Raw genomic sequence first — 57,671 nt, 5'->3', positions numbered from 1 at the left:
GGGGCTCCAGTCCATGGCAAAACAGGGTGTCCCCGGGCAGGAGAAACCGGATCTGACGGGTTTGCACAAGCACCGGGCCGACCCCATCGCGAGCAGGCTCGCTCCCACATTGGATGTGTAGCGGCCGCAGAGTGCGCGCCCGGCGCCAAGCCACTGTGGGAGCAGGCTAGCCCTGAGGTTCGAACTGTAGCGGCCACCAACTGGCTGGCCGCCAAGCCCTGTGGGAGCGAGCCTGCTCGCGATGACGGTCTGTCTGGCGACGGCGTTCATGCGGATTTCCCCATCAGCATTTGCCGCATGGGCAGCAGGTCACTGGGCAGGATGATCAGCGTCTGCCACAGCGTCACGCCGCTGAGGCGGCAGTACGTCGCCAGTAGCGCGACGGTGACGGCCATATAGGCGATCGAAGAAGCCGCGGCGGCCCCGACGATGCCGAAGCGCGGAATCAGGATCAGGTTCAAGGTCAGGTTCAATAACGCCCCCACACCCATCAGCAGCGAAACCGTACCGGGTCGATTCTTGCCCAGCAGATCCAGGCGCAGGATGCTCGCGTAACACAGCCCGAAGAGTCCCGGCAGCAGCGCCAGCAAGGCGGGATAAGCCGGTTGGTAAGCGGCGCCGAACAGCGTGACGATCAACCATTCACCAATCAGCGCCATGCCCAGGCAGGCGCCGAGCATGACCGTGGCGGTCAGGCGCAGGGCCAGGGGTGTCAGGCGTTTCATGTCGGTGTCTTGTTGCAGCAGGCGCTTCATCAACGGTGTGGTGACCGCCTCCGGCACGATCAACAGCAGTTCGGCGGCGGCGCTGGCCATGGCGTAATGGCCCAGCGCAGCGCTGCCCAGCAGGGCACCGATGAACAGGTAGTCCGAGCGCAGCACCACTTGCTGGAACAGCAAGTCGGGGTGGCTACGGGCACCGTAGCGCAACAGCTCTTTCTGGTGGGTGCGATCCCATTGCAGGGTGAACGTGTGGTCCCGCCGCAGCCAGACCCAACCAGCCAGCACCACCAGACTCAGACCCGCCAGCCAACTGATCAGCGCGGCTTCCAGGGCGGTGTCCTTCCACATCCAGAACAACGCCAGGAACAGCAACAGCGGCGCCAGGGATTCCATCAGCCGCAGGACATTGAAGGCGCCCACGCCGCCGGACGCATTGTGCAGTGTCAGCAGGCCGCTCTTGAGCACGGTCAACGGCACGGCCAACAGCAGCAGCCACGCCAACAGTCCCAACTGCGTGGTGATGTCCAGTTCGCCGCCAAATTCGCGCACCAGCGCCACCACCAGCACCGTCAACAACCCGGCCAACAGGCAGCCGAAGACCAGCACCTGACTGAGCAGCACCCCCATCGAACGTTGTTGAGCCGCTTGATAACCCACGGCCGAATTCAGGCCACCACTGGTGGCGGCGCTGATCAGGTCCGGCAGGGTGCTCAGCAGTGCGAACAGCCCGCGTTCGCTGGGCCCCAGAATCCGCGCCAGCAACACATTGCGCAGCAGGCGCAGGCCAATCATCGCCAGGCGCGTGCCCATGCTCAGCGCCAGATGCTTGAGGTAATGACCGCGGCTCATGAGCGGGTCCCTCGGCGAATGCGCCAGGCCAGCAATTCGGGGTGCTGGGCATTGCGTTGGCTGACACCGAAGCGCGGCACGTTCAACGGGTCGCCGTCGGTGCGATACAAGCCGGTCTCGGTGCCCAGGGCAAATGGAAAACCGTGGGCTGCCACTTGTTGGCGTACGCGTTCATCGTGATCGCCGTTGGGGTAGCAATACACCGGCAGCGGTTGGGCGCAACCGTTCTCCAGGGCCGCCCGGCTGCGGCTCAGTTCCTCGTGCAGGCGCTGATCATCCAGCCCGGTGAGAATCGCATGGCTGGCGCCATGAGGGCCGAAGCGGATGAGCCCGGAATCTTCCAGCATCCGCACCTGGAACCAATCCAGTGCCTGGGGTTGGGCGCCCGTGGGACAGGCGTCGGTGAGGTCGTTCAAGACCTGTGGATCAAGGCTCTTGAGGCTCTGCAGATAGTGCATCAGCGACAGGCTGCGGCGCTGGTCATCCAGGTCATCGAGCATCACCGGCAACGGCCGGCCGGCGTGCTGCAAATGCTCGATCAACGAATGTCGCGCCACTTGTCCATGGCTGCCCCACAGGGTTTCGCCGATACTTTCCCACCAGAAGTGCTGGCGGCTGCCGATGAAATCGGTGGACAGGAAAATACTCGCCGGCACTTGGTATTGGCGCAACAAAGGAAAGGCATTCATCGCGTTGTCGCGCCAACCATCATCGAAGGTCAGGGCCACTCGCGGGCGATTCGGCACGCTTTCAGGATCGGCCAGCAGCAGGCTCATCAAGGGCACGCATTCGAAATAGCGTTGCAGCCAGATGAGCAGGTGCTCGAACGCTTCCGGCCCCACGCACAATTCGTTGCGATGGGGCAGTTCGGCGGCGCGGTCATTGTTAAGGACCCGGTGCAGCATCAGAATCACGCCGGCGCCACGCAACGGCCCGCGGCCCAGGGAGGTATTCAGGTACAGCCAGCCGCCGGTGCGCTTGAAGACTTGCTTGATTGACATGGGCCGTCTCCTTAGCGGTTCTGCTCGGGGTTCCATTGGCTGTAGCGATGGCCGCGCAGAAACTGCCACAGCCCGATGCTCATGCCCGCCAGCGTCACCAACACGAACGCGGCCAGGCGAAATGGCCGGGGCAAACGATGGCCTATGTCCAGCAAACCGATCAACGCAATGGCGTAGCCGAGCAGTTGCGCCACCAGGCTCAGGCGATAGAACAGATGGTCATTCCACAGCCAGGCGTTGCTCAGCAGCAGCGGCAATAGCAACACCGGCGCCAGGCGGCGGATCAGTTTGTGGCTGATCAGGCCGATGGCGTAGAGCCCGTGACGCAAGGGGTTGAGCAACTGCCGGCGCTGGGCCAGGCTTTGCAGACCGCCGACGGTGACCCGCTGGCGCCGGCGAAACTGTTTGTCGGCTTCGTCCACGCCCTGGTCGGTGACCCGGGCCAGTGGTGCATACACGATGGATTTCCCCGCCGCCGGCGCACAGGTGCTGAGGAAGAAGTCGTCGTTGACTTGCGCCGGTATCGGCTCAAACAGCTCGCGCCGCAGGGCCAGCAAGGCGCCGTCGGCCGAGACCATGCAGCCCGTGCGGTTCTCCACCTGACGCAGCCAGCCTTCGTAATGCCGATACAGGCTGTCGCCCAGGCTCAGGCCCTTGCCCGGCACCGGGATTTCCATGTGCCCGGCACAGGCACCGACTTCCGGATCGCCCAATGGCGACATGAGATGGCCGAGCGTGTCGCTGGCCCATTGGTTGTCGGCGTCGGTAAACACCAGGATCTCCCCAGTGCTGTGGGCCACGCCGGTATTCAGGGCAGCGGCCTTGCCCTGGCGCGGCAGGTCAAGCACGGTGATGCGCGGGTCGATGACCTGGCGAGCGCAGGCCACGGTATCGTCGGTGGAGCCGTCGCTGGCGAGGATGATTTGCAGCGAGCGCGCCTGATAGTCCTGGGCCAGCAAGGCGCGCAGTTTTTCTTCGATGTGCCGTGCCTCGTTGTGGGCGGCAATGACAATGCTGATGTCCATCGGCAACGCCGGCCCGTAGCGCCGGACCGGAAACAGCGGCGCCAGCAGGCTCAGCATCAGCGGATAACCGAGATAGGCGTGCACCGGCAGCAACAGGCATGACCAGTAAAGGAATTCAGCCACGGGCAGGTCTCCTGACGTTCCAATGACAAAGGTTGAGAAGCAGCGCGGCGCCAGTCAGGTGCAAGCGCACCCCGTGCAACGCCCACAGTTGCAGCGTCAGGCGCAGGTCGCGCCCGCTTTGACGCAGACTGAGGAACAAAGCGGGCAGGGAGGTCATCAGCAGCAGCATCAGCGCAATACGCGGCTGGCCCTGGAACAGGGCGACCAACGCCAGAAAATCCAGGCCCCAGGCCCCGATGGACAGCGCCGGAAAGCGCAGCAGGCGCAGACTCGGACCATGGCTGCGCAGCAATTGCACATGGCTGCCCTGGCGCCACAGTTCCTTGCTCATCCACTCCCGCCAACTGCCTTCGTAGCCCCAGTGCAGGGCCACGCTTTCGTTGACCAGCAGCAACTGCGCACCGGCGTCGCGCAGGCGCAGGGAAAAATCCTTGTCTTCGCCGGTGCGCAGGGTTTCGTCGAAGCCCGCGACCTGCTCAAACCACTGGCGACGCAGCAACAGGTTGGCGCTGGGCAGCCATTGCACCCGATGTAAGGGACGCGAACCCGGACGCTGGCTACGGCGTTGCCAGGCTTGGGCGAACCACGGCGCCTGACGGGGGGTGTCCAGGTCCAGGCCCAGCACATCGCCCTGGCCGTCGAGTTCCAGCAACAGCTTGAGCCAGTTGGCCGGCATCTCGATGTCGGCGTCGATGAACGCCAGCCATTCCCCGTGAGCGACGGCTGCACCGCGGTTGCGCAGGGCGCCGATGTGTACGCCGGGCACGATCAGCACGCGCGCCCCCAGTTCGTTGGCGATGCGCGGGCCATGATCGTCGGAGCCGTTGTCCACTACGATCAACTCGCAGTCCAATTGCGCCTGGCGGGCGGCTTCCTGCGCCGCCAGCAACGTTCGAGCAATGTGTCGGGCCTCGTTGAACATCGGGATCACAATGCTGATGCGGCTCATGGACGCGCCTCCTGCGGTGCTGGCTGTTCGGCGTCGTAGCGCAACACGCTGGTGAGGGCGAGCATGATCCACAGCAACTTATGGTTGGGGGCGCTGAGGAACATCAAAAACAGCGTCAGCGACAGGAAACTCATGCCCAGGTGCGTCACCAGGTCTGCCTGCGCCCAGTCCCGACGCTGCAACCAGAGCTGGCGGGCGCGCAGCAGGTTGTACAGGCCCAGGCCGAGCATGCCGACGAACATCAGCCCGCCGGGGATGCCGATCTCGCTGAAGATTTCCAGGTAGGTGTTATGGGCCCGGCGATACAGATCTCCCAGTTTGCGATTGGCCGAGAACGCCTTGGCGTAGCCGGTGGGGGCGTAGTGCAGCGGGAACGTGCCCGGGCCGCTGCCCAGCACCGGGTTCTCGCGGATCATTTGGCTGCCGACCACGATGTACGAGGCACGACGGCCCAGGGATTCGTCTTTGTGGGCATTGGCGCCGGCGCTGAGGATGCTCAGCGACTGGATGCGCGCCACGTAGCCGGCCGGCATCACCGCAATCACCAAGGGAATCATGATCGCCAGCCCGAGCATGGCGAAGCCCAGGTGCCGTGGGCGGATGCGCGGTAATTGTGCACGGTAGTGATAGAGACCAATCACCAGGCTGAGCAACAGCACCACCAGCCCCGAGCGCGATTCGGTCTTGGTCATGCCGCCCAGCAGCAGGATGAAACAGCCGCCCCAGAACAACCGGTGCAGCAGGTTCGGGCTGCGCAACACCAGCAACAATGCCAGCGGCACGGTAAGGGCGATCAACAGGGCAAAGGCGTTCGGGTCTTCCAGCAGGCCGGACGCACGGCCCTGGTCCTGGTATTTGACCGAAAACATTGCCAGTACGCAGGTAGTGGTCACGCTCAGGGTCATCAGCCGGCAGAACAGGTCCAGGTTCAGCTCGCGACCGATCAGCAGGGTAATCACGAACAGAATCAGCCCCACCATCAGTTCGCGCAAATGGGTCATGGACAGGCCCAGGTTCTGCGACAGCAACAGGCTCAGGCCATAAAGGATCATGAAGGCGATCAGCGGGCGCCAGATATTGCTGCGCAAACGTGACGAAGGAATCTGGCGCAGAGAGAGTTGCAACATCAGGATCAGAATCAGCGCCACGCCAAAGAATTTGCTGCCCGAGAAGGCGTTTTCCTTGAACAGGCCCTCGAACGGCACCAGCGCGGCAATGCCCAGTAAACCCCAGCCGGGTTTGCGGTACAGCACGGCGACACCCACCAGGCCGAGCACCGCCCCCGGCGCCAGGAAGGGATAGGGGCTGGCCAGCAACATCAGGCAAACCAGGCCCAACAGACTGACAATCGAGAGCGGGACAATCATGGACGAGCCTCCCGTGCCGTGCGGATATAGAGCTGCGACCAGCGCTCGGCCAGGGCCCGCAGGTCGTAACGGTCCCGTTGAGTGCAGCGCGCGTTGTCGGCCAGGATCCGCGCCAGGGGCGGTTCGCTGAACAGCGTTTCGATCTGCCGGGCCAGTTCGGCGCTGTCGGCCGGTGTTGCGAGCAGGCCGTTGTGACGGTCCTGCAGCACATCGGGAATGCCCCCCACACCGAACGCCACCACCGGCACGCCGGCCTGCATCGCCTCGAGCAGAATCATCGGCGTGCCTTCAGTGCGCGAACTGATCACCAGCGCGTCGAGCTGACTCCACCAAGGGTTCATGTCGGTCTGATAACCGGGTAGCTCGATGCGCGTTGGCAGCCCTGCATCAGCAATTCGCTTGAGCAAGACCTGGCGTTCCGGGCCGTCGCCGAGCATCACGGCGTGCAGCGATGCATGTCGCTGGCACAGGGGGATCATGGCGTCGAGGAACAGGTCCGGACCTTTCTCGCTGCTTAGGCGGCCGACGTAGCCGACCCGCCAGCGCAGCCTGTCGTCGCGGTGGGGCAACGGCACCGTGACCGCCGGCAGGCCGTTGGGGATCACGTCGAGCTTTTCCGCGCGCACGCTGGCCCGACGGTGCAGCGCGGCAATGCTTTCGGCCACGCAAACCACCCGATTGACCGACGCGGTGCGGCACAGTTGCAGGCTCAGCCAGGTGTAGAAACGCTGCTTGGCGCTGCGCGGGGTGAAGCCGTGCTGAGTGATGACCAACGGCAAGCGCAGCAACGTAGCCGCGGCCCAACCGAACAGCAGGCCCTTGAAGTTGTGGGTATTGATCAGCGGTTGCTCGTCCCGTCGCTGGCGCAGGTGCTGCAACAGTTCGGTCCAATTGGCGCAGTGGCGGCAGTCGACCCCGGCCTGGCGAAAGCGCGTGATCAAAGTCGGCGGCGCCGCCAGGAACAGCACCTGGTGCTGCCCCGGCGTGGCCAGGCAATGATCGAGCAACATCCGCTCGGCCCCGTAGAAGCCGCCGCTGTCGAGCAAATGAATGATCGGCAGGGCGCTGCTGCGGCAGGTCGGGCCGAACGGCGCGTTCAATTTCGCACCCAATGGACCAGGCTGGGCAGGCTCCAGTTGCGGTGCGGGTTGACCTGTTCGGGGGTCTGCTCGTTGATCACCAGCAACACCGGTACATCCAGTTGCTGGGTAATCTGGGCAGGGTGCTTGAAGCGATGATCGAAGAACTCACGCACATAGACCAGGGCAATCGCCAGGAGCAAGCCGCTGAACAGACCGAACGCAATAATCAGCGTCGGCTTGGGGAACGCCGCGGCGGTTGGTTCGAACGGCGGGCTCAGGACGCGGGCATTGGACAGGTCGTTGTTCAGCGAGCGGACGGTGCTGCTTTCGGCGAACCGTTGAGCGTAGGTGGAGAACGCCGCATGCAGGGCATTGATCTCGGTGTCCATCTGCCGCAGCTTGCTCTGGGTTTGCTGCAACTGATGGATGCGCTCTTTGAAGTCGGCGATGCGCGCGGTTTTCTGGTCGATCACCGAGCTGACGACTGCCAGGTCGTTGGTGCGTTCCTGGATACGGTTGCTCACCACTTTGAGAAACTGCTGGCGGGTGCGCGCGATCTGCTCCCGGGTCAACAACATCGGCTCGCTGCCGGGCTGGAAGATCGCCAGGTCATTCATGTAGCGGCTGACCTGGGTGGTCAGTTGCTCGCCCAGTTGTTTGATTTCCCGGTCTTCGAAGGCGATGTTGTCCATGGTGGTGGTGAAGGTGAAGGGGAAGGTGTAGTCGTTGAACCGTGAGTTGTTCGCCGCTGCCAGGCTGGTCTTGAGGTAATCAAGCCAGCGTTGGCTTTGCAGCAGACGATCGCGGTACAGGTTCAGGGCCTGTTCTTCGGTATTGATGGCGTTCAGACGGAAGGTGATTTCCTCCTTGGGATCGGAGGAGCTGACGTCTTCAAGCAACGCCAGGCGCGTGCCTTCCAGTCCGTCGAGGCGAGTCTGGTACTGGGTTTTCTTCTGCTCATAGAAGGCTTGCGGCAGCTCGATCGATTGCAGGTTCTGGCGAGCGGAGAGGTAATTCTCCAGCAGTTGCGCCACAAACCGGGTGCCCTGGGCCGGGTCGCCGAAACTGTAGATGATGGAAATGACGTTGGAGCCGGGCAGGGTTTCGATTTTCAGGTTGGCGATGGCTTCGTCGGTCAGCATGTCGAGCGTGGTATCACGCACCGGATCGACCTCCAGTCCCAGGCCGTCGCGCAACGGGTTGACGATGTACTCGCGCAGCGGCGTGGTGACATAGCGCTTGAGCGGTTCGCTCACCCATTTGTTGAGGATACCCGGGCTTGGGCTGTACTCACCCTGGTCGCGCAGGGTGCCGATGGTTTGCCGGATCAATGCCGGTGAACGCAGGATATTACTCTCGGTTTCCATGTCCGCCAGGGACGGTGGAATGAAGGTGGCATCTTCCTGGTTCAGCGACGTGGTGGCGTCGCCCTGGGAGAGTTTTTTCGACTGGACGATGACCTGGGCGGTGATGTCGAAGCTCTGTTTGAGCATCAACGGCAGCGCCAGGGCAATCACGGCGAAGATCAGGAAGACGCGCTTCACCCACTGCTTGTTGGCGAAGAAAATCCTGAAGAACTCATGCAGATAGTTTTCCTTGGGGTTCATGATCAATTACCTGCTGCCGAAGAAGTGGCGCTGCCGTTGTTGTCGGATCTGCCGTCGTCGCCTTTGCTGTCAAGGCGGTAGCCGAAGCTGACACCCATGCCCTGGAACAACACCACATCGGCCAGTTGCCGAGCCATTTCACCGGCTTTGGCCAGGCCGGTCTTGGGCACGAAAAGCATGTCTTCCGGTTGCAGGTAGGCGATCTGCGAGGCGTCACCGCTCAGGGCTTTTTCCACGTCATAGTGGCGGGCTTCAACCTGGTTGCCGTTGCGGCGCATGATCACCACCGAGTCGAGCCGGGCCTTGACGTTCGAGCCTCGGGCCATGGTCAGCGCCTCAAGGACCGAGACCGGCCGGCGGATCGGATAGGAACCGGGCTGGGCGACTTCCCCGAGGACATAGATCTCGTTGCCAGCGGTGGATTTGAGCAGCACATCGACGGACATGCGCCCCGGCAATTGGGCGTAGCGCTCGTTGAGGAAGGTTTCCAGCTGGTTGACGGTCATGCCTTGCAGCGGCACGGCACCGATTTCCGGGAAGCTTGCGTAACCATCCCGGCCCACGGTGATCTCCCGGCTCATGCCGGTGCCCGGGTGGGTCAGGGTGTTGCGCAGTTTTGTCTCGTTGCTCAGGGGGCTGGTGACCTGCACCGTCAATTGATTGCGGTTGGGCTGGAACAACATTTTCCGGTCATAGGCACGCTGTACTGCCAGGCGTGCTTCGTCCGTGGTCAGCCCAGCGATTTTCACCGAGGTGTTGGCCCCCGGCAGTTCGATACTGCCGTCGGGCATCACCTGTTGTGCGCCGTTGAGCTGGCTGGCGGCGGTGAAGTTCAAAGCCACCTGGTCACCCGGCTGGACCCGGTAGGCATCCGACCCGCTGGTGCTGATGTGAAAGATCACATCCAGCACATCCTGCGGGCGCAGGGTCTGTTCGACCCGGGGCATGTCGGTGGCCTGGGCGTTGGCCGGTGCGGCCGTGAGGATCTGCACCGGCATTGAGCGGGTTTCGGTGTGGCTGCTGCAACCGGCAAGCGGCAACAGCAGCAGGACAAGCAATCTGGCGTTCATCTCGTCATCCTTTTGCAGGCTTACAGGTTGTTGTAGAGCCACTTGGGCATGTAGTACTTGCGGCGGTTGAACACGCTGCCCACCACCTTGGCACCGGCCTGGGTCAGACGCTGGCGAGCGGCCTGGGCCACCTCCCAGCGGGTGTCTTCACCGCGTACCACCAGCACCACGCCGTCCACCTGGGTACTCATGACCAGGGTGTCGAAGGCCGAGTACACCGCGTCGGCGTCGATCACCACAAAGCGGTACTGCCCGGCCAGTTGCTTGAACAACGGGCGAAGCTGCTCGGCGTTCAGGCGCTCGGCATTGCGCCCCAGACGGCCGTTGGGCAGCACGTCGAAGGGCAGGCTGGAGGTTTGCACCACGCAGTCCTGCAACAGGGGCGGGGAGAGGCTGTTGAACAGCAGGTCGCTGAAGCCACGCTCCTTGTGCAGCGACAATTGCTGACTGAGGTTGCGCGGCGACTGGCTGGCGTCCACCAGCAGCACGCGACCGCTGCTCATCTGTGCCAGTTGAGCGGCCAGGGCCATGGCGCTGGTACTGGTTCCGGTGCCGGTATTGGCGGCCGTCAGAAGCAGGATCCGCAAGGAAGGATCAAGCACGGTCGAGGTCAGGTTGGTCTCGCTCGGGCTTGCGATGGTCAGGATATTGGTTGAACCGTCCATTTAACTCGCTCCGTGGCCGCTGAAAACTTTGAAAGGGGTGATCATCAGGATCTTCAGGTCCAGCAACAGGCTTTGTTCGGCGATGTAGCTGAGGTCCAGTTCCACGCGCTGGTCGAAGTCGATGTTGCTGCGCCCGGAGATCTGCCACAGGCCGGTCAGGCCGGGGTAGATGCTCAGGCGGACAAGATGGTTGTCCTTGTAGCGGTAGGCGTTGAACGAGGTCGGCCGCGGGCCGACCAGGCGCATGTCGCCGGTCACCACATTGATCAGGTTGGGTAGCTCGTCGAGGCTGCTGCGTCGCAGGAACCGGCCGACGGGGGTGATGCGCGGGTCGTTGTCGATCTTGAAGTCGATGGCATCGGCGCCGTGCTTGTTGAGGTGACGCAGTGACTCCTTGAGCGCCTCGGCATCAGCAACCATGGTGCGGAACTTGTACATGCCAAAGACCCGGCCGCGGTATCCGGTGCGTTTCTGCACGAACAGCACTGGACCGGGGCTTGAGAACTTGATCAGCAGCGCCAGACCCAGCAACAGCGGGCTGAGCAGTAGCAGAATCGACAACGCGCCGAGACAGGCCACCACTCGATTGGTGCGCGAGACAGTCCAGGGTCGACCGCCGTCGCGACCGGTCAGCCAGCCGCGGCCCTGACGATGGATGGCCGCGTCCAGGCGTCGGCGGTGCTCGGGATCGACGCGCTTGTCGCCCCCGCAGGCGGTGATAGGGATGCTTTGCTCATGTCGGGTCATAGACTCCTCCGCTGAAGGTTGGTCGCAAGCGTTGGGCTGCAAGCGATGTCGGCGATAGGCAGGGCGTAGTAATCGAGGAACCAGTCGATGAAACGGCCCAGGCCGTCGTCCAATTCAATGCGCGGCTGGAAACCGGTGGCCCGTGCCAGGTCGCTGGCATCGGCGCAGGTGTTCAGCACGTCTCCGGGCTGCAGGGGCAGCAGTTCGATCCGGGCGGTTTGTCTCAGGTGTTTTTCCAGCAACGCCACATAGGTACGCAGCGCTACCGGGTGCTGCCCACCGATGTTGTAGATCCGCCAGGGCGCCGCGCTGCTGGCAGGGTCCGGTTGATCGCGATCCCACTGCGGTGTGGCATGGGGCGGGCGTTCGATCAGCCGGGCGATGCTTTCGATGATGTCGTCGATATAGGTGAAATCGCGCTGGTGCTCGCCATGATTGAACAGCTGCAACACGCGGCCTTCGGCGATGGCGCGGGCGAACTGGATCGGTGACATGTCCGGCCGGCCCCAGGGACCGTACACGGTGAAAAAACGCAGGCCGGTGCATGGGATGCCGAACAGATGGCTGTAACTGTGGGCCATCAGTTCGTTGGCCTTTTTACTGGCCGCGTAGAGCGACAGCGGATGGTCCACGCCGTCCTGTACTGAGTAAGGTGTGCGCTGGTTGGCGCCATACACGGAGCTTGAGGAGGCGTAGATCAGGTGCTTGACCGGATGGCGGCGGCAGCTTTCCAGGATGTTCAGGAACCCGGTGAGGTTGCTGTCGACATAGGCCCGCGGATTCTCCAGGGAATAACGCACGCCGGCTTGGGCGGCGAGATGAATCACCACGTCCGGGCGGTGCGACTGGAACAACTCATCGATGGCCGAGGCGTCGGTCAGGTCCACCCGTGCCAGTGGAAAATCCCCCACCTGGTCTTTGACCCATGTCACGCGGTCATGCTTGAGTTGCGGGTCGTAGTAGTCGTTGAAGTTGTCCAGCCCCCACACCTGATGACCGTCGCGCAGCAGCCGCAGCACGCAATGGGCGCCGATGAAACCGGCCGCGCCGGTCACCAGAATGTTCACGCCCGTGGCCCCTGGGTCAGGGGGCTGGGCACGGTGTGACGCAGCCCGATGCCGCGATACAAGAGACCGGCGGCGGCCAGGTGTTCCGGGTTGTAGAGGTTGCGGCCATCGATGATGACCCGGGCGCGCAACTTGCTGGCCAGCAGGTCGAAATCCACTACACGGAAATTCTTCCATTCGGTGCAGATCACCAGGGCGTCTGCATCTTCCAGGGTGTCGTCGCGGGTGGCGCACAGGTTCAGGTCTTTGCGGTAGCCGTAGAGGCGTCGGCATTCGGACATGGCCTCCGGGTCGTAGGCATGGACCCGAGCGCCTTCGCGCCACAGCGCTTCCATCAGGTAGCGGCTGGGGGCTTCGCGCATGTCATCGGTGTTGGGTTTGAAGGCCAGGCCCCAAATCGCAATCGACTTGCCGGCCAGGCCTGTGGGGAACTGTTGTGTCAGTTTCTCGAAGAGAATGTGCCGCTGGCTGTCGTTGACATCGGTGACGCTGCGCAGCAGGCGCAGCGGCATACCGCTCTGTTCGGCGGTGTGCAGCAGGGCGCGCAGGTCCTTGGGAAAGCATGAACCGCCGAAGCCGCATCCGGGGTAAATGAAGTGATAACCGATGCGTGGGTCCGAGCCGATGCCCTTGCGCACCGCTTCGATATCGGCGCCCAGCCTTTCGGTGAGATTGGCCAGTTCGTTCATGAAGCTGATGCGGGTAGCGAGCATGGCGTTGGCCGCGTACTTGGTCAGTTCGGCGCTGCGGTTGTCCATGAACATCAGTTTTTCGCGGTTACGGCAAAAGGGCGCGTACAGCTCGCTCATCTGGTCGCGAGCCAGCGGGTCGGCGGTGCCGATAATGATCCGGTCCGGGCGCATGCAATCGGCCAGGGCGCTGCCTTCCTTGAGAAACTCGGGGTTGGACACCACCCGCACATTCAGCTGTTTCAGACCCCGGCGAGCCAACGCCTGACGGGCACATTCGGCGACCTTGTCGGCGGTGCCGACCGGCACCGTGGACTTGATGATCAAGGTACGGTCGCTGTCCATGAAGTCAGCGATCTGGCGGGTGACCGCCAGTACATGGCTCAGGTCTGCCGAGCCGTCTTCATCGGCCGGCGTGCCGACCGCGATGAAAATCAGTTCGCCGTGATTGACCGCATCGCTGGCCTGATCACTGAACAGCAGTCGACCACACTTGATGTTCTCTTCGAGCAATTCGGACAGCCCAGGCTCGCTGATCGGCGGCACCGCTTGTTGCAGCTGACGGATCTTGTTGGGGTCAATGTCGATGCACAAAACACGGTGGCCGACGTCAGCCAACGCAGCCGCTTGAATCAACCCCACATACCCCGTTCCAAATACGCTCACGTCCATTCTTGGCGCGCCTCGCAGACCGTGTGATGTAACTCGGATGAAACTGTTTAGAGGGGTATAGCGCAGCTTCAGAAATTCGTGTCAGCAAAATGACAGTTGTCACTGTTGGCAAACTCGACAGGACTTGGCCTTTTGATATCAAGTCATTGACTGGTTTGGAAAAGTGCCGTTTTTAAAGGGCTTTAAAGGCATTTAACTAGGCGATGAACGGTAATTATCCATAGGTTTTTACGTTTTACTGGCTTAAATCGTGTCATTTTTGAGCTAACTTTTTTTTGACGCTTAGGCCGACTGTTGCTTTTCTTGCGCTTTGGAAAGCCGCTGCTAACGTGCAGAAAACGACCCCTTCTCCAACGCCGCCCTATCGCCGAGAAAGACATGCTCCGATACCTCAAGGAACTGCTGCTGGTGCTGTACCTGATCAGGGGATATGACTATTACCTTGATCGCCTGAATGCCCTGGGTTGGGGATTCGCCACGTTGCTGTTCGGTGCGATGTTCATGGTCTTGGTGGTGGCGCTGTGGCTGAGTGCGTACATCCGCCAAACCTTCGTGCGCCATCTGTTTGCGCTGGCGATGTTTGGTTCGGCAGTGTTTTTCGAGGTATATACGAGGGTGACGGACAGCTACCTGACGTACAGCCAGTTCGTGTCGCTGGTGTATTCGGGTGGTTTTGTCGGGGAGGCGGCCCACCAGTATCGCGAGGTGATTGTCAGTGCCGCGACCGGCGGCCTGTTGTTGCTGTTGGGGATCGGTCTCAAGCCTCGGCGGTCGGTGCCATTGCCCGGTTATTTGCCCATCGCCGCGCCTGTGCTGGGAGTGTTGTTGCTCAGTGGCGTTTTATTCGTCCGGGCGGGCGAGGGCGCGCGGGGTCTGCCAGTGATGTACACACCACTGGCCTATCTGAATCTGTTCGTTTACGAAACCCTGCATAACACCGTCGGTCCTCGGGAGCCGATCCGCTTGACGCGGCCAACATCGCCGATCGAGCATGATATTGTGCTGATTATCGATGAAAGCGTCGCCGGGAATTATCTGGATATCAACACGCCATTCGGCGTGCAAAGCGGCCTGAAGACTCCACCGGACGGCGTGGAAATTTTCAATTTCGGTTACGCGGCCTCCATCGCCAATTGCAGCGCCGACACCAACGTCAGCTTGCGTCATGGCGGTACTCGCGACGACTACGTGCGCATCAACAGCACGTTGCCGTCGATCTGGCAGTACGCCAAAAAGGCCGGGTTGCGCACGGTCTATATCGACGCCCAGCGCACCGGTGGTCGTCTGCAGAACCTGATGACCGACACCGAAAAAAACGATATCGACGACTTCGTGCAGTTCGACGGCACCCCGGTGTTCGAGCGCGACATGGCGGTCGCCGCGGCATTGATCCAGCGGCTGGGCAATGACCGGGCCGAGCTGATGGTGGTCAACAAGCTCGGTGCGCATTTTCCCGTGCACGACAAATACCCGGATGAGTTCATGAGTTATCGTCCAGCCCTGCCGCGCGGGCGGTTTCTCGAGGTCGCCGACACCGGCCAGCGTGACGGTTTTGATGGCCGGAGCCATGACTGGGAGCTGTACCGCAACGCCTACCGGAACACCCTGTTGTGGAATGTCGGAGAGTTCTTCAAGCGGCTCTTCCAGCAGGCTGATTTAAGCAACGCCGTGTTGATCTACACCTCCGACCATGGCCAGGACCTTCACGAGCGCGGCAACCCTGGGCTCAACACCCACTGCGGCGGTGACCCGGTGGCGGAGGAGGGGCTCGTGCCGCTGGTGGTCATAGAAGGTGCGCGGTTGCACACCCTGGATTGGCAACATGCATGGGCACAGAACAAGGACCGGTCCAGTCACTACAACATCTTCCCGACGCTGTTGCAGTTGATGGGGTACGACCCGGCCGGTGTTGAAGCGACCTATGGAAAATCCTTGAACCAACCAACTGAAGACGCCTTTACCTTCAATTACCGCTTCAATGCGCGGCTAGGGGCGATGCCTGAATGGAAACACATCGACCTCAAGCACATTGTCACACCGGGGCCGGCTCAGGCTGAGATGGCGGCGGGTCAGTCGGGCTCGATGTCGAATGTGCCGCCGTCATCGCGAGCAGGCTCGCTCCCACAGTAGTCCGAGTTGTTCGCAGACCTTGCATGCCCCCGCAGATCCCCTGTGGGAGCGGGCTTGCTCGCGAAGGCGGTGTGTCAGTCGGGCTCGATGTTGAATGTGCAGGCTTCTTCGCGAGCGGGCTCGCTCCCACAGTAGATCTTCGTTGTTATCAAGCCTGGCGGTTACACAAACTACGCTCTATCCGCGCGATCCCTTCGAGGGGGCTCCCACATTAATTATGTGTCTGGCTGGCTTGCGGATTACCCGACGGTCGGTTTTTCCACAGCACCAAACAGCATTGTCTACAGTTTAAAGCGACGGTAGTTCCGTTGCCGTCACCGTGATCGTCCAGAAAAATCCGGCCAATGCACCGGGTTCCACCTGATCAGGAGTGCACGATGGACCTCAACCGTCGTCAGTTCTTCAAGGTCGCAGGTCTCGGCCTTGCGGGCTCAAGCCTCGGCGCGCTGGGCATGGCCCCGACGCCAGCTTTCGCCGAACAAGTGCGTCATTTCAAGCTCGCCCATACCCATGAAACCCGCAACACCTGCCCGTACTGCTCGGTCGGTTGCGGCTTGATCATGTACAGCCTGGGCGACAATGCGAAGAATGTCGCCCAGAGCATCATCCACATCGAAGGCGATGCCGACCATCCCGTCAATCGTGGCACCCTCTGCCCCAAAGGCGCAGGCCTGCTCGATTTCATTCATAGCCCCACTCGTCTCCAGTACCCGCAGGTGCGCAAGCCCGGCACCACGCAATGGACGCGAATCTCCTGGGATGAAGCGCTGGATCGCATCGCCGACCTGATGAAGGCCGACCGCGACGCCAATTTCATCGAGAAGAACGCCCAGGGGCAAACGGTGAATCGCTGGCTGACCACCGGTTTCCTTGCGGCGTCGGCATCGTCCAACGAAGCGGGGTACATCACCCACAAGGTGATTCGCAGTCTCGGCATGCTGGGGTTTGATAACCAGGCACGTGTCTGACATGGCCCGACGGTGGCAAGTCTTGCCCCGACGTATGGCCGTGGTGCCATGACCAACCACTGGACCGATATCGCCAACGCGAATCTGGTTCTGGTGATGGGTGGCAACGCCGCCGAAGCGCACCCTTGCGGTTTCAAATGGGTGACCGAAGCCAAAGCCCACAACAAGGCGCGGCTGATTGTGGTCGACCCGCGTTTCACCCGTACGGCCTCGGTGGCCGACTATTACGCGCCGATCCGCACCGGCACCGACATTGCCTTCATGGGCGGGCTGATCAATTACCTGCTGACCGAAGACAAGATCCAGCACGAATACGTACGCACCTATACGGACGTGTCGTTCATCGTCAAGGCCAACTACGGCTTCGAGGATGGGTTGTTCAGCGGTTACGACGCGAGCAAGCGCATCTATACCGACAAGTCCGGCTGGGGCTATGAAATCGGCGAGGACGGTTTCGCCAAAGTCGACCCGACCTTGCAAGACCCACGCTGCGTCTATCAATTAATGAAGCAGCATTACAGCCGCTACACCCTGGAGCTGGCCAGTCAGGTCTGCGGCATGCCCGTGGATGCAATGCAGAAAATCTGGGAAGAGATCGCCACCTGCTCGCAACCGGGCAAAACCATGACGATTCTCTACGCCCTGGGCTGGACCCAGCATTCGACCGGCTCGCAGATGATCCGCAGCGCGGCCATGGTGCAACTGCTGCTGGGCAACGTCGGCATGCCGGGCGGGGGGGTCAATGCCCTGCGCGGGCACTCCAACATCCAGGGCCTGACCGACTTGGGCTTGCTGTCCAACCTGCTGCCCGGTTACCTGACCCTGCCGGCCGAGGCCGAACAGGATTACAACGCCTACATCGCCAAGCGCGCACTCAAGCCGCTGCGTCCCGGGCAGATGTCTTACTGGCAGAACTACGGCAAGTTTCACGTCAGCCTGATGAAAGCCTGGTACGGCGCCAATGCCACTGCCGAGAATAACTGGGGCTATGACTGGCTGCCCAAACTGGACATTCCCGGCTACGACATCCTGAAAATGTTCGACATGATGGGCAAGGGCGAGGTCAATGGCTACATGTGCCAGGGCTTCAATCCGATCGCTGCCTTGCCGGACAAGAACCGGGTAATGAAGGCGCTGGCCAAACTCAAGTGGCTGGTGGTGATGGACCCACTGGCCACCGAAACCTCGGAGTTCTGGCGCAACGCCGGACCTTACAATGATGTGCAAACGGTCGAGATCCAGACCGAAGTCATCCGTCTGCCCACCACCTGTTTCGCCGAAGAAAGCGGTTCGTTGGTCAACAGCGGTCGCTGGCTGCAATGGCACTGGAAGGGTGCCGATGGCCCGGGGCAGGCGCGCACGGACGTGAAGATCATGGCCGAGCTGTTCTTGCGCCTGCGCAAGCGTTACCAGGCCGATGGTGGTGCCTTGGCCGAGCCGATCCTCAAGCTCGACTGGCCCTACAAAGTACCGGATGACCCGACGCCGGAAGAGCTGGCCCGGGAATTCAACGGCTACGCCGTATCCGATGTCACCGACGTTTCAGGCGCGGTGATCAAGACGGGTCAGCAACTGTCCGGCTTCGGCCAACTCAAGGACGATGGCAGCACGGCGTCCGGGTGCTGGATTTTCTGCGGCAGCTGGACCGAGCAGGGCAACCTGATGGCCCGGCGTGACAACAGTGATCCTTTCAGCATGAAGCAGAACCTGGGGTGGGCCTGGTCGTGGCCGATGAACCGGCGGATTCTCTATAACCGTGCCTCTTGCGACCCTCAAGGCAAACCATGGGGCCCGAACAAACGGCTGGTGTGGTGGAACGGCAAGGTCTGGACCGGCACCGACGTGCCCGATTACAAGGTCGACGCCGCACCGGAAGCGGGCATCAACCCGTTCATCATGAACCCCGAAGGCGTGGCGCGTTTCTTCGCTCTCGACAAGATGAACGAAGGGCCATTCCCGGAACACTATGAACCGTTCGAGACGCCCATTGGCATCAACCCGATGCACCCCAACAACAAGCAGGCGACCAGCAACCCGGCCGGGCGGATCTTCGATTCTGTCTGGGACACCCTCGGGCAGGCCAAGGACTTCCCTTATGCGGCGACCAGCTACCGGCTGACCGAACACTTCCATTTCTGGTCCAAGCATTGCCCGATCAACGCTATTACCCAGCCCGAACAGTTTGTCGAAATCGGTGAAGTCCTGGCCAAGGAGAAGGGCATTGCTGCCGGTGACCGGGTGCGGGTCAGTTCCAAGCGCGGGCACATCGAAGCGGTGGCGGTGGTGACCAAGCGGATTCGTCCGCTGCAGGTCAACAATCAAGTGGTGCACCAGATCGGTATCCCGTTGCACTGGGGGTTCACCGGCGCCACCCGTCACGGTTACCTGACCAACACCCTGGTGCCGTTTCTCGGCGATGGCAACACACAGACCCCGGAATCCAAGTCATTCCTGGTCAACGTGGAGAAAGTCTAAATGGCCAGCCAAGACATCATCGCCCGTTCGGCCACCACCACCATGCCGCCCTCGGTGCGCACGCAAGAGGCAGTGGCCAAGCTGATCGACACCACCAAGTGCATCGGCTGCAAGGCCTGCCAGGTCGCCTGCTCGGAATGGAACGAGCTGCGCGACGATGTCGGTCACAACCTCGGCACTTACGACAACCCTCAAGACCTCAGCGCAGACACCTGGACCTTGATGCGCTTCACCGAGCATGAAACCGACGCCGGTAACCTCGAATGGCTGATCCGCAAGGACGGCTGCATGCACTGCGCCGAGCCCGGCTGCCTGGCGGCGTGCCCGAGCCCAGGCGCGATCATCAAGCACGTCAACGGCATCGTCGATTTCGATCAGGACCATTGCATCGGCTGCGGGTATTGCATCACCGGTTGCCCGTTCAACATTCCGCGCATCTCGCAAAAGGACCACAAGGCTTATAAATGCACGCTGTGTTCGGACCGGGTGGCGGTGGGGCTGGAGCCGGCCTGCGTGAAAACCTGCCCGACCGGCGCCATCGTTTTCGGCAGCAAGGAAGACATGAAAGAACACGCCGCCGAACGTATCGTCGATCTCAAGAGTCGCGGTTTCGAAAACGCCGGTTTGTATGACCCCGAAGGCGTCGGCGGCACTCACGTCATGTATGTGCTGCACCATGCCGACACACCCAGGTTGTATGCCGGGTTGCCGGATCACCCGGTGATCAGTCCGTTGGTGGACCTGTGGAAAGGCCTGAGCAAACCCTTGGCGTTGCTGGCCATGGGCGCGGCGGTGCTGGCCGGGTTCTTCCATTACGTGCGCGTCGGGCCACAACGGGTCGAGGAAGACGAACATCCAGTCACCCTCGACCCGGCGGTGCATGAATTCGATCCATCGGTGCACACCTTTGATCCGACGAAACCCGGCGGGGAGGACAGGCCATGAACGACAAAACGATCCTGCGCTACACCTCCAACCAGCGCACCAATCACTGGCTGGTGGCGATTCTGTTTCTCATGGCCGCGCTGTCGGGGCTGGCCTTGTTCCATCCGGGATTGTTCTGGCTCAGCAACCTGTTTGGCGGCGGTTCGTGGACGCGCATTCTGCATCCGTACATGGGCGTGGCGATGTTTGTGCTGTTCCTCGGCCTGGTGTTCAGTTTTTGGCGGGCGAATTACTTCGGCGCCAACGACCGGTTGTGGCTCAGGCGCGTCGGGACGGTCATGCGTAACGAGGAGGAGGGCGTACCGCCAATCGGCAAATACAACCCGGCGCAGAAAGTGCTGTTCTGGGTCTTGCTGATCTGCATGCTGGTGCTGCTGTTCAGCGGGTTGGTGATCTGGCGTGCCTGGTTCAGCGCGTACTTCGGCATTACCAGTATTCGCTGGGCGATGCTACTGCATGCGCTGGCAGGGTTCATCCTGGTGCTGAGCATCATCGTTCACATCTATGCGGGTATCTGGATTCGTGGCTCGGTCCACGCCATGGTGCGTGGCAGAGTCAGTCGCGCCTGGGCGAAAAAACACCATGAACTCTGGTATCAGGAAGTGACCCGAGACGAGACGCCTGAGCGACCGATCACGAAAAAAGGATGACCCCTTGGCCACGATCCTTGAACCTGGGCAGATAGAAGCGGCGGCGAGTTCACCGCCGTTTCTGTACCTGCCACCGAATAACCTGTTCACCTTGCGCGCGCTGCGTCTGGACCACCTGGCTGACGGGCATCCCATGGCGGACTATCTGCGCTTGATCGCGGGGCTGTGCCACGCTCAGCAGAAATTGATGGACGATCCGCCCGTGGCCGCCATGCCCGATCCCGACCGTCTTCGGGTGTGCGTGGAACATGGTTTGCCGCCGTTCGCCGCCGACAGTCTGGTGCGCGAAAACGTTTGGTTGCCGTATCTCGAAGCCTTGTTGCAACGTTATCGGCCACCGCCACAAACGGCGGTAGAAAACGCCGTGGCGACTTTGCGTAGTGCCAACCCGGGGCTGCTCAAAGTGTGGGCGATTGCCTTGGTCAGCGGACAGTATTCAATGCTGCCGGCAGAACTGGTGCCGTTCCTCGGTGCAGCGCTGCAAGCGGCTTGGAGCCATTGGCTGCTGAGTTCACCGAACCTTGAACTCAAGCGCGGAGACAGTCTTAGTCAATGCCCGGCCTGCGGTTCACCGGCGATGGCCGGAGTGATTCGTCATCGCGGCAAATACAACGGATTGCGTTATCTGGTGTGCTCGTTGTGCGCTTGCGAATGGCATGCGGTGCGGGTCAAGTGCGTGTATTGCGAACAAAGCAAGGGGCTTCAATACGTCAGCTTTGAGGATGACCGTCATGCTGCCAATCAGGCGCCGTTGCGGGCGGAAGTCTGCCCCGGCTGCAACAGCTATCTGAAACTGATCTACCTGGAAAACGACGCCGAAGCCGAAGCGCTCTCGGCGGACCTGTCCAGCCTGATGCTGGACATGCGCCTGGAGCAGGAAGGGTACCAGCGCCCATCGCCGAATCTGATGCTGGCACCGGGAGGCGACTGAGCCTGTCCCCTTGATGTTCAGGCTTGAGATAAATCCCACCCAATAAGCGAGATAAATCCGGTCCATTCCGGGATAGGCTGGCACAAATTGGGACCCCCTGTGCAATAGCCTTGCAGCCAACGCAACAGAAAACGTCCCGTTCAGTCATCAGCTGACGGGGGCAAACATATCGATCTCAAAAATCTCACGCGTCGCTAATGACTGCTTTGGCTTGTGGATTCAACCGGTCGATGCAACAGATTGGCTAAATCGTTCTGCCGGTTATGTCCACGAAGCGTGCTGGTCAAATTCGATGCAAATAACTGGTCGAGTCAGGGGTATTCCTGCCTGGCATGCAAAACGGTCACGATCTCGATTCGATCCGTCACCCGGTAGACCACCAAGTAATTGGGGTGCACAACAATTTCCCGCGTACCGGGTACACGACCAAATCGATAAAGGTAGGGATGTTGCGGAAGGGCTGAGGTAGCAGCCTCAATGGCTTGGTACCGCTCGCTCGCCGCTACAAGGTGGCGGTCGCCAATATAATCAATGATTTGCCACAGTTCAGCCCGCGCTTCGGGCCGCCACTCAACCAGCATCGCGCTTATTGCGCTTGGCTTCGAGAAGGGATCGCATATCAGCCATTACCTGATCGTGCGGGACATTCGGGCGTGGATCATCGAGCGACGCCTGCACTTTGGCACGGAACCAACGGTCGTAGCTAGCGGCCTGCTCTTCGGTTTCAAACTCTGAAACGATGGGGGAAAGTTCGGCGCTCATAGTGACCTCCGGGATCAATACCTAGCAGTCTAATCGGTATGTGGCTCACTGTCGTGGGTGTCAAGATGAAGTGCACCCTGCCAAGCGCCACGTGACCCCATCTCTCTACCTGATGGGAGCAACCACACTAAAGCACCAACAATGGCCGACCCACTCAGCTTCACCCTCAAATTCCCCTTCAAAAGCGCCAGCGGCGACACGATCACAACGCGAGCCTCAAACGCAAAGACATCACCGCCGCTCAGACGACGACCAAAGACGAAGGCGGCGCTCGGCATCACCTTGAGCAGTGAGCCCAGCGGCTACACTCAGACGCGACGGTCATTCGCTTCCGGGAGCCTCTGATGTCTGCAACCTCCGCCAGCCCAGTTTTGCGGCTGCCCTCCATCGACAGCTTGCTGCGCCATCCCGCCTGCCAGGTGTTGGCTGAGCGTTATGGGCGTGAGGCGCTGTTGGCCGGGCTGCGGCAACTGCTCGATGATCTGCGCGAGCCGATGCTCAAGGGTGAACTCGCTGCCGTTGAAATAGCTCCCGACGTATTGGCGGGCAGGGTGGGTGAGCGTCTGGCGATCCAGCATCGCAGCCAGGTCCGTCGGGTGTTCAACCTCACCGGCACGGTGCTGCACACCAACCTGGGGCGCGCGTTGCTGCCGGAGTCGGCTATCGAAGCCGTTCAGCTCGCCGCCCGCTATCCGCTCAATCTGGAATTTGATCTGCACAGCGGCAAGCGCGGCGACCGCGATGATTTGATTGAAGGGTTGATCCGCGAGCTGACCGGCGCCGAAGCGGTGACCGTGGTCAACAACAACGCCGCCGCCGTGTTGCTCGCCCTCAATAGCTTGGGCGCACGCAAGGAAGGCATCATTTCCCGTGGTGAACTGATCGAAATCGGCGGCGCCTTCCGCATTCCCGACATCATGGCCCGCGCCGGAGTGCGGCTGCACGAAGTGGGCACCACCAACCGCACCCATGCCCGCGATTACGAGGCGGCCATCGGTCCGCGCAGTGGCCTGGTGATGCGCGTACATGCGAGCAATTACTCAATCGAAGGTTTCACCGCCCGGGTGCCGACGGCTGAACTGGCAGAGTTGGCTCACCGCCACGGACTGCCGCTGCTCGAAGACTTGGGCAGCGGCAGTCTGCTGGACCTGACTCGCTGGGGCTTGCCCGCCGAACCGACGGCGTGCCAGGCCCTGATCGATGGCGCGGATATCGTCACCTTCAGCGGCGACAAACTGCTCGGCGGTCCCCAGGCCGGGTTGATAGTCGGCCGCAAAGACCTGATCGCGAAGATCAAGAAGAATCCGCTCAAGCGCGCACTGCGGGTCGACAAGCTAACCCTGGCAGCCCTCGAAGCCGTATTGGCGCTGTACCGCGATCCTGATCGGTTGGCCGAACGCCTGCCGAGTCTGCGCCTGCTGACCCGCCCCCAAACCGACATCTTCGCCCAGGCCGAACGCCTGCAACCGTCACTGGCACAGGTATTGGGTGACGGCTGGAGCGTCAGTGCGGTACCGGCGCAGGGCATGATCGGCAGCGGCAGCCAACCGGTGGCTCGCTTACCTAGTGCTGCGTTATGCCTGCGGCCCAACGTATCCAAACGTCTGCGCGGGCGGCGATTGATGGGGCTGGAAGCCGCGTTTCGTCGGTTGCCGATTCCCGTGCTCGGGCGCATCGACGGCGATGCGCTTTGGCTGGACCTGCGCCAGCTCGACGACGAAGCCGCGTGGTTGGCCCAGCTCAATCAACTGCAGGAGGAGGGCCGGGACGGGTGATTGTCGGCACAGCAGGGCATATCGATCACGGCAAAACCTCCTTGCTCCAGGCACTGACCGGCCAGGCTGGCGACCGTCGCCGGGAAGAACGCGAACGCGGCATGACCATCGACCTCGGCTACATCTACGCGGCGCTGGAACCGGGCGCCGGGCTGACCGGTTTTATCGACGTACCCGGCCATGAGCGCTTCACCCACAACATGCTCGCCGGTGCTCAGGGCATTGATCTGGTGTTGTTGGTGGTGGCGGCCGATGACGGTGTCATGCCTCAGACCCGCGAACATTTGGCGATTGTCGAGTTGCTGGGCATCCCTCGGGCACTGATTGCAATCACCAAATGCGACCGCGTCGACCCTGCTCGTGTGCAAGGCGTCCGGGAACAGATCGAAGCATTGCTCGGACCCGGACCTTATGCCGGCGCGCCGAAAATCGCGCTGTCGAGTGTGACTGGCGAAGGTGTCGAGACACTGCGTAAAGCCTTGCTGGATGCGCAACATGAGGTGCTTCAACGCAGCGCCAGCGGCGGTTTTCGCCTGGCGATTGATCGGGCTTTCAGTGTGGCCGGTGCCGGGATCGTGGTGACCGGCACCGCGTTGTCCGGCCAAGTGGCCGTGGGCGATACGCTGATATTGAGTCCGCTGGGCAAACCGGTGCGGGTACGAGGCCTGCATGCGCAGAATCAGGCGGCTGACAGCGCAACGGCCGGGCAGCGAGTCGCGTTGAACCTGAGTGCCGACCGTTTGGCCCTGGAGCAGATTCACCGGGGCCACTGGTTGTTGGCCGAATGGCTGCATGCGCCGCCCCAGCGTCTGGATATCGAGATGACCTTGTTGGTCAGCGAGGCGCGAAGCTTCGAGCACTTTCAGCCAGTGCATGTGCATCTCGGCACTCAGGACGTGACCGGGCGAGCGGCCTTGCTGGAGGGCGCCAGCCTGGCACCGGGTGAGCAGATGTTCGCGCAATTGCTGGTGAACGCGCCGGTGCTGGCGGTGAAGGGCGATCGTTTGATCCTGCGCGACCAAAGCGCTCAACGCACTCTCGGCGGTGGCCGGGTGCTTGACCCGTTCGCCCCGGCCCGACACCGCCGTAGCCCCGAAAGATTGGCGCAGCTAAAGACGCTGGCCACCACCACCAGCCTGGAAGACGCACTGCCGGCGCTGCTGGCCAACAGCGACACCGGGCTCGATCCGCAGCGTCTGGAACGCCAGTTCAATCGTCCGCGCGATAGCTGGGTGTTGCCCGATGACGTGCGCTTGATCGATACGCGGCAAGGGCCGTTGCTGTTCAGCGCTGCCCGCTGGGAAGCCTTGAAAGCGCCACTGCTGGAACACCTGGCACGCTTTCATCAACTCGAACCGGATCAAATGGGACCAGACAGGGATCGCCTGCGTCGCTTCGCCGGCACCGCGCTGGACCGGCCGACCTTTATCAGCCTGCTCGACGAATTACTGGTCAGCGGTGCGATCGTCGCCAGCGGCCCTTGGCTGCATTTGCCCGATCACCAAGTGCGATTGAGCGAAGACGATGAAACCCTGTGGCAACAATTACAGCCGTTGTTCGAACAGGCGGGTTTCGATCCGCCGTGGGTGCGTGATCTGGCTAAAGCGACAAGCCATGAAGAGGCCACCGTGCGCCTGCTGCTGCGCAAGATGGCGCGTTTGGGGTTGATGCATCAAGTGGTCCGTGACTTATTTTATACCGAGACCCTGGTGCGCCGATTGGCGGCTATGCTGGTGCAACTGGCCAGCGATGACCCGGTGATTCAGGTCACCACGTTTCGCGATGCCGTGGGCCTGGGGCGCAAGCGCAGTATTCAGATTCTGGAGTACTTCGACCGAATCGGCCTGACCCGACGCTTTGGCGACCGGCGCCAGATCCGGCTCGACAATGCACTGGCCCAACCAACAGAAGACTGAGTTCAAGGAAGGCAATCGCGCCCGGTGGCGCGGCCGGGCTTCAAACCCGGTTGGGGACGGCATCCGTTCCCGGGCAGGTTCGACTCCGGCTGCCTTCCGCCATTTGATCGAACACAGGGACAGGCGCAATCGCTGTGGGAGATTCTATGGTGCATGAATAGCCCCTAAACGCTTTTGCGGCGGTCCCCCAACCAGACTTGTTTGAGCAGGACCTGTGGGAGCAAAGCTTGCTCGCGAGACGGCCTTATAGCTGACCTGTTTCTCCCGGTTGTACGTCGATAAAACTGTGGGAGCGAGTCTGCTCGCGATGGCGGCGGCCTATTCAGCATGGGTGCAAGCCGACCCACCGCTATCGCGAGCAAGCTTGGCTCCCACAGGATAGGCGGTGGGCACTGATCTTATAAACGACCGAAACCAGTGTGTGCGGGCTTGCTCGCGATGACACCGGCACATCCAACATCCATGCAAGCTGACCACCGCTTTCGCGAGCAAGCCCGCTCCCACAGCCGTCCGGGTCGTTTGCAGACCTTGCATGCCCCACAAGCCTGCGGGGGCTCACTGGGTTGCGGCGATCGGGTCGAGCCGGGCAGGGTCGTGCAGCAGGGAGAATCCCAGGTCGCGCAATGTGTGGCCGATGAAGCGTGAGCCCACATCGTTCAAGTGTGCGTCATCGCGGTACAGCAACTGCCCGTCAATGATCGGGCTGCAGAGTCCCGCTGGGCATATCACTTGATTGGGGTCGATAAACCGCACTTGGGTCAGCCTGGCGCGTATCCCTTCCCAATAAGGCGCGGTGATATCCAGTGGGGCCGAGCATGGACGATCGGTGCCGAACATCAGGCGACGCACGGGGCAGGTTGCCGCGTTATCGATGTTCTGGTTGCGCAGAATCACGATGACCTGGCCGGTGTTGTTCGCCACGCGCTTGATGCTTGCTTCGATAATCTGCGCGGCCGCCGCATCCCTGGGCCAGGCGCCGGCCAGCACGACGTAAGGGTAGTGGTTCTGCTTGATCAGCTCGAACACCCGGGCATTGCGCGCCACGCAACGCTCGCCATACGCCGCGGACACCTCGGCGGCATAGCCGAAGATCGGCGGGCAGGCATCCAGGGTGTAGTCCATCAACCTGATGCCGTTGGGTTTGGCCAGGATATCGACCATGCCCGTGAAGTGATTGGCGAACGAGTCACCCACCATCATCCCGTCCAGTTGCTCCTTGTACGCACCGAGCCGGCAATCCGGATCGGGGTCGGCGCCGTACCGCGCACTGGGCATATGGCAACCGCTGCGAAGCCGGTTTGGTTTGCTCAGCGCCATGGCCTCGAGCCTCGACACTTCAGGCGCAAAACGCTGTGGAAAGCCATTCCACAGCAGGCTCAAGACCGCCAGAGCGGCCAGCCCCAGGACTGGGGCCATGAATCGCCGGCCCAGTACGCGAGAAAATTGCAACTGCGCGCCGCTCCGTCGAAACGGAATTTCGATATACCGCCAGGACCCCCACGACAACAGAATCGCCACCACCACCAGTGACAGGCCCACAGAAAGGGTTATGTCGACGCCCAGATAATTCAGGTAGGCAATCAATGGCCAGTGCCATAAATACAGCGAATAGGAAATCAGGCCTATGAACACCATGGGCCGGTTGGTCAGCAGGCGCGAGCGAGCTTCACCGCTGCCGGCCAGAATCAGCAGCGTCGCCCCCAGGCAAGGTATAAAAGCATTGACGCCGGGGAAGGGCGTGTCCGGGCTCAGGGCAAACAAGGAAAAACCAATCAGCCCATACCCCATCGCGGTATAAGCCAGCACTTCTATCCTGCCGAGTGTACGTGGCTGATAAAGATAGATACCCAGCGCTCCGCCCAGCATGAGCTCGAAAAACCGTGTAGGCAGCAGGTAATAGGAGGCCGTGGCGAAGACGTTCGTGGCGTATTCGGAAAGCCCCACTGCCGCCACGATACCGACGCCCAACACCGGCAGTACATGGCGCGGCGCCAGGCGATAGAGCACCAGGATCAACAGCGGCCAGATCACATAGAATTGCTCCTCAATCCCCAGGGACCAGGTATGCAACAGTGGCGCCTCGCTGGCATCGGCGGCGAAATAGTTTCCGTACTTCATCCAGATATAGATATTCGAGACACCCAGCAGGGAGAACAGCGCGCTGACGTTGAGCCGCGTCAGGTCGGCCGGGGAAAGAATGAAGGCCCCCGCGATCACGCTCGCCAACAACACCGTTGCCAATGCCGGAACGATGCGGTTGATGCGCCGCTGATAAAAACGTTTCAACGAAAAGGTGTTGTCCTTGATCTCGGAAAACACTTGGGAAGTAATGAGAAAACCCGAGATGACGAAAAAAATATCGACACCCACGAACCCGCCCGGCACCAGGTTGGCGTTGAGGTGATGAATGAACACGGCCAGCACCGCAATACAGCGAAGTCCATCGATATCGGGGCGATATTTGGTTTGAGGCATGTCGGAGATCGTCCTTGAATAGGAGGCAATCCAGGTGCGTCATGTTTATGACGAATTTGCCGACTGCATGTAAACGGCACGTATTAGTCATTGATTGATAGCTGTGAATTGATACTTTGCAAGGCGCCGGGCAAAACCAGGCGGGGCAGACGACCAGCGGTGTTTGCCCGTCGCCTGAGCGCATCCTTGGTCTGCCCCGTCACCCAACTCCGCTATCCTGAGCCTCACGTTTATCCATCGAGCCTTTTCATGCTTGAAGTTCGCGACGTTTTTAAAAGCTACGCCACGCCCCAGGGGGCGTTGCCGGTGCTGCAGGGCATCGATCTGACGCTGGCCCCTGGCGATAGCCTGGCACTGATGGGCGAGTCCGGCAGCGGGAAAAGCACCTTGCTGCATCTGGTTGCCGGTCTGGATAAGGTCGATCGTGGCAGCATTCGTTTTGGCGAGCGCAGGCTCGACGGCATGAGCGAAAGCCAGTTGGCAAACTGGCGACGTACACAAATCGGCCTGGTGTTCCAGCAGTTCAACCTCATCAGCAGCTTGCCGGTGGAGGACAACCTGGCGTTCCAGGCGCGTCTGTGCGGGCGCTATGACCCAGCCTGGCAGACCCATCTGGTGCAACGGCTCGGGCTTTCCGATTTTCTGCGGCGTTATCCCGAGCAGCTTTCCGGCGGCCAGCAGCAACGGGTGGCGCTGGGCCGGGCGCTGGCCTCGCGGCCGGCCTTGTTGCTGGCCGACGAACCTACCGGCAGTCTCGACGAGGCCACCAGCGACGAGGTGTTGCAACTGTTGCTGGAGTTGCTCGATGGTAGCCTGACAAGCTTGCTGATGGTCACTCACAGTCCCCGGGTGGCGGCCCGGTTGAACCGTCGCGTGGTCTTGCATGGCGGACGCCTGGCGCAGGTGGTCCAGGGGTGATGATCCTTCGCCAGACGCTCAAGGCTTTGCTCAGCCATTGGCGCCAGCATCCGGTGCAGTTTTTCAGTGTCCTGACCGGTCTCTGGCTCGCCACCAGCCTGCTCACCGGTGTGCAGGCGCTCAACAGTCAGGCCCGGGACAGTTACGCTCGAGCCAGCCAGCTCATAGGCGGCGAACCCCAGGCCAGTCTCAGCGCGCCCGGTGGCGGCACCTTCACTCAACAATGGTTTGTCGATCTGCGTCGTCAGGGCTGGCCGGTATCCCCCGTGTTGCAGGCTCGGGTGACGCTACAGGGGCACGAAGACCAGCGCCTGCAATTGATGGGCATCGAGCCGGTGTCGTTGCCTCCTGGTGCGGCAGTGGCGGGGCAGGCCCGGGAGATGGCAGAAGTGGTGCAGTTTTTCACTGAGCCTGGCCGCACCTGGATCGCTGCGCAAACCTTGCAGGCCTTGGGGCTGAGCGAGGGCGATCGGCCCCGGACAGTCGATGGACAGTCCCTGCCGCCGCTGCTTGTCCAGGCGGACATGGCGCCGGGGATGCTGTTGATGGACATCGGCTTCGCCCAGCAAGTACTCGGACGGCCGGACCAGCTGTCGCGATTGCTATTGCCTGCCACGTTCACGGCGCCCTTGCCGGATGCGTTCAACGGCCGGCTGCAGTTCAAGCACGCCGATGAAGAAAACAATCTGTCGCGCCTGACCGAAAGCTTTCACCTGAACCTCGACGCCCTGGGGGTGCTGTCCTTCGTGGTGGGGCTGTTCATCGTTCACGCAGCCATTGGCCTGGCCCTGGAACAACGCCGCGGCTTGCTGCGAACCCTGCGGGCCTGTGGCGTCAGTGCGCGGTTGCTGGTCACCAGCCTGGCCCTCGAACTGGGCGCGCTGGCCTTGCTCGGTGGAATCGCCGGCGTGCTCAGTGGCTATTGGCTGGCCAGCCTGTTGTTGCCCGATGTCGCGGCGAGCCTGCGCGGCTTGTACGGCGCCGAAGTGGCCGGTCACCTGAACCTCAGCCCGTGGTGGTGGATCAGCGGCGTGGGCCTGAGCCTGCTCGGCGCGCTGTTGGCCGGGGCCGGCAGTTTGCTGCGGGCGGCGCGCCTGCCGTTGTTGGCGCTGGCCAATCCCCAGGCCTGGCATCAGGCTCATGCTCGCTGGCTGCGTCGCCAGGGTTGGGTGGCGACATTGGCGGGGTTGCTCGCGGTAACGGCGTTGATCTGGGGCGACAGCCTGGCCAGCGGTTTTGTCTTGATGACGGCGTTGTTGCTCGGTGCTGCCCTGGCCTTGCCGGTGTTGCTCAACGGTGCGCTGAAGCTGCTGTTACGCCGCAGTCGTTCGGTGCTTGGGCAATGGTTTCTCGCCGATTGCCGTCAGCAGTTGCCGACACTGAGCCTGGCACTGATGGCGTTGCTGCTGGCGCTGGCGGCCAACATCGGAGCCGGCAGCATGACCACAGGTTTCCGTCAGACCTTCAGTGACTGGCTCGAACAACGGCTGACCGCCGAGCTGTATATCAGCCCGCAAACCCCGGCCCAGGCGGGCGAGCTGCACGCCTGGCTCAAGGAGCAGCCGGCGATCACCACGATATTGCCGAACTGGCAGGTCTCGATCTCTTTGCAAGGCTGGCCGACGGACATCTACGGCATTATCGATCACAGCGCCTATCGTCAGCATTGGCCGTTGCTGGAATCGGTCAGGGAGAAGCCTTGGGAGCAACTGGCCGGCGGCGACACGCTGATGCTCAGTGAACAACTGGCCCGGCGTCTTAACGTGAGCATTGGTGATCGATTGACGATTGCGACGCCCCAAGGTGCCTGGACGCCGCGCCTCGTCGGGATCTATGCCGACTACGGCAACCCCAAGGGCCATGTGCTGGTCAATGCCGACCACTTGCTGACACATTGGCCGCAACTGGCGCCGAACCGCTTCAACCTGCGTATTGAGCCGTCCGCGATCCCGGCGCTGCTGACGGCGTTGCAGGCCCGGTTCAGCCTGGATGACAGTCGTATCGTTGATCAGGCGCGGCTCAAGGGCTGGTCGACGCAAGTATTCGAACGCACCTTCGCCGCCACCGCCGCCCTCAATAGCCTGACGCTGGCGGTGGCCGGGGTCGCGTTGTTCATCAGCCTGCTGACCCAGAGCCAAAGCCGCCTCGGTCAGTTGGCCCCGCTGTGGGCGTTGGGGGTGACGCGTCGGCAGTTGATGTTGCTTAACCTCGGTCAGACTTGGCTGTTGGCACTATTGACCCTGGTGCTGGCCTTGCCATTGGGCATCGCCCTGGCCTGGTGCCTGGACGCGGTGATCAATGTGCAGGCCTTCGGCTGGCGCCTGCCGTTGCGGGTATTTCCGTGGCAATTGGCGCAGTTGCTGGGCCTGGCGATGCTTGCCACGCTGCTGGCGTCGGCTTGGCCGCTGTATGCGTTGTACCGCACGCAACCGGCGGATTTGCTGAGGACCTTCGCCCATGAAGATTAAACTCGGTCTGATGTTGCTGGCGTTGCTCAGCGGTTGTGATAACCCGCAACCGCCGCAACAGGGCTTCGCCGGGTTGGCCGACCAGGCCGGCGCATTCAAGCCTGTGGTGCCGGGGCGGGCATTCAGCTTTCCTGCCGATCACGGGGTTCATGAGGGGTTTCGCATCGAGTGGTGGTACGTCACTGCCAATCTCAAGGATGCCGAGGGCCGCGATTACGGCGTGCAATGGACGCTGTTTCGCAGCGCCCTGAACGCCGCGCCCCAGGCCAGCGGCTGGCGCAACCAGACGATCTGGCTCGGTCATGCCGCGATCACTTCCAGCACCGTTCATCATGCCGCCGAGCGCTATGCTCGGGGCGCAGTGGGGCAGGCCGGGGTGCGAACGACTCCTTTCGATGCCTGGATCGATGACTGGCGGTTCGCTACTCAAGCGTCTGGGGCCGACCCATTGGCGGATATGCAGCTCAAGGCCAGTGATCCACGCTTCAGCTATGAGCTGCACCTCACGTCGACTCGTCCGCTGGTGCTGCAGGGCGATAAAGGTTTCAGCCAGAAATCCGAACAGGGCCAGGCGTCGTACTACTACAGCCAGCCGTTTTTCCAGGCCAGCGGCCATGTGGAAATCGATGGCCAGCGTTACACGGTCAGCGGCCCGGCCTGGCTTGACCGCGAATGGAGCAGCCAACCGCTGACCGCCAACCAGACGGGCTGGGACTGGTTCTCCCTGCACCTGGACAGCGGCGAGCATGTGATGCTCTACCGCATGCGCCACAAGGATGGGGCGCCGTACCTCACGGGTACCTGGATCGATGCCCAAGGCACGGCGCAAACCCTGCACGCCGGGGAGATCAGCCTTGAACCACTGGACACCACCCAGGTTGCCGGGCGTTCAATGCCGGTACGCTGGACGATCAAGATCCCCGGCAAGCGACTCGACATCACCACAGATGCCCTGAACCCCAACGCCTGGATGAACCTGCGTATTCCCTATTGGGAAGGCCCGGTGCACCTGAGCGGCAGCCACGGTGGCAGCGGTTACCTGGAAATGACGGGCTACTGAGAATCGCCGGAACTCCCCGGGAACGTCGACCCTCATACCTTATGAATGCCTCCCAGGAGCCCGTCATGAGCGATGACCTCAAACTTCCCTCGCTGGCCGATTGGCAGCGGTTGTTCGACGACAAGACCTACTGGCAGCAGTCGCCCGATGTTCATTTCACCGAGCTGATGCGGGTGGCCGATGACCTGTTCGGTCAGGGCGCTATCGATCTGGCCCAATGGCAGGAACTCAAGGCCAAGGCCGAGCAACTGCATCACCGCTCACCTGACGCCAACGTCGCTGAAGAAGTCGCCGACCCTGACGCCTGACACGCAGGCCCGGACAAACCAAGGAGTTCGCCATGAAACCCAGCCCCGACCAAACGTCGCCCAACCCGGACGAGCCAGCGATGCCTGGCGAAGTGGAACGCGACAACGATGCCCTGCGCCCGAACGACCCGGCCAAGCGCAAACAGCAGGAAGGTGACGCTGAGGCCGGAGAGACTGATGCGCAAAAGACCGGACGACGTGGTTGAGGGTTGATAGACCGCACGGTCTTGAAAAACGGTTTGTTAATGACTGTTTACTTGCTACATCTTGTTAGGTGTTGGGGGGTATGTTTTTTGTACTGCTCTGGGGTTTTGTAGAACTGTTCGTATAACTATGCAGGCGAGCTGGAGTTTGTCGAAATTCGTCGGGAAAGAGCCCGCTCGCGCTGGCTGCGAAGCGGCTAAAAACAGCCGCAGTTGCGTGTCCGAAGGAAAGTGGGCTTGTTCGTCACGACAATTGATTGAGCGTTAATAATTACGACTAAAGATAAATAATTATTTAAACAGGCTCCCGGACATATGTCGCAAGTTCCACTATTATTATGCCCGTTCGCCCAGTGTCAGGCTCTTTACCAGTGCATGGAATGCCGAGGCCGTCGCACTGGGCGAACACCACCCTCTGAATCAATAACTACCGGCGATTAACCGGCAACTGGCGAGCGCCAGTCATCGGAGCCCGACGTGCCGCTGACTTCGTGAGTCCAGGTGATCTTGCGGTAAGTGAAGTGCACATCTTCCAGGTGAGTGAAGTGCGCGTTCGCCGGGTCCTGACAGTTGAGCATGTAGTCCTTGATATCGACGATGATCGCGTCCTCCAGGGTGGTGGTGTAGTAATGCTCCTGCGTGCCGGCGGCCGAGGTGCGATACCACTGGATTTCGACTTTGGTCAGGCGCTCTCCACAGGTCAAAGCCGCCAGTAGCAGCGGCGAAGCCTTGTCGAACACCTTGGTGATAACCAGCGGTTTATGCACGCGCTGGCCGGTTGGCTGGCCGGACTGAGGATCGCGGGGGATGATGACCTGGTGTTCAAAACCTTGCACCATGACTTGATCTTCATGACCTTCCTGATAGGTGTTGCCCACTGAGTCGGCCGTAAACGCGCCGGCAGTGATCAGACCTTGTTTGGTGCCTTCGATGGACATGTAAGCGGGGGTAGCCAATGGATGCTCTCCTTGCTGGATAACTAAAGGGACCTGGGAAGGGAATCGTCCACAGGTGGCCTGACGGTTATCAAGAGCTATGCCATCTTCTATAAAAGCTATGTATATCAATATTTTAAGATTGAATATCGATCCGTGATCGTTCTGGGGACAGATGAATGCGCGCGAGGAGTTGCGTAGCCCGGCAAGCCGGATGCGCAATTTCTTACGCATTCGGCTTTCGGATTTTTCCTATATTTCCAGGGCGGACATGCACTCATCGATGGAGCGCTGTTGCGTTTCGGCATACAGACGCAGCTCATCGATGGTCGGTTGCCCCAGCGCTTGCTCGAAAGCCTGGCGGTTGGACTGGCCGGCGTAATGACTCTGGGCGGCATCGCCGAGGTTCGACTGGAAGATGCCGGCGGCGCTCACCGGCAGGAAGTCCTCGTACACCAAGGGTTCGGCGCGCAGGTATTGCTCTTCCAGCAAGCGTTCCAGCGAGACCGGTTGCTGGAGGGTGCCTTTGGCGGCGAGGCCCTTTGGCGTCACGAAATAACGAAAGTACGCCAGTGCCTGCCGACGCAGCTCATCGTGGTTGTCAGGGAACTGGGCAAAGTATTGGGCCATCAGTGCGGTGTAGCGCCCGGCGTTCGCTTCGTTGGGAAATTCCCCCAGCGCATCCCGCGCGGCGTTCAGCAACTGATCGTAGAGTGCGCGACCTTTCGGGGTGAGGGCAGCGCCCCGTTGTTCGATTTCGCCGAAGCGGGCGCTGTGGCTGCCTTGGGATTGTGGCTGGTCGGTGAACGCCACAGGTTCGTCGAGCGCCTTGAAACTGGTCTGGCGCAACAGGATCGGGCAATGGCGACGGGGCGGGCCTTCGACGACCGCCTTGGCGGTGATGCCGTGCACGGGCATCTGGGCCTGAACAATGTCGATGTCCAGGGTGCGCGGCGTCAGGTGATTGATGTGCGGGCCCTTGAAGGCCACTACGTCGGCGATCAGCCGATGTTGCGCACTCAGTTGTCGATATTGTTCGGCCGTGACGGTGGCGCTGTGGTGCCAGCGAAAGGTTTCCAGGGCCTGTTGGACGAAGTCGTCGGCTTGTGGCTCCGTCAGCCCACCCTGGCGTTCGGCGAGGTCGATGAGCTGGAGGGCAGTGGACGTGAAGATTTGCCGCTTCTCCAGTACCGATTCGGCAAAGGCCCGAAGCTCGGTGTTTTCGATCAGCTCCAGGCGCAGCAGCGAGGTAAATACCCGGAACGGGCTGACCTGCAGGGCGGTTTCATGCACGGCGCGAAATGCCGTGGAATGTACCGGCACCCCAGCGGGCGTGAGGTCGTAGTAGCCTACCGGGTGCATGCCCATGACCGCGAACAGGCGCCCCAGGGTGGCCAGTTCCGCCGCGGTGCCGACGCGGATCGCGCCGTGGCGCTCCAGGTCCAGGCGCTGGAATTCGCCGGTGCTGCGCAGGTGTTCGGCCAAGCGTGGGTCGTTGACCAGCACCTGGGCATTGGTCTGTTCCACCAGGTTCATCAGTGCGCCGTACAGCGGCACCTCGTCGCGGTACATGTCGGACATCGCCTTGGAGAAGCGTTGGCGGATCAGGTCTGGACTGACGAAGCTCATGGTGAGAGTTCCTGGCGCAAGCTGTGGGAAAGTGGAAGGAAAGATCGCAGCCTTCGCCAGTGTCCACAAACGAAGAATCTTCAGGACTTCATTCTGTCAGGGACTGATCCGCCCCTTCACAACGGCTCAGGCGGGCCTTGAAGAGCGGCATCACGGTCACTGGCCCAGGTCTTTGAGAAAATCGCGATACAGCGCCGCGGTTTTCCCTGGCCGTTCGACCATGGGCATGTGGCCCACCCCCTCCCAGATTTCCACGCGCAAGTCGGCGATGCCCTTGCTCCATACCGGCACGCTGCTGACGTCGATCAGCCGGTCCTTGCGGCCCCAGAGCAGCAGCGACGGCGCGCGGATATCGGGCAAGCGCGGCTCCATCGGCGGGCTGGCACGAAAGTCCACGAAGATTTCCGCCAGTTCGTCCCGACGCTGTTCGTAACGTTCGGCCAGCGCCGCCAGCACCACACTCGGTAGCCACGGCGGCGACGCCATGGTCATCGCATAGAAAGGGGCGAAATCGTCCCGCGAGCGCACCAGGAACGGGTTGTGGCCGGCCGCCAGGTGCCGCTCCATGTCGCTGGGTTCGGGCGCGGTGACGCCGGCCGGGTCGATCAGCGCCAGGGTCAGTATCCGCTCCGGCGAAGTCGCCGCCAGCCAGGCAGCGAGATGACCGCCCATGGAGTTGCCGATCACATGGACCTTGTCCAGGCCGCAGGCGTCCAGCAGCTCGATCACCCGCCGCGCCTGGGTCGGGATGTCGTAACCGCCGCCGGCCTTGAAGCCGGTTTCGCCATGACCGGCCAGGTCGGGAACCACCACCCGGTAGTCGCCAACAAAGTGCCGGGCAAATCGCAACCAGAGGTTCTTGTCGGCGCTGTAGCCGTGCAGCATCAATATGCTGCCGGACGCTTCGTACGGCCCGCCTTGCCAGGTCGACACGGTCATCTCGCTGATGGGCACCGTGATCTTGTGCAATCGGTACAGACGCGCTTCCAGGGCCATGCCCATGTCGTACAGCACATGACCGATGCCCGGATACGTCAGCCAGCTCCAGGCGATAAACACGGCGAGGACTACCCACAACACCAACATGTTTTGCCCTCCAGGGTCAGGACAGAATGTGGCCGGCCAACCGGAGCCGACGAGTCAGATAGTGATAAGTGAAGCTGAAACCGGGGAACATCGCGACGACGTGGCCGTTTTTGCTTTGATACCAGCTGTGACAGGCGCCGGATTTCCGTACGATGCGTGCATTGCCCGGCGGATCATTTCGGTGTAGCGCTGTTCGGCCGCAGGCTGCACTTCGATGTTGCGCAGGCTCTGCCGGTTCAGGAGGCGGATGCAGTCCAGGATGTAGTACAACGGTGGGATCACCGGTTGGCTGAGGGAGCCTGTGGCATTGATCAGGAGCTGCATATGGGCCTCCTTTTCTGGTGATTGATTGCCGATTCCCTCTGTCATGTATAGCCAAAATCCGAGCAGAGCCCGTGCATTGATGGCGAATAAATACTCTTTTATCGGTGGTGGCTATTTGATGTTGCCCTGATAGACTTCAAATAACCCTATCCCACCACCCGGGAAGCCCTCGGTACAGAGGCCTCTATGCAAAAAACGGGACGAAAGGGACTGTCATTGGCCAGGAGGCTTTACACCTCACGAATCCTGGGTCTGATGCTAGGGTTGTTGTTGGTGAGTGTCGCTGTCTATCCCCTCGACCCGGCACCCTGGGTCTGGGCGGCCATGCTGTTCAACGGCTTGATATGGCCGCATGTGGCCTATCAATGGGCCCGCCGCGCGGCGCAGCCGTACCAGGCTGAACGCCGAAACTTGCTGATCGATGCCTTTCTTGGCGGTTTCTGGGTCGCGGCGATGCAATTCAATCCGCTGCCCATGGCCGTTACGCTGGCGATGATGGCGATGAACAACGTTTCCATCGGGGGTTTGCGTTTCATGTTCGCAGGGGCAGCGGTCCAAATGGCAGGCGTCGCCCTGGGCATGGCAATCTTCCCGTTGACCAGTGTGCCCATGACCAGTTCGGCGCAGCTCTATGCCAGTTTGCCTTTGTTGTGCATATATCCACTGGCGTTGGGTTGGATCTGTTTTCGCCAGACCGACATCCTGGGCCGGCAAAAGCGCGAGTTGCTGGCCCTGAGCCGTACCGACAGCCTGACCGGTCTGCTCAATCACGGAGCCTGGAAGGACCGGCTCAACGAGGAGTTCCAGCGCTGCCTGCGACAGCCCCACGATAGGGCCGGTCACGGTGTGATTGCACTGATGGACATCGATCACTTCAAAACCATCAATGACACCTATGGTCATGGTGCGGGTGACGACGTGTTGCGGCAGCTCGGCAAGATGCTCAAGCAAAACCTGCGGGCTGCCGACATTGTCGGGCGTTATGGCGGTGATGAGTTCTGCGTGATCCTGCCGGACCTGACCTTGCACAACGCCGTGCAGGCCATGGACGGCTTGCGCGAGCGATTCGCGCTGCTCGGTTACGAACAGGTCCCCGCGCTAAAAGTCAGCCTGAGCATTGGCCTGGCGGCCTTCAACCCGGCCTATGGCGACGCGACCCTCTGGCTCAACGACGCCGACCTGGCGCTCTATGAAGCCAAGACCACCGGGCGCAACCGGGTCGTTTGTCACCGGCAGCGACAGGTGTTGGAGGTGTCGGCCGTATCTCTTTAATACTCACTTCTGGTCACGAGAAATGGGTTGCTACACCGCGGATTTATCTGTTGTCGCGGACCCGCTGTGGAACATTTGGCCTTTCGGTGTCAGTAAACCCAAACCTCCACCCGCCGATTCCTGACCCGGCCTTCATCCTCGCTATTGGCCGCCACCGGCATCAGGGCACCGAAGCCGCGTACTTCGCGCAGGGCCACACCGTATTTGACCAATTCGCGCCGCACCGCCATGGCCCGCAACCGAGACAGAAGGTCGGCGCGCGCCGGGTCGTCCTTGACGTCGCCAAACCCGACCAGCGTTACTCGACGGTCGAGCTTGTCGTGCTGCTTTATATAGGCGAGCACACGACCCAAATCCTGCTGGGCCTTGTTGTCGAGGCTGGCGCTGCCTTCTTCGAAGCGGAAATTCACCGACAAGCGTTGGGCATGTCGACTCAGAGCCTGATAACCCTCGGGCATCAATGCATTGGGGGTGACGGCCATGGCCTGGACGGTTTGCGCGATGAACCCGTTGGCCGCGACGATGGCCTGACCCTTTTCACTTTGGCTGAACTCAACCAAAGCCTGCGCCCACGGATTTGTTTCTTGCGGTGGCAGATAAAAGAACAGCCTGCGGGACAAGGGGTAGTCTTCGGTGGCGATCAGGTTGTTCAACGGCATCATGGGTTGGGAATCGCCGTCGACAATCGCCAGCGCCTTGGCCTGGCGCACGTAGGGCAAACCGATAAAACCGATGCCTTGCCGGTCCTGGCTGACGGCGTCAGACAGCTGTTCGCTGGATTCGAAGCGCCGCGCCGACGGCGCCAGCCGTTTCCCCTGTCGGCTGAGAACCAGTTCCTTGAAGGTGTCGTAGGTGCCGGACTGCTCGTCCCGGGCGTAAAGGTGAATCGGCCCGCCGGTGCTGCCCACCGCCTCCCAGGTGCTCACCTCGCCGCTGAATATCTTCGCCAGTTGCCTGGTTTCGAGTTGGCGCAGCGGGTTTTGTGGGTGAAGAATGATCGCCAGGCCATCGATGGCGATGACCTGTTCGGCACTGGGGCTTTTCAGATCACCCAGGTGTGCCAGTTCCTTGAGCTCGCTGTCCTTGATTGGTCGGGAAGCGGCAGCCATATCGGCGCTGGCGTGCTTGAGGGCAGAAAAACCGGTGCTGGAACCATGGGCCGCGATGTCGATTTCCACCCGCCGACCGTCGGCCGCCTGGCCGACGATTCGCTGCTCGTTCTCGCGACCGGTGATTTCGGTGCGGACCTTGAGCAGCCCCTGCTCCACCATCAGCGCCTTGACCAGCGCCGGCCCCAGCGTAGCGCCGATGGTGTTCGAGCCTTGCAGGCGCAACGCGGGGCCGTGTTCGGGAACCGGCAGGCCGCTGGCCCATGCCGTGAGCGGCAGCCAGAGGCCGAGGAAAAAAACAACGCGCAGCCGCATGCCGGCACCTTCTGAACCTGAGGACGTGGCGGAAGATTAAGTCAGTCAGGTTACTGAAAAGTGACAGGCGTGCGACTTGTCAGTCGCCGCGGAGTGATGCAGGGAGCGGCGTTCTGTGGGAGCAAAGCTTGCTCGCGATACAGGCGACTCGGTTTAACGGCGGGACCGTGTCATCGTTCATCGCGAGCAAGCTTTGCTCCCACAGGCTTCCACAGGGGTTTGTGTGTATGCCCTGGATTTAGCTCAACTGCAGCCAGATCGGCGCATGGTCCGAGGGTTTCTCCATGCCCCGCAGCTCATAGTCCACCCCGGCATCCTTGACCCGCGGTAGCAGACCATGGGAGGTGAGGATCAGGTCGATGCGCAAGCCACGCTTGGGTTCGTCTTCGAACCCGCGGCTGCGATAGTCAAACCAACTGAAGCGGTCGGTGACGTCCGGGTTCAGATGCCGGAAGCTGTCCACCAGGCCCCAGTTTTTCAGGCGGGCCATCCATTCGCGCTCTTCCGGCAGGAAGCTGCATTTGCCGGTTTTCAGCCAGCGCTTCATGTTGTCCGGGCCGATGCCGATGTCGCTGTCTTCCGGGGAAATGTTCACGTCGCCCATCACCACCACGGGCTGCTCGTTGCTGAAGCGGCTTTCCAGAAGCTGCTGCAGGTCGCTGTAGAAACGCTCCTTGGCCGGAAACTTGATTGGATGATCGCGGCTTTCACCTTGGGGAAAATAACCGTTCATGATCGTTACCGGCACACCGTTGGCATCGGCGAAGGTGCCCCAGATGAAACGCCGCTGGGCGTCTTCCTCGTCACCCTCGAAACCTTTGTGCAACGTCAGTGGGGCCTGGCGGGAGAGCAGGGCGACGCCGTAGTGGCCCTTCTGCCCATGGTAATGCACGTGATAACCCAGGGCCTGCACCTCGGCCAGGGGGAACTGCTCGTCGTGGACCTTGGTTTCCTGCAGGCCGATCACGTCCGGCTGATGTTTCTCGATCAGCGCCGCCAACTGATGGGGGCGGGCGCGCAGCCCGTTGATGTTGAAGGAGACGATCTTCATGGTCGGCTGTCCTGGCAAAACTGCGATGCTAGCTGACATGTGGGAAGGGAGCCAGCGTGGCAGTAGGACAAATGCACTGCTAATGTCCTGTGGTGAGGAGATTTCCCCGTTCGGCTTTGTAGGAGCTGGCGAAGCCTGCGATCTTTTGATCTTTCGCTTGGGACTCAAGTGTCTGGGGAAAGATCGCAGCCTCGTTGCACTCGACAGCTCCTACAGGGCTCATTGTCAAGCCTTGTCCCAGGAGATCCAACGCCATGCCTGAAACCGCCATCGCCGACGTCCATATGCTCGACAGCGGTTATTCCCGTGAAGCCCGTTCGTTGCTGTACCAGGCCTATCGCCATGAACCGACCTTCAGCTTCCTGTTCGAGTCCGAGCGGCCGGGTTATGAACATCGGGTACGGGCCACGGTGCGCGAATTGGTCAAACAGCACTTTCTCCAGGATTTGCCGGCCATCGGCTTGCTGGTCAACGACCGCCTGATTGGCATCGCCCTGATTGCTCCACCGCAGCGCCGCCTGGGTATCACCGAAAGCTGGGCCTGGCGCTTGCGCATGGTGTTGAGTACCGGCTTTCGCTGCACCCGGCGTTACCTGGACTACCATGGCGCAGTGACGGCTTGCCTGCCGTCGGATTCTGTCCATGTGTTGCCCCTGCTGGGGGTGCATCCGCAGTTTCAAGGCCAACACTTCGGCGAACAGTTACTGGAGGCGGTTCATAACTGGTGTGCGGTGGACGAGACCTCCCAGGGCGTGGTACTGGACACCGGCAACCCGCGTTACCTTGAGTTCTATAAACGTCAGGGTTATGAGGAAATCGGCGAGATTGCGGTAGGCCCTGTCCGCGAACATGTCTTCTTTCATCCCAACCCACAGGTATTGCAGAGCGCAACGGCATAATCCGGGGAAACTTTTGAGACATGTCCGGCTCTATCAGGCTTCCAAGCTCGTGATAGCATCCGCGCCATGAATTTCCCAGGACGAATAACCAGTGGCGCGCTCTTGCTGTCCCTCAGCTGCGCGGCGCTGGCACAAAGTGAATTGGATGTACGGGTCAAACCGTCCAACGACCCGCTCAAGGCTAACGTAGAAGGCTTCATCGGCGGCGTAGGCGATCGTGACGAAGAAGCCTTGCTGCGCTTCAGTCGCGGTGCCGAGGAGCAGGCGCGCAAAGCCGCCCAGGCGTTGGGCTACTACCAGCCGCAGATCGACAGCGAGGTGGAGGGTGGCAAGACCCCGCGCCTGATCCTGACCATCGACCCTGGCGAGCCTGTGCACCTGCGCAATGTCACCGTGCGCATCGACGGCCCGGCGGCTTCCTTCAAGGCTTTTCGCGTACCCGACAACGCTGCGCTCAAACCTGGCGCGGTGCTTAACCATGGGCGCTATGAAGACGCCAAGCGGATGATCCAGAACCAGGCTTCGCGTTACGGGTTTTTCAGCGGACGATTTGTCAGCCAGAAGCTGTTGGTGGACCCCCAGGCTGGTGTCGCCGACATCGAATTGGTCTACGACAGCGGCCCGCGCTACGCCCTGGGCCCGGTGAGTTTCGAGGGCGACACGCCCTTTGATGAAGAGTTGTTGCAGCGCATGGTGCCGTTCAAGGCGGGCGAGGCGTACGACTCGGAACTCATTGCAGAACTCAACCAGGCCCTGCAATCGAGCGGATATTTCGAAGGCGTTCGGGTGGATGCGGCACCCACCGCCGCCACCGATAACGTGATCCCGGTGGCGGTCAAGCTCGACACTCGCAAGCCGCGCACCATGGGTTTTGGCCTGGGGTTTTCCACCGACGTCGGGCCACGGGCCAAGGCTAACTGGACGCGCCACTGGGTCAATCCTCAGGGCCACAGTTATGGCTGGGAAGCGGAAGTGTCGGCACCCCGGCAGAACGTAGGCCTGTGGTACGACGTGCCCCTGGACCCGCCGTTGACCGACAAGATGCGCTACGCCGGTGGCTATCAATATGAAGAGCTTTCCGGCACCGATAGCCTCAGCAAGCTGCTGACCGTGGGCCCCGAATGGCACAGCAAGTTGCCCAGTGGCTGGCAGCGGGTGGTGTCGCTCAAGTGGCAGCGTGAGGAATATCGGCTCGGCGACGATTCGGGCCTGAGCACCTTGCTGATGCCGGGCGTGAGCTATTCCTACCTGCGCAGTGACAATCGCATCGATCCACGCAACGGCTATCGCATTCAATTCGACACCAAGGTCGCCAAGGAGGGGCTTGGGTCGGACAACAACCTTTTATATGGCACGGCCATGGTCAAGGGCCTGACCACCGTGTTCGACAAGCATCGCTTGTTGGCCCGGGCCCAGGTCGGTGGCAGCGCCACCAACGGCTACAAATCCATCCCGCCGTCCCTGCGCTTTTTTGCCGGTGGCGACCAGAGCGTGCGCGGTTACGATTATCAGAGCCTGTCACCGGAAAACTCCGAAGGTGATCGCATCGGTGGTCGCTACATGGTCGCCGGCAGTCTCGAGTATCAGTATTCGATTGCGCAAAAATGGCGGGTGGCGACCTTCGTCGACCAGGGCAACTCCTTTAACAGCCTCGAGCTGCCGAGCCTCAAGACGGGCGTCGGCGTCGGTGTGCGCTGGGTGTCGCCGGTGGGGCCGATCCGCCTCGACCTCGCCCACGCGCTGGATGATGACGGTGGCATTCGCTTGCACTTTTCCATGGGGCCCGAGTTGTGAATCGTGGTTTGAAAATAACACTGCTGGCGCTCGGTACGCTGCTGGTGGTGATTTTGCTGACCCTGAGCGTCGTGCTCGGCACGCAATGGGGCAGCCGTTGGGCGCTTGGCGTCGTGCCGGCTTTGAGCACGGATAATTTCCAGGGCCGGTTGGGTGGGCAGTGGAGTGCCGACCACCTGTTGTGGCAGCAGGACAGCAGCCGAGTGGAACTCGATCAGGTGATCTTCGCCTGGTCGCCGCTGTGCCTGGCGCGCATGACCCTGTGCATTGACCAGCTCAAGGCCGACAAGGTCAGCCTGCAATTTCCTCCGTCCGCCGACGAGCCCAGTAGCGGTCCGATCACCTTGCCGGACCTGCACTTGCCGCTTGCCCTCGAACTGGGCGACGTGCAGGTCGGCAGCCTGTTGTTCAATGGCAGCGAACAGCTCAAGGGGTTGCAACTGGCCGCGCATTGGACCGCCCAGGGTCTGCAGATCGACGCGGTGCAACTGCAGCGCGACGAGCTGAGCCTGACGTTGTCCGGAGTGCTGCAACCCGGCGGCGACTGGCCCTTGAAGGCCCAAGGCCGGTTGACTTTGCCGGCGCCGGGCGCCACGCCTTGGACGCTGGACCTGAAGATCGATGGCAATCTGCTCAAAACCCTCAACCTCAACGCCGTCAGCAATGGTTATCTGCAAGGTCAGTTGGTCGGTGAGCTGCAACCGCTGGCGGACAACCTGCCGGCCAAGGTACGCATCACCGCCGACGACTTCAGGGCCGGCGCCGACCTGCCGGATACCCTGATGCTCAATCAGGTGGAGCTGACTGGCGAAGGCGATCTGAGCAGCGGCTACCAGTTACTTGGCAAGGCCACGCTACCCGCCGAACAAGGCCCGGTGGCGTTGCTGCTGCAAGGCAAGGTGGATGCCAACGGTGCGCAGATTGCCGGCCTGGACCTCAACGCCAGTGATCAGCAACATCTCAAGCTCACCGGCCAGCTGGACTGGCGTGAAGGCCTGAGCGCCGATGCAAAAATCGCCTGGCTGGACTTCCCCTGGCATCGCCTCTATCCGTTGATCGACGAGCCGCAGGTGACGCTGCGCAGTTTCAACGGTGAGGTGTCGTATACCGATGGCCAATACTTGGGCAATTTCCAGGCAGCGCTGGACGGTCCCGCCGGAGCGTTCAGCCTGGACAGTCCGTTCAGCGGCGACCTGACACAAATCCATTTGCCGGAACTCAAACTCGCCGCCGGGCAGGGCAAGGCCGAAGGCCATCTGAACCTGCAGTTTGCCGACGGCATCGCCTGGGACACGGCGCTGGAGCTGTCGGCCATCAATCCGGCGTACTGGCTGGGCGAGTTGCCCGGCACCCTGGCCGGGCCGTTGCGCAGCAAAGGTTTGATGAAAAACGGCCGCCTCGAGCTTGATGCAGACCTGGACCTCAAAGGCAAGTTGCGCGGCCAACCGGCGCTGTTCCAGGCCAAGACCAACGGTGTTGGCGAGCAGTGGAATCTCAGCGCGCTGGACATTCGCCTGGGGGATAACCGCATCAACGGCACGGGCAGCCTGCAACAAAAACTCACCGGTCAGATCGATATCAAACTCTCGCGTCTGGCCCAGCTCTGGCCGCAATTACGCGGCCAGGTGACCGGTCGCCTCAACGTGGCCGGGACACTCAAGGCCCCCCAAGGCAAGCTCGACCTGCAAGGCACGCAACTGGCGTTGCAGGACAACCGCCTGCAAAGTCTGAACCTGGATGCGACCCTCGACAGCGCGCAACGGGGCAAGGTTGACTTCAAGGCCAGCGGCATTCGGGCGGGCGACACGTCGCTAGGTGTCCTGACGGTCAGCGGGGAGGGTGACATCAGGCAACAAAAACTGACCCTCGACCTGCAAGGGCCACAGCTTGAAACGACCCTGGCGCTCGATGGCGTGCTCGACCAAGGCAACTGGCGCGGGCGTCTAAGCACTGGCAATGTGCAGGCCGGCGGCCAGGACTGGCGTCTGCAAGCCCCGGCCAAGCTGGAGCGACTGGCCAACGGCACGCTCAACCTGGGAGCCCACTGTTGGCGTTCCGGCCAGGCCAGCCTGTGTGGTGAGGATCAGCGCCTGATGCCGGAGCCGAAGCTACGCTATCACCTCAAGCAATTCCCCATCGAAAGCCTGGCCCAGTGGATGCCCAAGGATTTTGCCTGGCAGGGCCGGCTCAACGCCGACCTGCAACTGGACCTGCCGGCCAGCGGGCCGAACGGACGCATCCTGGTGGACGCCAGCGGCGGCACTTTGCAGGTCCGGAACAAAGAACACGACGATGAGCAATGGCTGGACTTCCCGTACCAGACCTTGACCCTTGACAGTCGTCTGACGCCCAAGCGGATCGACACCCGCCTGAATTTCGCTGGGGCCAAACTTGGCGAACTGATGCTCCAGGCGCAGATTAATCCGTTGCCGGCCAGCAAACCGCTGAGCGGCTCGTTCCGCCTGAGCGGCCTGGACTTGTCCGTGGCCCGGCCATTCCTGCCGATGGTGGAAACCCTCACCGGTCACCTGAATGGCAGCGGCACGCTGTCGGGTGGTTTGTTGGCGCCCCAGGTCAACGGCAACCTGTTGATCAGCGACGGCGAAGTGTCCGGCCCGGAACTGCCGGTCAGCCTCGAAGACTTGCAGGTGCGCGCAACGATTGCCGGTGAAGCGGTGCGCCTGAACGGTGATTGGAAAAGTGGCAAGGATGGACGGGGCAGCCTGACCGGGGACATTGGCTGGGGCGAAGCCCTGAGCATGAACCTGGCGCTCAAGGGGTCGCAATTGCCGGTCACCGTCGAACCTTATGCGGTGCTGGAGGTGGCGCCGGACCTGACCATCACGATGCAGGGCGAGCGGCTTTCCATCGCCGGCAAGGTCCTAGTGCCCAAAGGCGAAATCACCGTGCGCGAACTGCCGCCGTCTACCGTCAAGGTGTCGGATGACACGGTAATCGTCGGTCACCAGACCGAGGAGGGCAAGACACCGATGGCCATGGCGATGGACATCGATGTGATCGTAGGCCAGGAAAAACTCGCGTTTGCAGGCTTCGGCCTGACGGCCAACGTACGGGGCCAGGTACACATCGGCGACAACATGGACACCCGGGGTGAACTCTGGCTCAACGACGGTCGCTACCGGGCCTATGGGCAGCGGCTGACGGTGCGTCGGGCGCGGCTGCTGTTCGCCGGGCCCATCGACCAGCCTTACCTGGATATCGAAGCGATCCGCCAGACCGACGACGTGATCGCCGGCATTCGTTTGAGCGGCAGCGCCGAACAGCCGACCACGCAAATCTTCTCTGAACCGGCCATGAGCCAGGAGCAGGCGTTGTCTTATCTGGTACTCGGCCGGCCGCTGAGCACCACGGGCGAGGACAACAACATGCTCGCCCAGGCGGCACTGGGCCTGGGGCTGATGGGCAGTGCGGGGGTGACCACCAGCCTGGCCAATGACCTGGGCATCCAGGATTTTCAGCTCGACACCCAGGGCAGCGGCGATACCACCAGCGTGGTGGCCAGCGGCAATCTGACGGAAAAACTCAGCCTGCGTTACGGCGTCGGCGTGTTCGAACCGGCCAACACCATCGCCCTGCGCTACAAACTCAGCAAGCGGGTTTACCTGGAAGCCGCCAGCGGCGTCGCCAGCTCCCTGGATATCTTCTACAAGCGCGATTTCTAAGCCTCCCCGCCAATCCCTGTGGGAGCGAGCCTGCTCGCGATAGCGATGTATCAGCCGACTCAATGTTGACTGTTGCGACGCTATCGCGAGCAGGCTCGCTCCCACATTTTTATCTGCGTTTGTCGGGTTATGCATAGCAGACTAACTATTTGTTTGACATTTGCTGCCTAGGCAGTAACATCTCGACATACATTCGCTGCCTAGGCAGTAAAAGGTGGTCAGATGAAACATTTCACCCCGGACAATTTCCACAACTGCCAACTCGGCATGCTGCTCGGCCGTGCCGCGCTGCTCAAAGACCGGATCATCGATACCCACATGGAACCCGTCGGCATCACCGCCGCGCAGTTCAAGGTGTTGATCATCATGGCCCAGCACGGCATCGATACGCCGGTCGAGCTGTGTCGGTACCTGTCCCTGGACAGCGGCTCGATGACACGAATGGTCGATCGCCTGGAGCAGAAAGGTTTTCTGATCCGCCAACGCTCGGCGGATGACCGTCGGCAGGTGCGACTGGTGCTGACCGAAGCCGGCCAGGCCCTGGCCGATCGTCTGCCTGTTATCGGCGCCGATGCCATGAACCAGTTGGCCGGTGCGATCAGCCGTGAGGAGCTGCAAATCCTCGAACAAATTCTCAAGAAAATTCTGCTCGCCGCCGGTGATCCCATCACCGTGTTGCGGTTGGGGGACAAATGAGTCGTAAAACCTTGCGCACCCGAATCAGCCTGGTGTTGCTGGCCATGAGCCTGGCCGGTTGTGCCAGCTACAGCGGCCTGGACACCGAAGGCGTCAGCCTTGAGGCTCAAAATCTCAAGGCCGGGCAGTCTCTCAACGGCGTCACGCTGTCGCCCGCTTCCTGGCCGAAAAGCGATTGGTGGAAAAGCCTCGGCGATCCACAACTCGACGGCCTGATCCACGAAGCGTTGCGCGACAGCCCGGACATGCAGATCGCCAGCGCCCGGGTGCATCAGGCCAGCGCCGCTGCCTACGCCGCCAATGCGGCGCGCATGCCGACCCTGGATGCCAGCGCCAGCGTCAGTCGTTCGCGCCTGGCCCGTGACCAGGACCCGCAAGGGCAGGGCGGGGCGTACAGCACCCTGCGTTCGCTGGGCGTGGATTTCAATTACAACTTCGACCTATGGGGCGGCCAGCGTGCCGCCTGGGAAGCGGCCCTGGGCCAGGCCCGCGCCGCCGAGATCGACCGGCAGGCCGCCCGCCTGACGCTCGCCGCCGACGTGGCCCGGGCCTACAGCGATCTGGGGCAGGCCCATATCATTTATGACCTGGCCGCTGAAGACCTCAAGCGCACCCGGCAAATGCTCGATCTGGGCAAGCGTCGCCTCAGCGCCGGGATCGACAGCGAATATCAGTTCCAGCAGACCGAAAGCCTGGAAGCCAGCGCCGATGCGAGCCGGATCGACGCGGAAAAACGCCTGCAAAGCGCAAAAATCGCCTTGGCGGTGTTGTTGGGCAAGGGGCCGGACCGCGGCAATGAAATTGCTCGCCCTCACGTGCTGCAAGCCAGCGCCGTCGCCCTGCCGTCGAACTTGCCGGCCGAATTGCTGGGCCGTCGTCCGGACCTGGTTGCGGGCCGCTGGCGAGTTGAGGCGGCGGGCAAGAACATTGAAGCCGGCAAGACGAATTTCTACCCCAACCTCAACCTGAGCGCGGCGGCGGGGGTGCAGTCGTTGTTGGGGGACGCGATGTTCGGTTCGGCCAGTCGCTTCTTCAACGTAGCGCCGACGGTGTCGCTGCCGATCTTCGACGGCGGGCGCTTGCGGGCGGACCTGGACGCCCGGGATGCCGATTACGACCTGGCGGTGGCGCAGTACAACAAGAGTCTGGTCAAGGCCCTTGGGGATGTCAGCGACACCATCAACCAGTTGCGCGACATCGCACGGCAGATCGGCGCGCAGCAACACGCCACCGATATCGCGCAGAACTCTTACGACACCGTGGTCCAGCGCTATGGCTCCGGCATCGGAAATTACCTGGACGTGCTGAGCATCGAGCAGCAATTGCTCCAGGCCCAGCGCCAACTGGCGAACCTGAATGCCGAGCAGATCGACCTGTCGATCCAACTGATGCAGGCCCTGGGCGGTGGTTTCGAGGCCGACACCCTGGCTTCGGCCGCGCCGGCCTCCACCACGCCGAACAACTGATTCGAGGTACTTGTCATGGCTACTGCCGAAACTACCCAACCCTCCGAAACTGCCCAGGACAGCAGTAACCCGCACAAGCGCAAGCTGATGCTGCTGGGACTGGCGCTGATTGTCGTGCTGGGTGGCCTGGGCGTCTGGGCCTGGCACGAACTGTATGGTCGCTGGAGCGAGAGCACCGACGACGCCTATGTGAACGGCAACGTGGTGGAAATCACGCCGCAAGTCACCGGCACCGTGGTAAGCATCGGTGCCGACGACGGTGACCTGGTTCGCGAAGGCCAGGTGCTGGTGCAGTTCGACCCGAACGACGCCGAGGTCGGGCTGCAAAGTGCCCAGGCCAACCTGGCCCGTACTGTGCGTCAGGTGCGTGGCTTGTACAGCAACGTCGATGGCATGCGAGCCCAGGTCAAAGCCCAAGAGGCCGAGGTACAGAAGGCCCAGGAGAACTACAACCGACGCAAGAATCTGGCGGCCGGCGGGGCAATTTCCCGGGAGGAGCTGTCCCACGCCCGTGATGACTTGACCTCGGCGCAGAATGCGTTGGCCAACGCCAGGCAGCAACTCAAAACCTCCAGTGCCTTGGTGGATGACACCGTAGTGGCTTCCCATCCAGACGTGCAATCGGCCGCCGCGCAATTGCGCCAAGCCTTTCTGACCAACGCCCGCAGCACCTTGATCGCGCCGGTCACCGGATACGTTGCCAAGCGCACGGTGCAGTTGGGCCAGCGGGTGCAGCCGGGCACGGCGCTGATGGCGGTGATTCCGCTGGATCAGTTATGGATTGACGCCAACTTCAAGGAAACCCAACTGCGGGACATGCGCATCGGCCAGCCGGTGGACATCGAGGCCGATCTGTACGGCAGCGATGTGAAGTACAGCGGCACCGTCGACAGTCTCGGTGCTGGCACCGGCAGCGCGTTTGCCCTGCTGCCGGCACAGAACGCCACCGGCAACTGGATCAAGATCGTTCAGCGGGTGCCGGTGCGTATTCATATCAATGCCCAGGAACTGGCCAAGCATCCGCTGCGGGTGGGCCTGTCGACCCAGGTCGACGTCAATCTGCGGGACCAGAGTGGTCCGGTGCTGGCCCAGCAACCACCGAAACAAGCCTCTTTCAGCACCCAGGTCTATGACCGGCAACTGGTCGACGCCGACGCGATGATTACCCGGTTGATCCACGAAAACAGTGCTGCTGCCAGCAAGACCGCCCAGCGCTGATCACCCTGTTGGAGCCGAGCTTGCTCGCGATAGCGGCATGACAGGCAGCAACGCTATTGGCTGTAAGGGCCCCATCGCGAGCAAGCTCGGCTCCCACAGGTTTTGTGTTTTGTTCAAGGGTTCAGGTAGTCCTGGAACCTGTGGGAGCAAGGCTTGCCCGCGATTCACCATCGTCGCTTCATAGGATCTCGCAATGAGCAATAACGCGTCCTTCACGCCGCCCAGCCTGTTGCTCAGCACCATCGGGCTGTCGTTGGCGACGTTCATGCAAGTGCTCGACACCACCATTGCCAACGTCGCCTTGCCGACTATTTCCGGCAACCTGGGTGTCAGTTCGGAGCAGGGCACCTGGGTGATCACCTCGTTCGCGGTGAGCAACGCCATCGCCTTGCCGCTGACCGGTTGGCTGAGCCGCCGCTTTGGTGAGGTGAAGCTGTTTTTGTGGGCGACGATGCTGTTCGTGCTCGCCTCGTTTCTGTGCGGTATCTCCACGTCGATGCCGGAGCTGATCGGCTTTCGTGTCCTTCAGGGGCTGGTGGCCGGGCCTTTGTACCCGATGACCCAGACCTTGCTGATCGCCGTGTATCCGCCGGCCAGGCGCGGCATGGCCCTGGCGTTACTGGCGATGGTCACGGTGGTCGCGCCGATTGCCGGGCCGATCCTCGGCGGCTGGATCACCGACAGCTACAGCTGGCCCTGGATCTTCTTCATCAACGTGCCCATCGGGATCTTCGCGGTGATGGTGGTGCGTCAGCAGTTGAAGGCGCGGCCGGTGGTCACCAGCCACCAGCCAATGGATTACGTGGGGTTGATCACGCTGATCATCGGGGTCGGTGCGCTCCAGGTGATTCTCGACAAGGGCAACGACCTCGACTGGTTCGAGTCGAACTTCATCATTATCGGTGCGGTCATCTCGGTCATTGCCCTGGCGGTGTTCGTGATCTGGGAAATGACCGACCGCCATCCGGTGGTCAATCTGCGGCTGTTCGCCTATCGCAACTTTCGCATCGGCACCATTGTGCTGGTGGGGGGCTACGCCGGATTCTTCGGCATCAACCTGATCTTGCCGCAGTGGTTGCAGACCCAGATGGGCTACACCGCCACCTGGGCCGGGCTGGCGGTGGCGCCTATTGGCATCCTGCCGGTTTTGATGTCGCCCTTCGTCGGCAAATACGCCCACAAGTTCGACCTGCGCCTGCTGGCCGGGCTGGCGTTTCTGGCCATCGGCCTGAGCTGCTTCATGCGCGCCGGGTTCACCAACGAAGTGGATTTCCAGCACATCGCCCTGGTGCAATTGTTCATGGGTATCGGCGTGGCGCTGTTCTTCATGCCGACCTTGAGCATCCTGATGTCGGACCTGCCGCCACACCAGATCGCCGACGGCGCCGGGCTTGCGACGTTCCTGCGCACCCTGGGCGGCAGCTTCGCCGCGTCCCTGACTACCTGGATCTGGATACGCCGGGCCGACCAGCACCATGCCTACCTGAGTGAAAGCATCAGCACCTATGAGCCGGCCACCCGCGAGGCGCTTCACCAGCTCGGTGGCGCGGGCACACCGGCTTATGCCCAGCTCGACCAAATCCTCACCAGCCAGGCGTACATGCTCTCCACCGTGGACTACTTCACGCTGCTGGGCTGGGCGTTCATGGGGTTGATCGTGCTGGTGTGGCTGGCCAAGCCACCGTTTGCGGCGAAGGCGGGGCCTGCTGCCAGCGGTCATTGAATCCAATACATCCCTATGGGAGAGAGCCTGTGGGAGCAAAGCTTGCTCGCGATGAACGATGACACGGTCTTGCAGTGGAACCGTGTCGCCTGCATCGCGAGCAAGCTTTGCTCCCACAGGCTCTGTCCCACAGGCTCGCTCCCACAAGGGGTATCTGCGTTCTTCAGTTGCTTGGCAACGCCAACTGCGCATTGCCAAAACCAAACGGCGCCAGCGCAAACCCCTGTTCATCCACCTGCAATGCCCAGCCCTGTTTGTCCCAATCGCCCAGGACGATCCGCCGGGCGGCATGTTCGCCTAGTTGCAGTTTGTGGATGGCCGGGCGATGGGTGTGGCCGTGGATCAAGGTCTTCACGCCATATTCCTGCATGATCCGCGGAATTTCCTCCGGCGTGACGTCGACGATGTCGTTGGCTTTCATCCGTGTCTGTGTGCGGCTTTCGCTGCGCAGTTTGCGCGCCAGTTTCCGGCGGCTGGCCAATGGCAGGTTGCGCAGGATGAACAGCGTGACCGGGTTGCGCAGCCAGCGCCGCAATTTCATATAACCTTCGTCGCGGGTGCAAAGACTGTCGCCGTGCATCAGCAGCACCGGTTCGCCGTTGAACTGCACGACACTGGGGTCCTTGAGCAGGGTGCAGCCGGCCGCTTTGCAGAAGGCCTGCCCCAGCATGAAGTCGCGATTGCCGTGCATCAGGAAAATGGCCGTGCCGCTGTCGCTCAATTCGCGCAGGGCCTGGCAAATGGAACGCTGGAACGGCGTCATGGCATCGTCGCCGATCCAGGCTTCAAAAAAATCGCCCAGAATGTACAACGCTTGCGCCGAGCGGGCGCGTGTGGCGATCAAATCCAGAAACGCCCGGGTAATGTCCGGGCGCTCCTCTTCCAGATGCAAATCTGAAATCAGCAGTATCACTCAATGATCTCGGCTTTCTCGATGATCACGTCTTCTGCTGGCACGTCCTGGTGGCCGGCCTTGGACGTGGTGGAAACGCCTTTGATCTTGTCGACCACGTCGGTGCCTTCAACCACTTTGCCGAATACCGCATAACCCCAGCCCTGGGTGGTCTTGCCGCTGTGGTTCAGGAAGCTGTTGTCGGCCACGTTGATGAAGAACTGCGCGGAAGCCGAATGCGGCTCCATGGTACGGGCCATGGCGACGCTGTACTTCTCGTTCGCCAGACCGTTGTCGGCTTCGTTCTGGATGCTCGGGCGCTTGTCTTTCTTTTCTTTCATGCCGGGCTCGAAACCGCCGCCCTGGATCATGAAGTTACCGATGACACGGTGGAAAACGGTGTTTTCGTAGTGGCCGGCCTTGACGTATTCAACGAAGTTGGCAACGGTGATCGGTGCCTTCTCGGCGTTCAGTTGCAGGACGATGTCGCCGTGGTTGGTGGTCAGTTTGACTTGAGTCATGATCGCTACTCTATTCAAGGAATTCGTGGGTTTCGGGGCTTTGTGGCCCGCAACCGGTCTGGCTGTAATCGGCCAGGCTGGGCAGTTTAGCGCGCCGAGCGGTTTTTTCGAGGCGGTTTTTCATCTGTCGGTCGATTAAATTCAATCGTTTGCCGCCCTGGCCTGTCAGGGGCTTGACAGCATCGGCTATGATACGGGCTTTGATTTATCAGGCCGCACCCGGCCGCGCACTTGTACGTTCAAGGATCCTATGAGCAAGCCCACTGTCGACCCTACCTCGAATTCCAAGACCGGCCCGGCCGTGCCGGTCAATTTCCTGCGCCCGATCATCCAGGCGGACCTGGATTCGGGTAAGCACACACAGATTGTCACCCGCTTTCCGCCGGAGCCCAATGGCTACCTGCACATCGGTCACGCCAAGTCGATTTGCGTGAACTTCGGCCTGGCCCAGGAGTTTGGCGGTGTCACGCACCTGCGTTTCGACGACACCAACCCGGCCAAGGAAGACCAGGAATACATCGACGCGATCGAAAGTGACGTTAAATGGCTGGGTTTTGAATGGTCCGGCGAGGTGCGCTATGCCTCGCAGTATTTCGACCAGTTGCACGACTGGGCGGTGGAGCTGATCAAGGCCGGCAAGGCCTACGTGTGCGACCTGACCCCCGAGCAGGCCAAGGAGTACCGTGGCAGCCTGACCGAGCCGGGCAAGGACAGCCCGTTCCGTGATCGCAGCGTGGAGGAGAACCTGGACCTGTTCGCCCGCATGCGCGCTGGCGAATTCCCGGACGGCGCGCGGGTGCTGCGCGCGAAGATCGACATGGCCTCGCCGAACATGAACCTGCGCGACCCGATCATGTACCGCATCCGTCATGCCCATCACCACCAGACCGGCGACAAATGGTGCATCTACCCCAACTATGACTTCACCCACGGTCAGTCGGACGCCATCGAAGGCATCACTCACTCGATCTGCACCCTGGAGTTCGAAAGCCACCGTCCTTTGTACGAGTGGTTCCTGGAGCACTTGCCGGTGCCGGCTCAGCCGCGCCAGTACGAATTCAGCCGCCTGAACCTGAACTACACCATCACCAGCAAGCGCAAGCTCAAGCAACTGGTGGACGAAAAGCACGTCAACGGCTGGGATGACCCGCGCATGTCGACGCTGTCGGGTTTCCGTCGTCGTGGCTACACGCCAAAGTCGATCCGCAGCTTCTGCGAGATGGTCGGCACCAACCGTTCCGACGGCGTGGTGGATTTCGGCATGCTCGAGTTCGCCATCCGCGACGACCTCGACCACAGCGCCCCGCGCGCCATGTGCGTATTGCGTCCGTTGAAAGTGGTGATCACCAATTACCCGCAAGACAAAGTCGAGAACCTCGAGTTGCCTTGCCACCCGAAGGAAGACATGGGCGTGCGCGTCCTGCCGTTCGCCCGGGAAATCTACATTGACCGTGAAGATTTCATGGAAGAGCCGCCAAAAGGCTACAAGCGCCTGGAGCCGGCCGGTGAAGTGCGCCTGCGCGGCAGCTACGTGATCCGCGCCGACGAAGCGATCAAGGACGCCGATGGCAATATCGTCGAACTGCATTGCTCGTACGATCCCGAGACCCTGGGCAAGAACCCGGAGGGTCGCAAGGTCAAGGGCGTGGTCCACTGGGTGCCGGCCGCCGCCAGCGTCGAGTGCGAAGTGCGCTTGTACGATCGCCTGTTCCGTTCGCCGAACCCTGAAAAGGCCGAGGACAGCGCCAGCTTCCTGGACAACATCAACCCTGACTCCCTGCAAGTACTCACTGGTTGTCGTGCCGAGCCTTCGCTGGGCAACGCACAGCCGGAAGACCGTTTCCAGTTCGAGCGCGAAGGTTACTTCTGCGCGGATATCAAGGACTCGAAACCTGGTCGTCCGGTATTCAACCGTACCGTGACCTTGCGCGACTCCTGGGGTCAGTGATCAAGTCTTAAGGGAAACCCTGTGCTTACGATCTACAACACGCTCACCAAGAGCAAAGAAGTCTTCAAGCCGCTGGACGGTAACAAGGTCCGCATGTACGTCTGCGGGATGACCGTGTACGACTACTGCCACATCGGCCATGGTCGCAGCATGGTCGCTTTCGACCTGGTGACCCGTTGGCTGCGTTTCAGCGGTTATGACCTGACCTACGTGCGCAACATCACCGACATCGAAGACAAGATCATCAACCGTGCCCGGGAAAACGGTGAGCCTTACGATGCGCTGACCGAACGCATGATCAAGGCCATGCACGAGGACGAGGCGCGCCTCAATATCCTCAAGCCGGACCTGGAACCGCGTGCCACGGACCACATCCCAGGCATGCTGGCGATGATCCAGACCTTGATCGACAAGGGCTATGCCTACGCACCGGGCAACGGCGACGTGTACTACCGCGTCGCCAAGTTCATGGGCTACGGCAAACTGTCGCGCAAGAAAATCGAAGACTTGCGGATCGGCGCGCGCATCGAAGTCGATGAGTCGAAGCAGGACCCGCTGGACTTCGTCCTGTGGAAAGCCGCCAAGCCGGGCGAACCGAGCTGGGAGTCGCCGTGGGGCGCCGGACGTCCGGGCTGGCACATCGAATGCTCGGTGATGTCCACCTGCTGCCTGGGCGAGACCTTCGACATTCATGGCGGCGGCAGCGACCTGGAATTCCCGCACCACGAAAACGAAATCGCCCAAAGCGAAGCGGCCACCGGCAAGACCTACGCCAATGCGTGGATGCATTGCGGCATGATTCGGATCAATGGCGAGAAGATGTCCAAGTCCTTGAACAACTTCTTCACCATCCGCGACGTGCTCGACAAGTACCATCCGGAAGTCGTGCGTTACCTGCTGGTGTCCAGTCACTATCGCAGCGCCATCAACTACTCGGAAGACAACCTCAAGGACGCCAAAGGCGCCCTGGAGCGGTTCTATCATGCGTTGAAGGGCCTGCCGAAGGTGCCGGCCGCCGGTGGCGAAGCCTTTGTCGCGCGTTTCACCGACGTGATGAACGACGACTTCGGCACGCCGGAAGCCTGCGCGGTGCTGTTCGAGATGGTGCGCGAGATCAATCGCCTGCGTGAGAGCGATCTCAACGCGGCGGCGGGCCTGGCAGCGCGTCTGAAAGAACTGGCCGACGTACTGGGTGTGTTGCAGCTTGAGGCGGACGATTTCCTTCAGGCCGGTGCCGAAGGTCGTGTGGACGCCGCCGAGGTCGACGCATTGATCCAGGCGCGCTTGACTGCTCGGGCCAATAAGGACTGGGCCGAATCCGACCGCATCCGCGACCAGCTCACCGCCATGGGCGTGGTGCTGGAAGACGGCAAGGGCGGGACGACCTGGCGTTTGGCTGACTGAGTCCTTACGCAATACCCACTGTGGGAGCGAGCCTGCTCGCGATGGCGGTGTATCAGTGACAACAATGTTGTCTGACACTCCGCCATC

Annotated in this window: 44 protein-coding genes, 1 tRNA gene and 1 pseudogene; 23 read left to right on the top strand and 23 right to left on the bottom strand. The window is 61.5% G+C overall.

The window, feature by feature from the left end; translation table 11 throughout:
• Positions 1 to 266: 266 nt before the first annotated feature.
• From MA884_RS23450 to MA884_RS23395, 12 genes are read right to left on the bottom strand one after another with little or no spacing between them, the layout of a single operon-like run.
• Positions 267 to 1,571 (bottom strand): lipopolysaccharide biosynthesis protein, encoded by a 1,305-nt coding sequence (locus MA884_RS23450; RefSeq protein ID WP_256232747.1) that lies wholly within the window; start codon positions 1,569 to 1,571, stop codon positions 267 to 269.
• Entirely contained in the window at positions 1,568 to 2,572 is a 1,005-nt protein-coding gene (locus MA884_RS23445) for a polysaccharide deacetylase family protein (RefSeq protein ID WP_256232746.1), read from the bottom strand. The genes MA884_RS23450 and MA884_RS23445 overlap by 4 nt, the downstream gene beginning before the upstream one ends.
• A gap of 11 nt (positions 2,573 to 2,583) precedes the next feature.
• Complete coding sequence (locus MA884_RS23440) at positions 2,584 to 3,720, bottom strand: glycosyltransferase family 2 protein (protein ID WP_256232745.1); 1,137 nt, start codon at positions 3,718 to 3,720, stop codon at positions 2,584 to 2,586.
• Entirely contained in the window at positions 3,713 to 4,669 is a 957-nt protein-coding gene (locus MA884_RS23435) for a glycosyltransferase (protein WP_256232744.1), read from the bottom strand. Before MA884_RS23435 ends, MA884_RS23440 begins: the two co-directional genes overlap by 8 nt.
• Complete coding sequence (locus tag MA884_RS23430; protein WP_256232743.1) at positions 4,666 to 6,036, bottom strand: O-antigen ligase; 1,371 nt, start codon at positions 6,034 to 6,036, stop codon at positions 4,666 to 4,668. Before MA884_RS23430 ends, MA884_RS23435 begins: the two co-directional genes overlap by 4 nt.
• Complete coding sequence (locus tag MA884_RS23425) at positions 6,033 to 7,136, bottom strand: glycosyltransferase family 4 protein (protein ID WP_256232742.1); 1,104 nt, start codon at positions 7,134 to 7,136, stop codon at positions 6,033 to 6,035. The genes MA884_RS23430 and MA884_RS23425 overlap by 4 nt, the downstream gene beginning before the upstream one ends.
• Positions 7,133 to 8,725 (bottom strand): Wzz/FepE/Etk N-terminal domain-containing protein, encoded by a 1,593-nt coding sequence (locus tag MA884_RS23420; protein ID WP_256232741.1) that lies wholly within the window; start codon positions 8,723 to 8,725, stop codon positions 7,133 to 7,135. The genes MA884_RS23425 and MA884_RS23420 overlap by 4 nt, the downstream gene beginning before the upstream one ends.
• Before the next feature lie 2 nt (positions 8,726 to 8,727).
• Positions 8,728 to 9,795 carry a polysaccharide biosynthesis/export family protein gene (locus MA884_RS23415; protein WP_256232740.1) on the bottom strand — a complete coding sequence of 356 codons (1,068 nt, stop codon included), beginning with the start codon at positions 9,793 to 9,795 and terminating at the stop codon, positions 8,728 to 8,730.
• Between the two features lie 20 nt (positions 9,796 to 9,815).
• The gene (locus MA884_RS23410) at positions 9,816 to 10,460 is read right to left on the bottom strand and encodes a CpsD/CapB family tyrosine-protein kinase (RefSeq protein WP_256232739.1); all 645 of its coding nucleotides are present in this window, start codon (positions 10,458 to 10,460) and stop codon (positions 9,816 to 9,818) included.
• The gene (locus tag MA884_RS23405) at positions 10,461 to 11,207 is read right to left on the bottom strand and encodes a sugar transferase (RefSeq protein WP_256232738.1); all 747 of its coding nucleotides are present in this window, start codon (positions 11,205 to 11,207) and stop codon (positions 10,461 to 10,463) included.
• The gene (locus tag MA884_RS23400; RefSeq protein WP_256232737.1) at positions 11,204 to 12,274 is read right to left on the bottom strand and encodes an NAD-dependent epimerase; all 1,071 of its coding nucleotides are present in this window, start codon (positions 12,272 to 12,274) and stop codon (positions 11,204 to 11,206) included. The genes MA884_RS23405 and MA884_RS23400 overlap by 4 nt, the downstream gene beginning before the upstream one ends.
• Entirely contained in the window at positions 12,271 to 13,635 is a 1,365-nt protein-coding gene (locus tag MA884_RS23395; RefSeq protein WP_256232736.1) for a UDP-glucose/GDP-mannose dehydrogenase family protein, read from the bottom strand. Before MA884_RS23395 ends, MA884_RS23400 begins: the two co-directional genes overlap by 4 nt.
• A gap of 378 nt (positions 13,636 to 14,013) precedes the next feature.
• On the opposite strand from MA884_RS23395, the gene MA884_RS23390 reads away from it, so the two are divergent.
• The 5 genes from MA884_RS23390 to fdhE all read left to right on the top strand — a co-directional run bounded on the left by MA884_RS23390 (position 14,014) and on the right by fdhE (position 21,734).
• Positions 14,014 to 15,765 carry a sulfatase-like hydrolase/transferase gene (locus tag MA884_RS23390; protein WP_256232735.1) on the top strand — a complete coding sequence of 584 codons (1,752 nt, stop codon included), beginning with the start codon at positions 14,014 to 14,016 and terminating at the stop codon, positions 15,763 to 15,765.
• Between the two features lie 377 nt (positions 15,766 to 16,142).
• Complete coding sequence (gene fdnG, locus MA884_RS23385; RefSeq protein ID WP_256232734.1) at positions 16,143 to 19,208, top strand: formate dehydrogenase-N subunit alpha; 3,066 nt, start codon at positions 16,143 to 16,145, stop codon at positions 19,206 to 19,208.
• On the top strand, positions 19,209 to 20,153 hold the full coding sequence (gene fdxH, locus MA884_RS23380; RefSeq protein WP_092400509.1) for a formate dehydrogenase subunit beta: 945 nt from the start codon (positions 19,209 to 19,211) through the stop codon (positions 20,151 to 20,153).
• Positions 20,150 to 20,803, top strand: coding sequence for a formate dehydrogenase subunit gamma (locus MA884_RS23375; protein ID WP_256232733.1), 654 nt, complete (start codon positions 20,150 to 20,152; stop codon positions 20,801 to 20,803). Before fdxH ends, MA884_RS23375 begins: the two co-directional genes overlap by 4 nt.
• A 4-nt stretch (positions 20,804 to 20,807) precedes the next feature.
• Positions 20,808 to 21,734, top strand: coding sequence for a formate dehydrogenase accessory protein FdhE (gene fdhE / locus MA884_RS23370; protein ID WP_256232732.1), 927 nt, complete (start codon positions 20,808 to 20,810; stop codon positions 21,732 to 21,734).
• Between the two features lie 311 nt (positions 21,735 to 22,045).
• Here fdhE and MA884_RS23365 read toward each other — a convergent pair whose 3' ends face one another.
• Positions 22,046 to 22,315 carry a type II toxin-antitoxin system RelE/ParE family toxin gene (locus tag MA884_RS23365; RefSeq protein ID WP_256232731.1) on the bottom strand — a complete coding sequence of 90 codons (270 nt, stop codon included), beginning with the start codon at positions 22,313 to 22,315 and terminating at the stop codon, positions 22,046 to 22,048.
• Positions 22,305 to 22,496: a hypothetical protein gene (locus MA884_RS23360; RefSeq protein ID WP_007902309.1), complete on the bottom strand. Its 192-nt coding sequence runs from the start codon at positions 22,494 to 22,496 to the stop codon at positions 22,305 to 22,307. The genes MA884_RS23365 and MA884_RS23360 overlap by 11 nt, the downstream gene beginning before the upstream one ends.
• A gap of 344 nt (positions 22,497 to 22,840) precedes the next feature.
• On the opposite strand from MA884_RS23360, the gene selA reads away from it, so the two are divergent.
• The 3 genes from selA to MA884_RS23345 all read left to right on the top strand — a co-directional run bounded on the left by selA (position 22,841) and on the right by MA884_RS23345 (position 26,289).
• Complete coding sequence (gene selA / locus MA884_RS23355) at positions 22,841 to 24,271, top strand: L-seryl-tRNA(Sec) selenium transferase (protein ID WP_256232730.1); 1,431 nt, start codon at positions 22,841 to 22,843, stop codon at positions 24,269 to 24,271.
• Positions 24,268 to 26,187: a selenocysteine-specific translation elongation factor gene (gene selB / locus MA884_RS23350; protein WP_256232729.1), complete on the top strand. Its 1,920-nt coding sequence runs from the start codon at positions 24,268 to 24,270 to the stop codon at positions 26,185 to 26,187. Before selA ends, selB begins: the two co-directional genes overlap by 4 nt.
• Before the next feature lie 6 nt (positions 26,188 to 26,193).
• Positions 26,194 to 26,289: transfer RNA gene (locus MA884_RS23345), tRNA-Sec, on the top strand.
• A gap of 453 nt (positions 26,290 to 26,742) precedes the next feature.
• Here MA884_RS23345 and MA884_RS23340 read toward each other — a convergent pair.
• Complete coding sequence (locus MA884_RS23340) at positions 26,743 to 28,662, bottom strand: acyltransferase family protein (protein WP_256232728.1); 1,920 nt, start codon at positions 28,660 to 28,662, stop codon at positions 26,743 to 26,745.
• A gap of 249 nt (positions 28,663 to 28,911) precedes the next feature.
• On the opposite strand from MA884_RS23340, the gene MA884_RS23335 reads away from it, so the two are divergent.
• From MA884_RS23335 to MA884_RS23315, 5 genes are all read left to right on the top strand, one after another.
• Complete coding sequence (locus MA884_RS23335) at positions 28,912 to 29,580, top strand: ABC transporter ATP-binding protein (RefSeq protein ID WP_256232727.1); 669 nt, start codon at positions 28,912 to 28,914, stop codon at positions 29,578 to 29,580.
• Complete coding sequence (locus MA884_RS23330; protein ID WP_305519455.1) at positions 29,580 to 32,048, top strand: FtsX-like permease family protein; 2,469 nt, start codon at positions 29,580 to 29,582, stop codon at positions 32,046 to 32,048. The genes MA884_RS23335 and MA884_RS23330 overlap by 1 nt, the downstream gene beginning before the upstream one ends.
• Positions 32,038 to 33,108, top strand: a complete 1,071-nt coding sequence (locus MA884_RS23325) for a lipocalin-like domain-containing protein (protein ID WP_256232725.1) — start codon at positions 32,038 to 32,040, stop codon at positions 33,106 to 33,108. Before MA884_RS23330 ends, MA884_RS23325 begins: the two co-directional genes overlap by 11 nt.
• A gap of 65 nt (positions 33,109 to 33,173) precedes the next feature.
• Positions 33,174 to 33,416 (top strand): hypothetical protein, encoded by a 243-nt coding sequence (locus tag MA884_RS23320; RefSeq protein ID WP_256232724.1) that lies wholly within the window; start codon positions 33,174 to 33,176, stop codon positions 33,414 to 33,416.
• A 32-nt stretch (positions 33,417 to 33,448) separates the two neighbouring features.
• Positions 33,449 to 33,622: a hypothetical protein gene (locus tag MA884_RS23315; protein WP_256232723.1), complete on the top strand. Its 174-nt coding sequence runs from the start codon at positions 33,449 to 33,451 to the stop codon at positions 33,620 to 33,622.
• 434 nt (positions 33,623 to 34,056) lie between these two features.
• On the opposite strand, the gene MA884_RS23310 is transcribed toward MA884_RS23315, so the two are convergent.
• From MA884_RS23310 to MA884_RS23295, 4 genes and pseudogenes are all read right to left on the bottom strand, one after another.
• On the bottom strand, positions 34,057 to 34,575 hold the full coding sequence (locus MA884_RS23310) for an Hcp family type VI secretion system effector (protein ID WP_047228526.1): 519 nt from the start codon (positions 34,573 to 34,575) through the stop codon (positions 34,057 to 34,059).
• A gap of 231 nt (positions 34,576 to 34,806) precedes the next feature.
• Entirely contained in the window at positions 34,807 to 36,183 is a 1,377-nt protein-coding gene (locus MA884_RS23305; protein WP_256232722.1) for a VOC family protein, read from the bottom strand.
• A gap of 156 nt (positions 36,184 to 36,339) precedes the next feature.
• Positions 36,340 to 37,269, bottom strand: a complete 930-nt coding sequence (locus MA884_RS23300; RefSeq protein ID WP_256232721.1) for an alpha/beta fold hydrolase — start codon at positions 37,267 to 37,269, stop codon at positions 36,340 to 36,342.
• Between the two features lie 16 nt (positions 37,270 to 37,285).
• Positions 37,286 to 37,533: pseudogene (locus MA884_RS23295) on the bottom strand (NAD(P)/FAD-dependent oxidoreductase); the annotation flags it as partial.
• A 246-nt stretch (positions 37,534 to 37,779) separates the two neighbouring features.
• On the opposite strand from MA884_RS23295, the gene MA884_RS23290 reads away from it, so the two are divergent.
• Positions 37,780 to 38,865 carry a diguanylate cyclase gene (locus MA884_RS23290; RefSeq protein ID WP_256232720.1) on the top strand — a complete coding sequence of 362 codons (1,086 nt, stop codon included), beginning with the start codon at positions 37,780 to 37,782 and terminating at the stop codon, positions 38,863 to 38,865.
• Between the two features lie 89 nt (positions 38,866 to 38,954).
• On the opposite strand, the gene MA884_RS23285 is transcribed toward MA884_RS23290, so the two are convergent.
• The gene (locus MA884_RS23285) at positions 38,955 to 40,289 is read right to left on the bottom strand and encodes a substrate-binding domain-containing protein (RefSeq protein ID WP_256232719.1); all 1,335 of its coding nucleotides are present in this window, start codon (positions 40,287 to 40,289) and stop codon (positions 38,955 to 38,957) included.
• Positions 40,290 to 40,527: 238 nt separating this feature from the next.
• Entirely contained in the window at positions 40,528 to 41,340 is an 813-nt protein-coding gene (xthA, locus tag MA884_RS23280; protein WP_256232718.1) for an exodeoxyribonuclease III, read from the bottom strand.
• Between the two features lie 254 nt (positions 41,341 to 41,594).
• On the opposite strand from xthA, the gene MA884_RS23275 reads away from it, so the two are divergent.
• The 7 genes from MA884_RS23275 (at position 41,595) to MA884_RS23245 (ending at position 52,819) form a co-directional block, all read left to right on the top strand.
• Positions 41,595 to 42,239: an N-acetyltransferase gene (locus tag MA884_RS23275; RefSeq protein WP_256232717.1), complete on the top strand. Its 645-nt coding sequence runs from the start codon at positions 41,595 to 41,597 to the stop codon at positions 42,237 to 42,239.
• A gap of 66 nt (positions 42,240 to 42,305) precedes the next feature.
• A complete protein-coding gene (locus MA884_RS23270; protein ID WP_256232716.1) occupies positions 42,306 to 44,033 on the top strand; it encodes an autotransporter assembly complex family protein in 1,728 nt (575 codons plus the stop codon).
• Positions 44,030 to 47,716, top strand: a complete 3,687-nt coding sequence (locus tag MA884_RS23265; RefSeq protein WP_256232715.1) for a translocation/assembly module TamB domain-containing protein — start codon at positions 44,030 to 44,032, stop codon at positions 47,714 to 47,716. Before MA884_RS23270 ends, MA884_RS23265 begins: the two co-directional genes overlap by 4 nt.
• Positions 47,717 to 47,938: 222 nt before the next feature.
• Positions 47,939 to 48,412, top strand: a complete 474-nt coding sequence (locus MA884_RS23260) for a MarR family winged helix-turn-helix transcriptional regulator (protein ID WP_256232714.1) — start codon at positions 47,939 to 47,941, stop codon at positions 48,410 to 48,412.
• Positions 48,409 to 49,878 carry an efflux transporter outer membrane subunit gene (locus MA884_RS23255; RefSeq protein WP_256232713.1) on the top strand — a complete coding sequence of 490 codons (1,470 nt, stop codon included), beginning with the start codon at positions 48,409 to 48,411 and terminating at the stop codon, positions 49,876 to 49,878. The genes MA884_RS23260 and MA884_RS23255 overlap by 4 nt, the downstream gene beginning before the upstream one ends.
• 15 nt (positions 49,879 to 49,893) lie before the next feature.
• Positions 49,894 to 51,096, top strand: coding sequence for an efflux RND transporter periplasmic adaptor subunit (locus MA884_RS23250; protein WP_256232712.1), 1,203 nt, complete (start codon positions 49,894 to 49,896; stop codon positions 51,094 to 51,096).
• Positions 51,097 to 51,289: 193 nt separating this feature from the next.
• Positions 51,290 to 52,819 (top strand): DHA2 family efflux MFS transporter permease subunit, encoded by a 1,530-nt coding sequence (locus MA884_RS23245; protein WP_256232711.1) that lies wholly within the window; start codon positions 51,290 to 51,292, stop codon positions 52,817 to 52,819.
• A 163-nt stretch (positions 52,820 to 52,982) separates the two neighbouring features.
• Here MA884_RS23245 and MA884_RS23240 read toward each other — a convergent pair whose 3' ends face one another.
• Positions 52,983 to 53,732, bottom strand: a complete 750-nt coding sequence (locus MA884_RS23240; protein ID WP_256232710.1) for a UDP-2,3-diacylglucosamine diphosphatase — start codon at positions 53,730 to 53,732, stop codon at positions 52,983 to 52,985.
• The gene (locus MA884_RS23235; protein WP_256232709.1) at positions 53,729 to 54,232 is read right to left on the bottom strand and encodes a peptidylprolyl isomerase; all 504 of its coding nucleotides are present in this window, start codon (positions 54,230 to 54,232) and stop codon (positions 53,729 to 53,731) included. Before MA884_RS23235 ends, MA884_RS23240 begins: the two co-directional genes overlap by 4 nt.
• Before the next feature lie 250 nt (positions 54,233 to 54,482).
• On the opposite strand from MA884_RS23235, the gene MA884_RS23230 reads away from it, so the two are divergent.
• A complete protein-coding gene (locus tag MA884_RS23230) occupies positions 54,483 to 56,180 on the top strand; it encodes a glutamine--tRNA ligase/YqeY domain fusion protein (protein WP_256232708.1) in 1,698 nt (565 codons plus the stop codon).
• A gap of 21 nt (positions 56,181 to 56,201) precedes the next feature.
• Positions 56,202 to 57,584, top strand: coding sequence for a cysteine--tRNA ligase (gene cysS / locus MA884_RS23225; RefSeq protein ID WP_256232707.1), 1,383 nt, complete (start codon positions 56,202 to 56,204; stop codon positions 57,582 to 57,584).
• Positions 57,585 to 57,671: the final 87 nt, after the last annotated feature.

This window comes from Pseudomonas sp. Q11, assembly GCF_024494355.1.
Taxonomy (GTDB): domain Bacteria; phylum Pseudomonadota; class Gammaproteobacteria; order Pseudomonadales; family Pseudomonadaceae; genus Aquipseudomonas; species Aquipseudomonas hefeiensis.
This window is presented reverse-complemented; position numbering and strand designations above follow the sequence as displayed.

Coding starts and splice junctions, on each gene's coding strand:
- MA884_RS23450 (WP_256232747.1), bottom strand. CDS start 1,571: ATGAGCCGCGGTCATTACCTCAAGCATCTGGCGCTGAGCATGGGCACG.
- MA884_RS23445 (WP_256232746.1), bottom strand. CDS start 2,572: ATGTCAATCAAGCAAGTCTTCAAGCGCACCGGCGGCTGGCTGTACCTG.
- MA884_RS23435 (WP_256232744.1), bottom strand. CDS start 4,669: ATGAGCCGCATCAGCATTGTGATCCCGATGTTCAACGAGGCCCGACAC.
- MA884_RS23430 (WP_256232743.1), bottom strand. CDS start 6,036: ATGATTGTCCCGCTCTCGATTGTCAGTCTGTTGGGCCTGGTTTGCCTG.
- MA884_RS23420 (WP_256232741.1), bottom strand. CDS start 8,725: ATGAACCCCAAGGAAAACTATCTGCATGAGTTCTTCAGGATTTTCTTC.
- MA884_RS23415 (WP_256232740.1), bottom strand. CDS start 9,795: ATGAACGCCAGATTGCTTGTCCTGCTGCTGTTGCCGCTTGCCGGTTGC.
- MA884_RS23410 (WP_256232739.1), bottom strand. CDS start 10,460: ATGGACGGTTCAACCAATATCCTGACCATCGCAAGCCCGAGCGAGACC.
- MA884_RS23405 (WP_256232738.1), bottom strand. CDS start 11,207: ATGACCCGACATGAGCAAAGCATCCCTATCACCGCCTGCGGGGGCGAC.
- MA884_RS23395 (WP_256232736.1), bottom strand. CDS start 13,635: ATGGACGTGAGCGTATTTGGAACGGGGTATGTGGGGTTGATTCAAGCG.
- MA884_RS23390 (WP_256232735.1), top strand. CDS start 14,014: ATGCTCCGATACCTCAAGGAACTGCTGCTGGTGCTGTACCTGATCAGG.
- fdxH (WP_092400509.1), top strand. CDS start 19,209: ATGGCCAGCCAAGACATCATCGCCCGTTCGGCCACCACCACCATGCCG.
- MA884_RS23375 (WP_256232733.1), top strand. CDS start 20,150: ATGAACGACAAAACGATCCTGCGCTACACCTCCAACCAGCGCACCAAT.
- MA884_RS23365 (WP_256232731.1), bottom strand. CDS start 22,315: ATGCTGGTTGAGTGGCGGCCCGAAGCGCGGGCTGAACTGTGGCAAATC.
- MA884_RS23360 (WP_007902309.1), bottom strand. CDS start 22,496: ATGAGCGCCGAACTTTCCCCCATCGTTTCAGAGTTTGAAACCGAAGAG.
- selA (WP_256232730.1), top strand. CDS start 22,841: ATGTCTGCAACCTCCGCCAGCCCAGTTTTGCGGCTGCCCTCCATCGAC.
- MA884_RS23340 (WP_256232728.1), bottom strand. CDS start 28,662: ATGCCTCAAACCAAATATCGCCCCGATATCGATGGACTTCGCTGTATT.
- MA884_RS23335 (WP_256232727.1), top strand. CDS start 28,912: ATGCTTGAAGTTCGCGACGTTTTTAAAAGCTACGCCACGCCCCAGGGG.
- MA884_RS23330 (WP_305519455.1), top strand. CDS start 29,580: ATGATCCTTCGCCAGACGCTCAAGGCTTTGCTCAGCCATTGGCGCCAG.
- MA884_RS23325 (WP_256232725.1), top strand. CDS start 32,038: ATGAAGATTAAACTCGGTCTGATGTTGCTGGCGTTGCTCAGCGGTTGT.
- MA884_RS23320 (WP_256232724.1), top strand. CDS start 33,174: ATGAGCGATGACCTCAAACTTCCCTCGCTGGCCGATTGGCAGCGGTTG.
- MA884_RS23315 (WP_256232723.1), top strand. CDS start 33,449: ATGAAACCCAGCCCCGACCAAACGTCGCCCAACCCGGACGAGCCAGCG.
- MA884_RS23305 (WP_256232722.1), bottom strand. CDS start 36,183: ATGAGCTTCGTCAGTCCAGACCTGATCCGCCAACGCTTCTCCAAGGCG.
- MA884_RS23300 (WP_256232721.1), bottom strand. CDS start 37,269: ATGTTGGTGTTGTGGGTAGTCCTCGCCGTGTTTATCGCCTGGAGCTGG.
- MA884_RS23290 (WP_256232720.1), top strand. CDS start 37,780: ATGCAAAAAACGGGACGAAAGGGACTGTCATTGGCCAGGAGGCTTTAC.
- MA884_RS23285 (WP_256232719.1), bottom strand. CDS start 40,289: ATGCGGCTGCGCGTTGTTTTTTTCCTCGGCCTCTGGCTGCCGCTCACG.
- xthA (WP_256232718.1), bottom strand. CDS start 41,340: ATGAAGATCGTCTCCTTCAACATCAACGGGCTGCGCGCCCGCCCCCAT.
- MA884_RS23275 (WP_256232717.1), top strand. CDS start 41,595: ATGCCTGAAACCGCCATCGCCGACGTCCATATGCTCGACAGCGGTTAT.
- MA884_RS23270 (WP_256232716.1), top strand. CDS start 42,306: ATGAATTTCCCAGGACGAATAACCAGTGGCGCGCTCTTGCTGTCCCTC.
- MA884_RS23260 (WP_256232714.1), top strand. CDS start 47,939: ATGAAACATTTCACCCCGGACAATTTCCACAACTGCCAACTCGGCATG.
- MA884_RS23255 (WP_256232713.1), top strand. CDS start 48,409: ATGAGTCGTAAAACCTTGCGCACCCGAATCAGCCTGGTGTTGCTGGCC.
- MA884_RS23250 (WP_256232712.1), top strand. CDS start 49,894: ATGGCTACTGCCGAAACTACCCAACCCTCCGAAACTGCCCAGGACAGC.
- MA884_RS23245 (WP_256232711.1), top strand. CDS start 51,290: ATGAGCAATAACGCGTCCTTCACGCCGCCCAGCCTGTTGCTCAGCACC.
- MA884_RS23235 (WP_256232709.1), bottom strand. CDS start 54,232: ATGACTCAAGTCAAACTGACCACCAACCACGGCGACATCGTCCTGCAA.
- MA884_RS23230 (WP_256232708.1), top strand. CDS start 54,483: ATGAGCAAGCCCACTGTCGACCCTACCTCGAATTCCAAGACCGGCCCG.